This is a genomic window from Aliivibrio fischeri, from assembly GCF_009727955.1.
Classification (GTDB): domain Bacteria; phylum Pseudomonadota; class Gammaproteobacteria; order Enterobacterales; family Vibrionaceae; genus Aliivibrio; species Aliivibrio fischeri_A.
Genome location: NZ_WOBR01000002.1, coordinates 173,014 through 230,684, shown reverse-complemented (window position 1 = coordinate 230,684; position 57,671 = coordinate 173,014). Strand labels below are relative to the sequence as shown.

At 39.6% G+C, this 57,671-nt stretch carries 54 protein-coding genes and 3 tRNA genes (2 of these 57 only partly in view); 37 read left to right on the top strand and 20 right to left on the bottom strand.

The features are described 5' to 3' along the window. Positions 1–341: the final stretch of a DeoR/GlpR family DNA-binding transcription regulator gene (locus tag GNP81_RS01570; RefSeq protein WP_012533066.1), read on the top strand. The gene continues 421 nt to the left of window position 1, outside the view; the window shows 341 of its 762 coding nt (coding positions 422–762); its start codon lies off the left edge, out of view; it ends in the stop codon at positions 339–341. A 92-nt stretch (positions 342–433) separates the two neighbouring features. Further along, positions 434–2,266 carry a glutamine--fructose-6-phosphate transaminase (isomerizing) gene (gene glmS, locus GNP81_RS01565; RefSeq protein ID WP_155674233.1) on the top strand — a complete coding sequence of 611 codons (1,833 nt, stop codon included), beginning with the start codon at positions 434–436 and terminating at the stop codon, positions 2,264–2,266. A gap of 86 nt (positions 2,267–2,352) precedes the next feature. Here glmS and GNP81_RS01560 read toward each other — a convergent pair whose 3' ends face one another. Next, positions 2,353–3,579 (bottom strand): NAD(P)/FAD-dependent oxidoreductase, encoded by a 1,227-nt coding sequence (locus tag GNP81_RS01560; protein ID WP_155674234.1) that lies wholly within the window; start codon positions 3,577–3,579, stop codon positions 2,353–2,355. A 398-nt stretch (positions 3,580–3,977) separates the two neighbouring features. Between GNP81_RS01560 and GNP81_RS01555 the strand changes: the two genes are divergently transcribed. Beyond that, positions 3,978–5,165: a BamA/TamA family outer membrane protein gene (locus GNP81_RS01555; RefSeq protein ID WP_155674235.1), complete on the top strand. Its 1,188-nt coding sequence runs from the start codon at positions 3,978–3,980 to the stop codon at positions 5,163–5,165. A gap of 116 nt (positions 5,166–5,281) precedes the next feature. Then, positions 5,282–6,799 (top strand): DUF1254 domain-containing protein, encoded by a 1,518-nt coding sequence (locus tag GNP81_RS01550; protein WP_155674236.1) that lies wholly within the window; start codon positions 5,282–5,284, stop codon positions 6,797–6,799. A 66-nt stretch (positions 6,800–6,865) separates the two neighbouring features. On the opposite strand, the gene GNP81_RS01545 is transcribed toward GNP81_RS01550, so the two are convergent. Continuing rightward, on the bottom strand, positions 6,866–7,771 hold the full coding sequence (locus tag GNP81_RS01545) for a LysR family transcriptional regulator (RefSeq protein WP_155674237.1): 906 nt from the start codon (positions 7,769–7,771) through the stop codon (positions 6,866–6,868). Between the two features lie 131 nt (positions 7,772–7,902). Between GNP81_RS01545 and GNP81_RS01540 the strand changes: the two genes are divergently transcribed. From GNP81_RS01540 to arsJ, 4 genes are all read left to right on the top strand, one after another. After that, entirely contained in the window at positions 7,903–8,232 is a 330-nt protein-coding gene (locus GNP81_RS01540; RefSeq protein ID WP_005421229.1) for a metalloregulator ArsR/SmtB family transcription factor, read from the top strand. Between the two features lie 12 nt (positions 8,233–8,244). Further along, positions 8,245–9,246 (top strand): ArsJ-associated glyceraldehyde-3-phosphate dehydrogenase, encoded by a 1,002-nt coding sequence (locus GNP81_RS01535; RefSeq protein ID WP_155674238.1) that lies wholly within the window; start codon positions 8,245–8,247, stop codon positions 9,244–9,246. 30 nt (positions 9,247–9,276) lie between these two features. Next, entirely contained in the window at positions 9,277–9,774 is a 498-nt protein-coding gene (locus GNP81_RS01530) for a phosphatase domain-containing putative toxin (protein WP_155674239.1), read from the top strand. A gap of 67 nt (positions 9,775–9,841) precedes the next feature. Next, on the top strand, positions 9,842–11,047 hold the full coding sequence (arsJ, locus tag GNP81_RS01525) for an organoarsenical effux MFS transporter ArsJ (RefSeq protein ID WP_155674240.1): 1,206 nt from the start codon (positions 9,842–9,844) through the stop codon (positions 11,045–11,047). 110 nt (positions 11,048–11,157) lie between these two features. Here arsJ and nagB read toward each other — a convergent pair whose 3' ends face one another. Next, positions 11,158–11,958 (bottom strand): glucosamine-6-phosphate deaminase, encoded by an 801-nt coding sequence (nagB, locus tag GNP81_RS01520; protein ID WP_011262751.1) that lies wholly within the window; start codon positions 11,956–11,958, stop codon positions 11,158–11,160. Positions 11,959–12,066: 108 nt separating this feature from the next. Next, on the bottom strand, positions 12,067–13,914 hold the full coding sequence (locus GNP81_RS01515) for a protein-disulfide reductase DsbD (protein WP_155674241.1): 1,848 nt from the start codon (positions 13,912–13,914) through the stop codon (positions 12,067–12,069). Between the two features lie 214 nt (positions 13,915–14,128). Here GNP81_RS01515 and GNP81_RS01510 point away from each other — a divergent pair, with 214 nt between their 5' ends. Further along, positions 14,129–14,554: a universal stress protein gene (locus GNP81_RS01510; protein ID WP_155670925.1), complete on the top strand. Its 426-nt coding sequence runs from the start codon at positions 14,129–14,131 to the stop codon at positions 14,552–14,554. A 55-nt stretch (positions 14,555–14,609) separates the two neighbouring features. Here the strand turns inward: GNP81_RS01510 and GNP81_RS01505 are convergent, their stop codons facing one another. Both GNP81_RS01505 and aspA read right to left on the bottom strand, forming a co-directional pair. After that, positions 14,610–15,911 carry an anaerobic C4-dicarboxylate transporter gene (locus GNP81_RS01505; protein WP_005421215.1) on the bottom strand — a complete coding sequence of 434 codons (1,302 nt, stop codon included), beginning with the start codon at positions 15,909–15,911 and terminating at the stop codon, positions 14,610–14,612. A gap of 165 nt (positions 15,912–16,076) precedes the next feature. Further along, a complete protein-coding gene (gene aspA, locus GNP81_RS01500; RefSeq protein ID WP_155670927.1) occupies positions 16,077–17,528 on the bottom strand; it encodes an aspartate ammonia-lyase in 1,452 nt (483 codons plus the stop codon). Between the two features lie 432 nt (positions 17,529–17,960). Here aspA and GNP81_RS01495 point away from each other — a divergent pair, with 432 nt between their 5' ends. Continuing rightward, positions 17,961–18,494, top strand: coding sequence for an FxsA family protein (locus GNP81_RS01495; RefSeq protein ID WP_336495399.1), 534 nt, complete (start codon positions 17,961–17,963; stop codon positions 18,492–18,494). A gap of 75 nt (positions 18,495–18,569) precedes the next feature. Here GNP81_RS01495 and GNP81_RS01490 read toward each other — a convergent pair whose 3' ends face one another. Further along, positions 18,570–19,715, bottom strand: a complete 1,146-nt coding sequence (locus GNP81_RS01490) for a murein hydrolase activator EnvC family protein (RefSeq protein ID WP_155670929.1) — start codon at positions 19,713–19,715, stop codon at positions 18,570–18,572. Positions 19,716–19,937: 222 nt separating this feature from the next. Here GNP81_RS01490 and GNP81_RS01485 point away from each other — a divergent pair, with 222 nt between their 5' ends. The 4 genes from GNP81_RS01485 (at position 19,938) to cysE (ending at position 22,997) form a co-directional block, all read left to right on the top strand. After that, the gene (locus GNP81_RS01485; protein WP_026029413.1) at positions 19,938–20,375 is read left to right on the top strand and encodes a rhodanese-like domain-containing protein; all 438 of its coding nucleotides are present in this window, start codon (positions 19,938–19,940) and stop codon (positions 20,373–20,375) included. Between the two features lie 129 nt (positions 20,376–20,504). Beyond that, complete coding sequence (secB, locus tag GNP81_RS01480; RefSeq protein WP_005421204.1) at positions 20,505–20,975, top strand: protein-export chaperone SecB; 471 nt, start codon at positions 20,505–20,507, stop codon at positions 20,973–20,975. 150 nt (positions 20,976–21,125) lie between these two features. Beyond that, on the top strand, positions 21,126–22,157 hold the full coding sequence (gene gpsA, locus GNP81_RS01475) for an NAD(P)H-dependent glycerol-3-phosphate dehydrogenase (RefSeq protein WP_080952025.1): 1,032 nt from the start codon (positions 21,126–21,128) through the stop codon (positions 22,155–22,157). Positions 22,158–22,175: 18 nt separating this feature from the next. Then, a complete protein-coding gene (cysE, locus tag GNP81_RS01470) occupies positions 22,176–22,997 on the top strand; it encodes a serine O-acetyltransferase (RefSeq protein WP_005421201.1) in 822 nt (273 codons plus the stop codon). A gap of 78 nt (positions 22,998–23,075) precedes the next feature. Here cysE and GNP81_RS01465 read toward each other — a convergent pair whose 3' ends face one another. The 3 genes from GNP81_RS01465 to GNP81_RS01455 all read right to left on the bottom strand — a co-directional run bounded on the left by GNP81_RS01465 (position 23,076) and on the right by GNP81_RS01455 (position 25,764). Beyond that, positions 23,076–23,555 (bottom strand): tRNA (cytidine(34)-2'-O)-methyltransferase, encoded by a 480-nt coding sequence (locus tag GNP81_RS01465; protein WP_012533190.1) that lies wholly within the window; start codon positions 23,553–23,555, stop codon positions 23,076–23,078. A gap of 133 nt (positions 23,556–23,688) precedes the next feature. Further along, entirely contained in the window at positions 23,689–25,077 is a 1,389-nt protein-coding gene (gene cpxA / locus GNP81_RS01460; protein ID WP_336495400.1) for an envelope stress sensor histidine kinase CpxA, read from the bottom strand. A gap of 3 nt (positions 25,078–25,080) precedes the next feature. Further along, positions 25,081–25,764 (bottom strand): response regulator, encoded by a 684-nt coding sequence (locus tag GNP81_RS01455; RefSeq protein WP_155670933.1) that lies wholly within the window; start codon positions 25,762–25,764, stop codon positions 25,081–25,083. Positions 25,765–25,969: 205 nt separating this feature from the next. On the opposite strand from GNP81_RS01455, the gene GNP81_RS01450 reads away from it, so the two are divergent. The 3 genes from GNP81_RS01450 (at position 25,970) to pfkA (ending at position 28,707) form a co-directional block, all read left to right on the top strand. Beyond that, complete coding sequence (locus tag GNP81_RS01450) at positions 25,970–26,461, top strand: CpxP family protein (RefSeq protein WP_155670935.1); 492 nt, start codon at positions 25,970–25,972, stop codon at positions 26,459–26,461. Between the two features lie 158 nt (positions 26,462–26,619). Then, positions 26,620–27,525: a CDF family cation-efflux transporter FieF gene (gene fieF / locus GNP81_RS01445; protein WP_155670937.1), complete on the top strand. Its 906-nt coding sequence runs from the start codon at positions 26,620–26,622 to the stop codon at positions 27,523–27,525. A 219-nt stretch (positions 27,526–27,744) separates the two neighbouring features. Beyond that, entirely contained in the window at positions 27,745–28,707 is a 963-nt protein-coding gene (pfkA, locus tag GNP81_RS01440) for a 6-phosphofructokinase (protein ID WP_005421189.1), read from the top strand. Between the two features lie 63 nt (positions 28,708–28,770). On the opposite strand, the gene epmB is transcribed toward pfkA, so the two are convergent. Further along, positions 28,771–29,793: an EF-P beta-lysylation protein EpmB gene (gene epmB / locus GNP81_RS01435; RefSeq protein WP_155674242.1), complete on the bottom strand. Its 1,023-nt coding sequence runs from the start codon at positions 29,791–29,793 to the stop codon at positions 28,771–28,773. A gap of 32 nt (positions 29,794–29,825) precedes the next feature. Here epmB and efp point away from each other — a divergent pair, with 32 nt between their 5' ends. Continuing rightward, positions 29,826–30,392, top strand: a complete 567-nt coding sequence (gene efp, locus GNP81_RS01430; protein WP_005421186.1) for an elongation factor P — start codon at positions 29,826–29,828, stop codon at positions 30,390–30,392. 295 nt (positions 30,393–30,687) lie between these two features. Here efp and frdD read toward each other — a convergent pair whose 3' ends face one another. Genes frdD through frdA form a run of 4 tightly spaced genes read right to left on the bottom strand, consistent with a single transcriptional unit; the run spans position 30,688 to position 33,996 of the window. Continuing rightward, positions 30,688–31,050, bottom strand: coding sequence for a fumarate reductase subunit FrdD (gene frdD, locus GNP81_RS01425; RefSeq protein ID WP_005421184.1), 363 nt, complete (start codon positions 31,048–31,050; stop codon positions 30,688–30,690). Between the two features lie 11 nt (positions 31,051–31,061). Further along, positions 31,062–31,445, bottom strand: coding sequence for a fumarate reductase subunit FrdC (gene frdC / locus GNP81_RS01420; RefSeq protein WP_005421183.1), 384 nt, complete (start codon positions 31,443–31,445; stop codon positions 31,062–31,064). A 2-nt stretch (positions 31,446–31,447) separates the two neighbouring features. After that, on the bottom strand, positions 31,448–32,191 hold the full coding sequence (locus tag GNP81_RS01415) for a succinate dehydrogenase/fumarate reductase iron-sulfur subunit (RefSeq protein WP_005421182.1): 744 nt from the start codon (positions 32,189–32,191) through the stop codon (positions 31,448–31,450). Further along, positions 32,191–33,996: a fumarate reductase (quinol) flavoprotein subunit gene (frdA, locus tag GNP81_RS01410; protein WP_005421181.1), complete on the bottom strand. Its 1,806-nt coding sequence runs from the start codon at positions 33,994–33,996 to the stop codon at positions 32,191–32,193. The genes GNP81_RS01415 and frdA overlap by 1 nt, the downstream gene beginning before the upstream one ends. A 407-nt stretch (positions 33,997–34,403) precedes the next feature. Between frdA and epmA the strand changes: the two genes are divergently transcribed. Then, a complete protein-coding gene (epmA, locus tag GNP81_RS01405) occupies positions 34,404–35,378 on the top strand; it encodes an elongation factor P--(R)-beta-lysine ligase (protein WP_196587399.1) in 975 nt (324 codons plus the stop codon). Positions 35,379–35,414: 36 nt separating this feature from the next. Here the strand turns inward: epmA and GNP81_RS01400 are convergent, their stop codons facing one another. From GNP81_RS01400 to rsgA, 3 genes are all read right to left on the bottom strand, one after another. Then, positions 35,415–36,302 (bottom strand): DMT family transporter, encoded by an 888-nt coding sequence (locus tag GNP81_RS01400; protein WP_196587400.1) that lies wholly within the window; start codon positions 36,300–36,302, stop codon positions 35,415–35,417. A 95-nt stretch (positions 36,303–36,397) separates the two neighbouring features. Next, positions 36,398–37,261: an archaetidylserine decarboxylase gene (gene asd / locus GNP81_RS01395; protein ID WP_336495401.1), complete on the bottom strand. Its 864-nt coding sequence runs from the start codon at positions 37,259–37,261 to the stop codon at positions 36,398–36,400. A gap of 79 nt (positions 37,262–37,340) precedes the next feature. After that, on the bottom strand, positions 37,341–38,405 hold the full coding sequence (gene rsgA, locus GNP81_RS01390; RefSeq protein WP_336495402.1) for a small ribosomal subunit biogenesis GTPase RsgA: 1,065 nt from the start codon (positions 38,403–38,405) through the stop codon (positions 37,341–37,343). Positions 38,406–38,503: 98 nt separating this feature from the next. On the opposite strand from rsgA, the gene orn reads away from it, so the two are divergent. The 4 genes from orn to GNP81_RS01370 all read left to right on the top strand — a co-directional run bounded on the left by orn (position 38,504) and on the right by GNP81_RS01370 (position 39,519). Continuing rightward, positions 38,504–39,049, top strand: coding sequence for an oligoribonuclease (gene orn, locus GNP81_RS01385; RefSeq protein ID WP_063653253.1), 546 nt, complete (start codon positions 38,504–38,506; stop codon positions 39,047–39,049). A 137-nt stretch (positions 39,050–39,186) separates the two neighbouring features. Next, positions 39,187–39,262, top strand: a tRNA-Gly gene (locus GNP81_RS01380). Positions 39,263–39,334: 72 nt separating this feature from the next. Beyond that, positions 39,335–39,411, top strand: a tRNA-Met gene (locus tag GNP81_RS01375). 32 nt (positions 39,412–39,443) lie between these two features. Next, positions 39,444–39,519, top strand: a tRNA-Gly gene (locus tag GNP81_RS01370). A 558-nt stretch (positions 39,520–40,077) separates the two neighbouring features. Here GNP81_RS01370 and queG read toward each other — a convergent pair. Next, on the bottom strand, positions 40,078–41,187 hold the full coding sequence (queG, locus tag GNP81_RS01365) for a tRNA epoxyqueuosine(34) reductase QueG (RefSeq protein WP_336495406.1): 1,110 nt from the start codon (positions 41,185–41,187) through the stop codon (positions 40,078–40,080). A gap of 218 nt (positions 41,188–41,405) precedes the next feature. Between queG and tsaE the strand changes: the two genes are divergently transcribed. The 11 genes from tsaE to motX all read left to right on the top strand — a co-directional run bounded on the left by tsaE (position 41,406) and on the right by motX (position 53,027). After that, on the top strand, positions 41,406–41,870 hold the full coding sequence (tsaE, locus tag GNP81_RS01360; RefSeq protein WP_005421169.1) for a tRNA (adenosine(37)-N6)-threonylcarbamoyltransferase complex ATPase subunit type 1 TsaE: 465 nt from the start codon (positions 41,406–41,408) through the stop codon (positions 41,868–41,870). Beyond that, on the top strand, positions 41,864–43,603 hold the full coding sequence (locus tag GNP81_RS01355) for a LysM peptidoglycan-binding domain-containing protein (RefSeq protein WP_336495403.1): 1,740 nt from the start codon (positions 41,864–41,866) through the stop codon (positions 43,601–43,603). Before tsaE ends, GNP81_RS01355 begins: the two co-directional genes overlap by 7 nt. An 11-nt stretch (positions 43,604–43,614) precedes the next feature. Further along, the gene (gene mutL, locus GNP81_RS01350; RefSeq protein WP_155674244.1) at positions 43,615–45,597 is read left to right on the top strand and encodes a DNA mismatch repair endonuclease MutL; all 1,983 of its coding nucleotides are present in this window, start codon (positions 43,615–43,617) and stop codon (positions 45,595–45,597) included. Further along, entirely contained in the window at positions 45,590–46,522 is a 933-nt protein-coding gene (gene miaA, locus GNP81_RS01345; protein ID WP_155674245.1) for a tRNA (adenosine(37)-N6)-dimethylallyltransferase MiaA, read from the top strand. Before mutL ends, miaA begins: the two co-directional genes overlap by 8 nt. A 104-nt stretch (positions 46,523–46,626) precedes the next feature. Then, positions 46,627–46,893: an RNA chaperone Hfq gene (gene hfq, locus GNP81_RS01340; RefSeq protein WP_011262725.1), complete on the top strand. Its 267-nt coding sequence runs from the start codon at positions 46,627–46,629 to the stop codon at positions 46,891–46,893. Positions 46,894–46,933: 40 nt separating this feature from the next. Continuing rightward, positions 46,934–48,235 (top strand): ribosome rescue GTPase HflX, encoded by a 1,302-nt coding sequence (gene hflX / locus GNP81_RS01335; protein WP_011262724.1) that lies wholly within the window; start codon positions 46,934–46,936, stop codon positions 48,233–48,235. Between the two features lie 36 nt (positions 48,236–48,271). After that, the gene (gene hflK, locus GNP81_RS01330; RefSeq protein WP_155674246.1) at positions 48,272–49,480 is read left to right on the top strand and encodes an FtsH protease activity modulator HflK; all 1,209 of its coding nucleotides are present in this window, start codon (positions 48,272–48,274) and stop codon (positions 49,478–49,480) included. A gap of 2 nt (positions 49,481–49,482) precedes the next feature. Further along, positions 49,483–50,367 carry a protease modulator HflC gene (gene hflC, locus GNP81_RS01325; RefSeq protein WP_005421154.1) on the top strand — a complete coding sequence of 295 codons (885 nt, stop codon included), beginning with the start codon at positions 49,483–49,485 and terminating at the stop codon, positions 50,365–50,367. 97 nt (positions 50,368–50,464) lie between these two features. Then, positions 50,465–50,650, top strand: a complete 186-nt coding sequence (locus GNP81_RS01320) for a DUF2065 domain-containing protein (protein ID WP_155674247.1) — start codon at positions 50,465–50,467, stop codon at positions 50,648–50,650. Positions 50,651–50,827: 177 nt separating this feature from the next. Then, positions 50,828–52,144: an adenylosuccinate synthase gene (locus tag GNP81_RS01315; RefSeq protein WP_005421150.1), complete on the top strand. Its 1,317-nt coding sequence runs from the start codon at positions 50,828–50,830 to the stop codon at positions 52,142–52,144. Between the two features lie 250 nt (positions 52,145–52,394). Continuing rightward, positions 52,395–53,027: a flagellar protein MotX gene (gene motX / locus GNP81_RS01310; protein ID WP_005421148.1), complete on the top strand. Its 633-nt coding sequence runs from the start codon at positions 52,395–52,397 to the stop codon at positions 53,025–53,027. Between the two features lie 97 nt (positions 53,028–53,124). Here the strand turns inward: motX and hmpA are convergent, their stop codons facing one another. Next, entirely contained in the window at positions 53,125–54,309 is a 1,185-nt protein-coding gene (gene hmpA / locus GNP81_RS01305; RefSeq protein ID WP_155674248.1) for an NO-inducible flavohemoprotein, read from the bottom strand. A 106-nt stretch (positions 54,310–54,415) separates the two neighbouring features. Here hmpA and nsrR point away from each other — a divergent pair, with 106 nt between their 5' ends. From nsrR to rlmB, 3 genes are all read left to right on the top strand, one after another. Continuing rightward, positions 54,416–54,841: a nitric oxide-sensing transcriptional repressor NsrR gene (gene nsrR, locus GNP81_RS01300; RefSeq protein ID WP_017019986.1), complete on the top strand. Its 426-nt coding sequence runs from the start codon at positions 54,416–54,418 to the stop codon at positions 54,839–54,841. A 93-nt stretch (positions 54,842–54,934) separates the two neighbouring features. After that, complete coding sequence (rnr, locus tag GNP81_RS01295) at positions 54,935–57,442, top strand: ribonuclease R (RefSeq protein ID WP_155670969.1); 2,508 nt, start codon at positions 54,935–54,937, stop codon at positions 57,440–57,442. Between the two features lie 66 nt (positions 57,443–57,508). After that, positions 57,509–57,671, top strand: partial view of a 23S rRNA (guanosine(2251)-2'-O)-methyltransferase RlmB gene (gene rlmB / locus GNP81_RS01290; RefSeq protein ID WP_005421141.1) — the 5' portion only. 581 nt of this gene lie beyond the right edge of the window; 163 of the gene's 744 nt are visible here — the first part of the coding sequence; it begins with the start codon at positions 57,509–57,511; its stop codon lies off the right edge, out of view.

The window sequence follows — 57,671 nt, the reverse complement described above, 5'->3', positions numbered from 1 at the left end:
TGACTGGGGGAACATGGGATAGTCACTCTGATTCGTTTCAGGGAAAAGTGGCTGAATCGGTATTACGATCCTATGATTTTGATCAGTTGTTTATTGGTGCGGATGGAATCGATTTAGAGCGAGGAACCACAACGTTCAATGAGCTTGTTGGTTTAAGCCGAGTGATGTCAGAAGTCGCTCGTGAGGTCATTTTGATGGTCGAATCAGAAAAAATTGGTCGAAAAATCCCAAATGTAGAGTTGCCATGGGAAAGCATTGATGTGCTGATCACCAATAATGATTTAAGCCCAGAGCAGCAACAAAAAATTGAGTCACACAACGTAAAAGTGATTAGAGCTTAATTATTACGTTTCGTTTTAACCGTTGTTTTTATTGCTGTCGAGTTACGGTTAAAAAGTAAAAAATTTATATATTAGAATAATGGAGTGTCGCCATGTGTGGGATTGTTGGTGCTGTAGCACAAAGAGATGTTGCTGAGATCTTAGTTGAAGGCTTACGTCGTTTAGAGTATCGCGGTTATGACTCTGCTGGAGTTGCCGTTGTTGATGCTGAGCATAATTACACGCGTATTCGTCGTTTAGGTAAGGTAAAAGAGCTTGCTGATGCGGTTGAGGAAGCGCATGTAGTTGGTGGTACAGGTATCGCTCATACACGTTGGGCTACACATGGTGAACCATCAGAAGTGAATGCACACCCACACGTATCAGGAGACATTACTCTGGTTCACAACGGTATTATTGAGAATCACGAGTCATTGCGTGCTTTACTACAAGAGCGCGGCTATATTTTTGAATCTCAAACCGATACCGAAGTGATTGCTCATTTGGTTGAATGGGAGTTGCGTTCGTCTGGTTCATTGCTTGAAGCGGTTCAGAAAACAGCAACTCAGCTAGAAGGTGCTTATGGCACAGTGGTCATGGATCGACGTGATCCAGAACGCTTAGTTGTTGCTCGTTCTGGTAGTCCAATCGTCATTGGTTGTGGTGTTGGTGAAAACTTTCTAGCTTCAGATCAACTGGCATTATTGAATGTAACTCGTCGCTTTATGTATCTTGAAGAAGGGGATGTTGCAGAGATTACTCGTCGTGAAATCCGTGTATTTGACGCTCGTGGTGAGCAGGTTGAACGTGCTATTACGGAATCAAATGCAGAGCATGATGCGGGTGATAAGGGTCAATATCGTCATTTCATGCAAAAAGAAGTGTTTGAGCAGCCAAAAGCGTTAATTAATACTATGGAAGGGCGCATCACTAATGATTCTGTTGTAACAGAAAGTATTGGTGTGAATGCGGTTGAGATTTTAAATAAAGTTGAACATGTACAAATCATTGCTTGTGGTACCTCTTACAATGCAGGGATGACAGCACGCTATTGGTTTGAGTCATTAGCAGGGGTGAGTTGCGATGTGGAAATTGCTTCTGAGTTCCGTTACCGCAAGTTTGTAACTCGTCCAAATAGTTTATTAATTACTTTATCTCAATCAGGTGAAACGGCTGATACGTTAGCAGCTCTTCGCTTAGCTAAAGAACGTGGCTACATGGGCGCAATGACGGTATGTAACGTAGCGGGTTCTTCATTGGTTCGTGAATCTGATTTTGCTTTCATGACACGTGCGGGAACTGAAATTGGTGTCGCGTCAACCAAAGCATTTACTACTCAGCTGGCTGCATTACTTATGCTAGTAACAGCGCTTGGTAAACAACAAAACCGTATCTCAAAAGAGAAAGAAAAAGAGATTGTTGAAGCGCTGCATGCGTTACCTGCTCAAATTGAACAAGCATTATCATTTGATAAAGAGATTGAAGCGTTAGCCCCTGATTTTGCAGATAAACATCACACATTATTTTTAGGTCGTGGGGAGTTTTATCCAATTGCTGTTGAAGCGTCTTTGAAGTTGAAAGAAATTTCTTATATTCATGCTGAAGCATATGCAGCAGGTGAGTTAAAGCATGGTCCATTAGCGCTTATTGATGCAGAGATGCCAGTTGTGGTGGTTGCACCGACTAATGATTTACTAGAGAAGCTAAAATCAAACGTAGAGGAAGTGCGTGCTCGTGGTGGCTTATTGTATGTATTTGCTGATGAGCAAGCAGGCTTTGAAGCGGATGAAAGCATGAAGATCATTACCATGCCTCATGTGAGTGATATTACTGCGCCAATTTACTACACCATTCCGATGCAGTTACTTTCGTACCATGTTGCCTTAATTAAAGGGACGGATGTCGATCAGCCTCGTAACTTAGCGAAAGCGGTAACGGTGGAGTAAGTTTTAGTTGTTCTATAGTGGAACAAAAACGGCAGTCTCGAATAGGCTGCCGTTTTTATTTATCTCTTTAAAACCATGACATTAAATTAAATTCCTGCTGGTTTAAAGAAGGCTTTTAAGCGCTTAGTGATCATTAAGCGAGAGACAGTAAACATTCCTGTCACTGTGCGTTGGTGTAGGCGGAAAATCGTGTCGTATAAACGGCGAATTAATCGACCTTGTAACACTAATTTTCCTTCTAAGCGAGTTCCCGGAGCAAAAGTGCCAACGGCAAAGTGATGACCAACAGCAACCACCATTCCACTGTCTTGGAAGATAAAATCTGTTAGCTCTTTTCCACGTAAATAACGACCTAAACTCTTAGCTAAGTGAACTGCTGCACGGTTAGCGGCTTGAGCTTTTGGTGGAACAAAAGAACCATCAGGTTGTGGAATTGCAGCGCAATCACCAATAGCAAAGATACGAGGATCTTCGGTTGAGCTCAGATTTTGGTTCACGTTAATTTGGTTCATACGGTTGTAGCTTAAGTTCCCAATACCATTTAACCAATCCGGTGCTTTTACACCCGCAGCCCAAAATTGGATATCAGCACCAAGAAATTTATCAACATCCGTTCGCATGCCATTTGCTGTTACTTCGCTAATGCGAGTTTCTAGTAATACACTTACACCACTTTTTTCTAGCTCTTTTAATACCTTATCAGACATTTTTTGTGGGCTATTAGGTAATACACGATGTGCCGCTTCAATTAAATTAATACTTAAAGATGATGCGTTATAGCGTTTTAATTTTTTACTTACTCGAGCTAATTCGGCCGCTAACTCAACACCAGTAGCACCAGCTCCTACAATGTTTATTGTGCTGCTTTTTCCTTCGCGTAAGATTTGACTAATTTGATTCCACGCTTGGCGTGCTTGACCTGCTGAATCTAAAAATAGGCAGTGGTCTTGAGCGCCTAGAGTATTAAAGTCATTACTGATTGCGCCAATGGCAACTACAAGGTAATCATAACTTAAGCCTGATTCTGTGCCATCTGGACGACGAACTAATAAGGTTTGGTTTTCACGATCGATTCCCGTCATCGCACCTTGATAATGTTGGTAACCGTGATGAGCCCCGTGAGTGAAATAACAAACCGAATCTAAATCACTATCAAATGTGCCAGCTGCGATTTCGTGCAAACGAGGTTTCCAATAATGATGTGTTTCAGGTTCAACCAGAATGATTTCATCTTCTTTACGGGTTGATTTGGTTAATAAGGTCGATAGCTCTAGACCAGCAGCGCCACCGCCTACAACAATGATTCGGGACATAGCATTTTCTCATAGTATTTTGGCTTAGAGAGGAGTTAAATCACTCGAGAATAAACCAAAGAATAATCTTCATTACAGAGCGCAACAGTGTGTGCTGAGTTTCAATGCGGCTATTATATTTATTTCTTAATTCGTGATAATAGTCAATAAATGAAAGTCACTTTTACATATGGGTAATAAATGTATGTTGGTTCATTATCCGTTTTGTTGGGAAGAGGAATAAATTAGATCCAGATTATAGTTCTGAATGATATCGGTCGTATCTGGTTTGTAGGTTTGTTTTTATTATATTTATTGCCATACTTTATTCAGTTGGTTTATCACAATCATTAAGGTGAGTAGACGATAAACTATCGATTTTAAGTAATATATTTGCTTCTTAAATATGGATGTTTTAGATGTCACTTTATACCTCTCGGTTATTAGTATTAATGAGCTTAAGTGTTTCTTTTGCTTCTTCAGCAGTTGATTTTTATGACCCTATCGACGGAAAGCTCGATATGGGAGAGTACCTTGCAGAAAACGCTTATGGTTTTTTACCAGTACCAATTTTAATAACCGAACCTGCTTTAGGTTATGGTTTCGGCTTTGCTGGTGTGTTTTTGCATGAATCTGATCAGCAGAGAGAAAAGCGTAAACAATTGGCGGCAACCTCTTTGGATGGAGGTGCTCAGCTATTAACTCCTGCAATAACTGTGGCTGGTGGTTTAGCAACAGAAAATGGCACATGGATGGGTTTCATTGGGCATAGAAGAACTTGGAATAAAGACACCATCCGTTACATGGGAGGTTTGGCTTATGGTGATATGAATATGATCTTTTATCGCCAAAAGAATAATGCCGGAGCGCTAGAACCCATTGTTGGAAATAGCGGGGTGGAGTTTGGTATGCGTGGTGGTGGTGGTATGCAGCAGCTTCAGTTTCGTGTCGATGATACGCCGTTGTTTTTTGGAGTCGTGCAAAAGTATTTTCAACCTGAATTGAGCATTAATAGTCACCCTAAGGCTGATGAAATTTTAAATCGGTTGGGGAACACGACACCAACAGCGTCAGGTCTTGGTCTTTTAATGGAATACGACACAAAAAATAACTTCTTAAATCCAACCGAAGGGATGAATTATACCGTTGAATATCTTTGGTTTAGAGATGATATTGGAAGTGATTATGATTTTGATACGTTAAATATTAAAGGCCGTCATTATTGGACACTGACACCTGAGTGGTCTGTTGCGGCGAGGGGGTATTATAAATCACTCTATACTGACGAAAACTTTCTTCCCCCTCCAGCTTACCCTGATATTGAGCTACGTGGTATAGCAAGAAACCGATATCAAGGAGAGCAAACCTTATCACTTGAAGGGCAAGTTAACTACCAATGGAACATTCGTTGGTCGAGCAATGTTTTTGCCGGTTTAGGCTATGCATCATCACAACATCAGTCATTATTCAAAGGTGATGAACAATATGCTTATGGTGTGGGTTTTCGTTACTTAATTGCTCGTCGCTATGGTATGAAAACAGGGATCGATTTAGCGTTTAGTGAAGAAGATACAGCTCTTTATTTCCAAGTGGGTATGGGAATATAAAAGAGATAAAAAAACAAGTAAATAACAAAGCTTAAATTTGAGCTTAGTGAATATCAGAAATAAATAATGGATAGACCTATAGTTAAACCATCAAAACTAACCATGAAGGTGAAAAGATGATCAAATCAAAATTGAAAACATTGGTAGCACTAACTGCATTGGCTTTTACGGCACAAGTGTTTGCGACTGATAAGTACAATACAGATATACCAACAAACATTATGACTCCGGATGCCGTAAGTACGAGTATTGGAGAGCTGAATTTTACTGATGGTGCACCAACAATAGAAACCACCCAAAAGCTGTACGATAATTTAGACACTATTCGATCAACTGAAGTCTTTTTAAATGCAATCCCAATGGCATCATTAGAAGCATTAAGAATGGGGCATGAAAGTATTGGAGTGAGTAAATCAAACCAAGTGGTGGTGTTTGATAAATTAATGGATTCGAATCCGCTGTTTTTAACCGGGAATACCGACACCGTTTATGCTTCTGCATTTTTAGATCTTGAACGTGATGGTCCTACTGTTATTGAAGTGCCGGCAGGTATGGGGCCAACAACGGTCAATGACGCTTTTTTCAGGTTTGTTACTGACTTAGGTATTGTTGGGCCTGATAAAGGTAAAGGTGGAAAATATTTAATTCTTCCACCAGGTTATGAAGGGGAAGTTCCTGAAGGGTACTTTGTTTCTCAATCAACAAGTTATGTTAACTGGTTTATTGCTCGTGGGTTTTTAAAAGACGGTAAAACAGATGCGGCAGTAAATGCGTATAAAAGTGAGTTAAAAATTTATCCATTAGCGAAGAAGAATCAGCCTCCTAAAATGGAATTTATCTCAGGAAGTGAAAAAGAATTTAATACCATCCATGCAAATAATGAACATTATTTTGATGAGTTAAAAGTTGTTTTAGATAAAGAGCCTATTTCATTTATTGACCCTGAAATGCGCGGTTTAATGTCGAGTATTGGTCTGCAAAAAGGAAAGCTCTTTGCTCCTGATGCTCGTATGCAAAAGATCTTAAAAGATGGTGTAGCGATTGGTAATGCAACGGCAAGAGCTTTGATATTCCAACCTCGAGATAAAGGCGCTTATATTTACTCGGATCGTTTATGGAAAACGGCATTTATTGGGAAAGATTATCAGTGGTTAGTAGATAAAGGGGAAGGAGGGCGTAATCTGGATGCCCGTACCTATTTCTTTTATATGGCGACAGTAAATACACCAGCGATGGCTCTGAAGCTCATAGATAAAGGTTCCCAATATGCCATTGTAGATAAATCGAAAGGGGGGGATTATCTTGATGGTGGTAAAAATTATAAGTTGAATATTCCTGCGAATGTACCGGCAAAAAACTTCTGGTCAGTGGTGGCATATGATCCGCAAACACGCTCTGAACTACAAACAGGCCAAGCGCTACCAAGTAAGAATAATCAACGTGATAAGTTAATTGAAAATAAAGATGGCTCTGTTGATATTTATTTCGGACCTAAAGCACCAAAAGGCAAAGAAGCAAACTGGGTCGAAACCGTTCCGGGTAAAGGGTGGTTTACTATTTTACGTTTATACGGACCGCAAGAGGCTTGGTATGATCACTCTTGGAAACCGGGTGATATTGAACTAGTTAAATAAGAGATTGTTGCAATTTAACCATAGCCTCTGCTTGTTATTACTAATGGGCAGAGGCTTTTTTATGTCTTATTGCTTTAATATCTGAGTCAGCAGTTTTTCAATGTGTTTAATAATGGGGTGTTGGTAGTAAGCACGATGATATTGAAGGCCTACCTCAAATGTCATTGCTTTCTCGTTGAGAGTTAAAGGTAGTTTAGATACATTGATGGGTAATTTTTGTGTTGGAATATCAAAACAAACAAAAATATATTGGCTTATCTCAACACATTCAATGGCTGAAGAAACGGAAGCAACGGTTAGTTTCTGTGTTAAATTAACGCCTGTTTGTTTTCGTAGACGTTCATAGTATGTACTGTCATCGAGATCCCCCATTGAGACTCTTACGGTATCAAATCTTTCTAAGTCAGCAAGACTAGCTTTGGATGAATTAGCTAAAGGGTGCTGTTGAGATACATACACAAACAATGCTAATTCACCGAGTTTTCGTTCAATGATACGTTCATTTATTTGGTTCGGATAACCTGAGATCCCGATAGATAGTGCGCCTGATTTAGGAAACTCTATTCCCTCTAAAGACCAGTCCACAATGGATATTTTAGGATGCCAATCATCTCGGGTTAATCCTTGTAAAAGTGGAACGGTTAGCAAGTTGCTTAGTGGATTTGCTAAATGAAAGATATATTCGATATTGGCATCTTTATTATTAAACGATTTAGCAGTTTGTTGTACTTGTTCAAGCTGTTCTAAAGGGGTTTTGATAATATTGTTCAACTGAATAGTAAAGAGTGTTGGTGCATAAAGCCCTTTATCAGCAATGAATAATTCATTATTAAAGCGTTCACGACACTCAGATAAATAACGATTAAAGGTTGCTCTACTGATGTCTAATGTATGACAAACTTTAGTTAACGATTTTTGTTCATAAAGTGAATCAATAAAACGATATAAATTTAAGTCTATGCTGTTTTTCATGTGATAGCTTTCCTTGCCAATACTTTTTTCTAGTATGAATCTTTTATGACAGTTTGTCTTTTAGTCTTGATCTTTGCGTCTCTCTATTTAATATATATGGAAATGCATATATCCATATTTAAGGGCTAAGTATGTTACCTCATCAATTTTTTAAAATGTTGTCAGATGAAACGCGAATGCGTTGTTTATTGCTTATTGCCCGTGAAGGTCGTTTGTGTGTAAACCAATTAACGGAAGCGCTAGATGAAAGTCAGCCTAAGATTTCACGTCATTTAGCTCAGTTGCGCCAATCTGGTGTGTTGGTTGATACCCGTGAAGGTCAGTGGGTGTATTACCAAGTTAGTTCAAATTTACCGGGCTGGCTAAATAAAATTATAGAGGGTTTGAAGCAATCAAATTGCTTACAAGCGCAATATCAAAAAGATACGGATAAATTAAACGCGATGAAAGCGTGTTGTTAAAGGATAATTAAGATGAAAATTAAAGTAGGTATTAACGGATTTGGTCGTATTGGACGCTTGGCGTTAAGAGCCGCATTTGATTGGCCTGAACTTGAATTTGTACAAATTAATGATGCTGCGGGTGATACGCATACGTTAGCGCACTTATTGGAGTTTGATTCTGTTCAGGGTCGTTGGCACCATGAAGTGACAAGCAATGGAAGCAACATGCTCATTAATGGTCAAATCCTTAAAACCACACAAGAAAAAGAGATCGATGCGGTTGATTGGTCTGGCTGTGATGTGGTGATTGAGGCAACTGGCGTGCATCGTGCGCGTTCATTCTTAGATAAATATTTATCTCAAGGTGTTAAGCGTGTGGTTGTTTCTGCTCCAGTAAAAGAAGAAGGAGTCGCAAACATTGTTGTCGGTGTGAATGATGACATTTTTGATCCTGCTGTTCACCAAATCGTCACTGCGGCATCTTGCACAACAAACTGCCTCGCTCCAATTGTTAAAGTTATCAATAAGGAGTTTGGGATTGAAAATGGGGCATTTACGACAATTCATGATTTGACCAATACGCAAACCATTCTTGATGCTCCTCATAAAGATCTTCGCCGTGCACGTGCGTGTGGCATGAGCTTGATCCCAACCACTACGGGTTCAGCTAAAGCGATTGTAGAAATTTTTCCTGAGTTAAAAGATAAAATCGACGGCCATGCGGTACGAGTTCCTTTAGCGAATGCATCATTAACCGACATTATCTTTGAAGTAAAAAGAGATACGACAGTTGAAGAAGTCAATCAGTTATTAAAGGATGCGGCACAGGGTGAACTAAAAGGTATTTTAGGATACGAAGAGCGCCCATTAGTATCGATTGATTACAAAGGCGACCAACGCTCAACGATAGTCGATGCACCATCTACTATGCTTGTTGGTAAGCGTATGGTGAAGATTTACGCTTGGTATGATAACGAAATGGGTTATGCAACTCGTACCGCTGAGTTAGTTCGTAACGTTGGCTTAGCTTAATAGTAATGACATGAATTTAAGGAATGTTAAATGACACATCCTACTTGGGAATTACCGGTTACAGGTACTAATGGCACATTAATTTTGACTCCGTGTCCGGGTACAAAAGGGGTTGATTTAATCGCCTCATTAGAGCAATTGAAAGCACAAGGTGTTGAAGCGGTAGCAACAGCATTAAGTCTGGATGAACTAACAGAAAAAGGCGTAGGTGCTCTTGGTGAAGAAGTACAACGTCTAGGTATGAAATGGTTTTATTTACCAATTGAAGATGATTGCGCACCTGGTGATGAGTTTGCTGAACAATGGGCAACAGCAACGTCAGAACTTCAACAAGTATTGGAAAATAATGACAAGGTAGCAATGCATTGCATGGGAGGCTCTGGTCGAACTGGTTTGCTTGCTGCGCATTTATTATTGGACTTAGGCTGGGATCTCGATGTGATTAAACAGCAAGTTCAAGCACTACGCCCAGGCGCTTTTACTAAGCGAGTACAAATTGAATACATTGATGCTGTTGCTGGTAAATAATGTGTTTTAGATAAGGTCTCAGAGAGCGATTGTTTTCTGAGGCTTTTTTATTTGAACGGATGATTTTATGTTTTCTCAATTAAGCCACAGTGTACGTCAATATATGCTTGTGACGTTTAATTATTGGAATTTCACCATTACTGACGGCGCATTACGTATGTTGGTGGTGCTTTATTTTCATGATCTGGGTTACACCACATTAGCTATTGCTTCGCTCTTTTTGTTTTATGAATTTTTTGGTGTGGTGACGAACTTAATTGGTGGTTGGCTTGGTGCAAGGCTTGGATTAAATAAAACCATGAACATTGGTTTATTGATGCAGGTTGGGGCGTTATTGATGCTTGCTTTACCAAGTAGTTGGCTCACAATCCCATGGGTAATGGCGGCTCAAGCATTCTCTGGTATAGCTAAAGATCTCAATAAGATGAGTGCCAAAAGTGCGATAAAAACCCTTGTTCCAAGTGATCAAGAAGGGGCACTGTATAAGTGGGTTGCTATACTCACTGGGTCAAAAAATGCATTGAAAGGTGCGGGCTTCTTCCTTGGTGGACTACTGCTAACGACGATTGGTTTTCAATTTGCGGTTATCGCAATGGCGAGTGTTCTGTTTGTGGTATTTGTTGGTAGTGTGCTTTTGCTTGATGGTGATATGGGAAAAGCAAAATCAAAGCCTAAATTTACTCAATTGTTTTCAAAATCAGAACAAATTAATACGCTCTCGGCTGCTCGCCTATTTTTGTTTGGTGCACGAGATGTGTGGTTTGTTGTCGCTTTACCCATTTACCTTGGTAGTGTGTTTAACTGGGATCATTCATTGGTTGGTGGCTTTTTAGCACTATGGGTGATTGCGTATGGTTTTGTACAAGGCTTTGCTCCTAAAATCACAGGTAAAGCGGAAGGAAAAGTACCTGATGGCCGAGCGGCAATGTGGTGGGTGAGTTTATTAGCTTTTGTGACAGGAATTATTGCTTATAGTGTTCAAATAGAGTGGCAACCTGAATATGTTATCGTCATTGGTTTGTTGATTTTCGGTGGTATTTTCGCTGTTAACTCTTCACTTCATTCTTATCTGATTGTGAGTTATGCCAAAGGTGATGGTGTATCTATGGATGTAGGTTTCTATTATATGGCTAATGCGATGGGACGTTTAGTGGGAACTATTCTATCTGGTTGGGTATTTCAAATGGCAGGTTTTGCTGCGTGTTTATGGGTGTCGTTTGGATTTTTATTACTCGCTGCATTGATATCCATTAAGTTGCCAAAATCAAATTAATATGAATAGAACGCAGATAGCTGTGTATATTTAGCTTTTTTTTATTACAAAAAAAACCACCGATAAACGGTGGTTTTTTGTTTAATTTATTGCGAAATTAACGCAGTAAATTAAAAACCTTCCATGTTTTTAGCTTCAAGCTGTTGGAAGTATTTCACTGTTTTCACTTTCAGTTCTTGTGTTGATGGCTCATCACACACGATTACTGATTTAGGGTGAAGTTGAAGTGCAGATACAGTCCATAAGTGGTTTACAGAACCTTCAACAGCTGCTTGCAGAGCAAGACCTTTGTTGTGACCTGTAATTAGGATCATGATCTCTTCTGAATCAAGTAGAGTACCAACACCGATTGTTAGTGAGTACTCAGGAACAAGGTTCATGTCGCCACCGAAGAAGCGAGAGTTAGCAATACGAGTATCTTCAGTTAACGTTTTAATACGTGTACGAGAAGATAGAGATGATGCTGGCTCATTGAAAGCGATGTGACCGTCGTTACCAACACCACCCATGAATAGGTTAATGCGGCCGTAAGACTTGATTTTGTCTTCGTAACGTTGACATTCTGCTTCGTGATCTTCTGCATTACCATTTAATAGGTTGATATTTTCAGGTTGAATATCAATGTGGTTGAAGAAGTTTTCATGCATGAATGTACGGTAAGATTCAGGGTGATCCGCAGGAAGACCAACGTACTCATCCATGTTGAACGTTACTACGTTCTTGAAGCTTACTTCGCCTGCTTTATGCAGTTCGATTAGCTTTTTGTAAGTATTAAGAGGTGTACCACCAGTAGGTAGACCTAGAACAAATGGACGATCAGCGGTTGGATTGAATGCATTGATACGGTTAACAATGTGTTGTGCAGACCATGCACCAACTTGTTCAGCGCGATTTAGCGGGATTAATCTCATTTGTATACCTCAAAAAAAACGTAAGTCGTAGAATCAAAAATCATTAATTCGCATTATAAAATAAGTTGTCACGTATCACCAATGATTTTGCTCAATAAAGAAACATTATTATTTAACATTGATCACGTTTGTACTTAAATGATCCATAAATGGATCGGCTTTCATAAAACCAGTTAAACGAGAATCAGATAAATATTCTCCGTTTGCATTCCAAAAATCGATGGTTGGTAGCCCAAGAACTTTAAGCTGCTGTAATAGCTCAATATCTGCTGGACTATTCTTTGTTACGTCTGCTTGTAATAAAACAAATTCAGATAATACGGGTTCAACTTTCTCATTATGGAAGGTGTATTTTTCAAATTCTTTACAAGCCACACACCAGTCAGCATAAAAGTCGAGCATAACTGGTTTTCCTTGTGCTTTGGCTATCTCTAGCTCTTGGTTTAACTCATTAATATTAGTGATTTTTTTAAAGGTCACGGTTTGAGTGTTTGTTGTTATCTCTGTATGACTTTTTCCTGAAATAGCATCAATTACAGGAATAGCTGAACCAACAATACCTAAAATGGCCACAATACCAACAATACTGGTTTTCCATGATTGAGGCATGGTTGCTTTAACATGATATAGCCAACCAAATGCAGCAATACCTAATGCAGACCAAATAAATGGAGTCACGTCATGTGGAAGAATTCGCTCTAATAAGAACACTGGAACGGCAAGTAAAATAAAACCAAATAGGGTTTTTACATGCGTCATCCAAACGCCGGCTTTTGGTAGCAATTTATTGCCAAATACCGCTGCTAAGATCAGTGGAATACCCATACCAATAGCCAGCGCATAAAGAGCAATTGCCCCAGTGAGTAAGTCTCCACTTTTTGCGACATAAAGTAGTGCGCCAGAAAGTGGGGCTGTAGTACATGGCGAACAAACTAAACCAGAGATAGCACCCATGGCAAATACGCCACCTAAGTTACCACCTTGCTGCTGATTACTGATGTCATTTAATTTAGTTTGTATGCTACTTGGCAGTTGAATGGTGTAAGCACCAAACATAGAAAGCGCAAGCAGTACAAATAGGATGCTTAATCCAATAAGTACGTAAGGATGTTGTAATGCAGCTTGGAATTGAAGACCTGCTGAAGCAACTACTAATCCAAGTAAGGTATAAGTTAATGCCATACCTTGGACATAAACAAAAGAGAGTTTAAAAGCTTTACCATGAGATAGCTTACCGCCACCCAAAACAATGCCCGTTAAGATAGGGTACATAGGCAATACGCAAGGCGTAAACGCAAGGCCAATGCCTAATGCCAAAAATAGGAAAGGCGTCCACCAAGCATCACCTAAGTTGGTCGCTAACTCTTGTTGTTGAGTCTGAGTCTTTGATGTTTCAAGAGGCGCAGGAATCTGCTTTTCTATACCAACGGGCGCATTTTCACTTTTTGCTACAACGTTTGTTTTAGCAACTTCATCTTGATAGCTACTTGGTGCTGTCAGTGCAGATAGTGGAATTTTACGAATTTCAGGTGGATAGCAGAACCCTGCTTTTGCACAACCTTGGTATCGAACGATTAATTCTGCGTTATCACCGACAGAAACTAGTGGAACAGTAATGGTTAATGGCTCGGTGTAAATATTTACGTGACCAAAAAATTCATCATTATGAGGGGTTCCATCTTCCATGACGAGATCAGCAATTTCAGCACCATTGGCTTTTACAGAGATGCGTTGTTGGTATAGGTAATAGTCGGGTTTTACTTGCCAATCTAAATAAACACGATCGCCTTGTTGCATGAAATTAAAGGGAAAAGCCTCATTCACAGTTACAAAAGACGAATCTTGGTTTCCTTGAAGTTTGGTTAAATCAAACGCGGCATTGGCACTAGGAGCCAAGATCGTGAACAAAAGAAAGAGGGATAAAAGGGCTGTTCGAAAGCGATATAAATGCGTCATGTGAAAATCTTTATAAAAATAGGTACGGATATGACTATAGAAACGGTCAAGAGTTCGACAAGTATAGTATCAATTAGGATGATTTTATATCTATCTCTTCTTGCTTATTATGAGAATAAATTGTCATTTGTTACGGTTTCGGGATCTCTGCGACACTATTTTTTCCGGACTAAAACTATGCTTATTTGGACGACAATTCAAAGAGGGCGTGGTGATGAAATACAAACATATCCTTGTTGCTCTGGATCTTTCAAAAGAAAGCCATTTATTGATTGATAGAGCAACATCATTAGCAGAGCTTGTGGGGGCAAAAGTATCGTTTATTCATATTGATGGGACTCATGGAGAAATTTATCCAGAGTTAATTGATATTCAGGCTGAGCCTGAACTGAAACCATTAAATGAACCTTCAAATAAATGGCTTACTGAATTCCAGAAATATACGACATTTCCAATTGAGCATTTCTGGGTGGGTACTGGCGATTTGAGTAATAAGGTGAGTCTTGCTGTTACAGATACCGAAGTTGATCTTATTATTTGTGGTCATCACCATGATTTTCTGAGTAAGATTATTTCTTATTCTCGACCATTAATAAATCATTCACCTGTCGATATTTTAGTGGTTCCGATCTCTTCATAAAAAAAATGGCAGCTTATTCAGCTGCCATTTGAGGGATATTATTGCAATTCACCTATTAAAGAATAATACCACCGAATGCAAAACCTAGAGCAACAGACGTTGCGATAGTTGCCACACCAGGGATAAAGAATGGGTGGTTAAATACTAGGTTACCGATACGTGTTGAACCCGTATCATCCATCTCAACCGCTGCAAGCAGTGTAGGGTAAGTTGGAAGAACGAACAGTGCACTTACTGCAGCAAAAGAAGCAACTGCTGTGATTGGTGCAACACCGATAGCAAGAGCAGCAGGCATTAGAGCTGTTGTTGTTGCGCCTTGAGAGTAAAGAAGCATTGAAGCAAAGAATAAAACAACGGCTAGCATCCAAGGGTATTGTTCAAGGATATGAGCAGAGAACTCTTTGATTTCGCCAATGTGAGAAGATACAAATGTATCACCTAACCAAGCAACACCAAGCACACATACACAAGCACTCATACCTGATTTAAACGTCGCTGCGTTAGCAATTTTAGACGCATCAATTTTAGTGAAAGTAACAATTGCCGCAGCTGCTGTTAGCATTAGAGCCATGATAGCTTCGTTACGACCAATGGTTGGGTGTTCAATTAGACCAACACTACCACTGATCATTGTTGCATAAGCCACAACAGCAATGATTGCCGCACAGAAGATGTAAACAGATGCTTTTGCAGTTGGTAAGATTTCACGCTTACCTGTGCCATTCATCTTAATTAGGCCTTTTTGAAGGCGATCTTGATAAACAACATCATCTTTTAGTTCACAACCTAGGAAGTTAGCAACAAAAGCACCAACCATACATGCAAGGAATGTTGAAGGAATACATACTGCTAATAGCGTTAAGTAATCCACACCTAGAGGTTCAAGAATACCAGAGAAGAAAACAACCGCCGCTGAAATAGGAGACGCTGTGATTGCAATTTGAGATGCAACAACGGCGATAGAAAGTGGGCGAGATGGACGAACACCTTGTTCTTTCGCTACTTCAGCAATAACTGGAAGTGTAGAGAAAGCCGTGTGGCCTGTACCTGCTAGCATCGTCATGAAATAAGTCACGATAGGTGCGTAGAAAGTAATGCGTTTTGGATTCTTACGTAAGAATTTTTCTGCTAGATCAACCAACCAGTCCATACCACCAGCAACTTGCATTGCAGCGATAGCAGTAATAACAGACATGATAATTAGGATAACATCAATAGGAATAGAACCTGCGTCCAGACCTAAAATCATGGTCAGAACTAGCACACCGGCACCACCCGCAAAACCAATACCAATACCACCGATGCGCGCACCTAAATAGATGAACAGCAGTACTACAAAAAGTTGTACAGCAATCATATGAAACTCCACTTTTTAATATTTAAATAATTATTCCTATTTGAACTAGGTAGCTATATATAGCAATTAGGAAAAAATATGAATAATTACTTTGAGTATTTTATAAATAAGAAATTACAAATAAAAAAAGCGAGCCCCTGAGAGCTCGCTATTTACTGTTAAGAATTAATCGTAACGTTTTGCTTTGTATTCTGGGTGCATAAGGTTCTCAACAGAGAAGATGTCATCTAGTTGCTCTTCAGTCAGTAGACCGCGCTCTAGAACTACTTCACGAACACTCTTACCTGTTTCAGCACAGATTTTACCAACAATGTCACCTTCGTGGTGGCCAATGAATGGGTTTAGGTAAGTTACGATACCGATAGAGTTAAATACGTGAGCTTCACATACTTCTTTGTTTACAGTGATGCCATCAATACACTTATCACGTAGGTTCACACATGCATTACGTAGGATATCGATTGATTCAAACAGAGCTTGACCAATAACAGGTTCCATTACGTTTAGTTGTAATTGACCCGCTTCAGCAGCGAAAGTCACTGTTGTATCGTTACCAATTACTTTGAAACATACTTGGTTAACAACTTCTGGGATTACTGGGTTAACTTTAGCAGGCATGATTGAAGAACCAGCTTGAAGCTCTGGAAGGTTCAATTCATTTAGACCAGCACGAGGACCAGAAGAAAGAAGACGTAAATCATTACAGATCTTAGACATCTTAACCGCAGTACGTTTTAGCGCACCGTGGATCATTACGTAAGCACCACAGTCAGATGTTGCTTCGATTAAGTCTTCAGCAGCAACACATGGTAGACCTGTTACTTCAGATAGGTGTTTAACTGCTGCTTCTTGGTAACCAGTTGCTGCGTTTAAGCCAGTACCGATTGCTGTTGCACCAATGTTCACTTCTAAAAGAAGTTGTGCTGTGTAGTTAAGGTTTTTCACTTCTTCTTGAAGTAGAACACCCCAAGCGTGGAACTCTTGACCAACAGTCATTGGAACTGCATCTTGAAGTTGAGTACGACCCATTTTCAGGATGTTACGGAATTCTTGATCTTTAAGATCGAATGCGCCTTTTAGGTATTCAATCGCTTCGATCAGTTTCATCATGCTGTTGTATACCGCAATACGGAAACCTGTAGGGTATGCACAGTTAGTTGATTGAGATTTGTTTACATGATCGTTAGGGTTAACGATGTCGTATTCGCCTTTTTGTTTGCCCATTAATTCAAGAGCAACGTTAGCGATAACTTCGTTAGCGTTCATGTTAACAGAAGTACCAGCACCACCTTGGAAAACGTCAGATGGGAATTGATCCATACACTTACCTGTTTCAAGGATAAGGTCACATGCTTTAATGATGTATTCACCAACTTGTGAAGGAATAGCGCCCAATTCTTTGTTCGCTAGTGCCGCCGCTTTTTTAGTGTAGATCATGCCGCGTACAAATTCTGGAACATCAGAAATTGTTACATTAGAGATATTGAAGTTTTCGATAGCACGAAGAGTGTGAATACCGTAGTAAGCTTCAGCAGGAACGTGACGTTCACCTAGTAAATCTTCTTCAATACGAGTTGCCGCAGTATTATTTTTATCTAAATCAAGCATCTGAGTCATAGTAAGCCTTTAAGGTTCTATATTTTAATAATTGGATTCTTTCCAAGTGACCATATCTGCGAGTAGAGTCCGTTCGTCAGAGTTGATCAATATCGTACCTGATGCCTTGTTTTAATGTCATCATACACCTCTTTAGTGGTAAAAGTGTTAACTTGATCACTTTTTAAGTCTAGTTTTTGCAAAATATTTCAAATTGCGATAATGCTCTCACTAGTTGTTAATATATTTACTTTATAGGTTATATAACTGCTACTCGAGTTAACGACTTTGATGTCTGTTTACACTCTTTTACAGTCTTTTTTGTTGAAAAAGTGGTCGGTGTGCCTCATTTAACAAATTAGAGAGAGAAAAAAACGTTTGAAGTATTTGCCTGCTACACTAAGTAGATTAAATAAAGTGTTCAAATAGTCTTAAATCCGTTAGAGGTGAACCGTGTTTCCTATTTTATTAGTGATGTTTATATTTGTGCCTATCATTGAAATTGCGCTGTTTGTGCAAGTCGGAGGAATGTTAGGAATGTGGCCAACTATCGCATTAGTTCTTATTACTGCTTTTGTTGGAGCATCATTAGTGCGTAGTCAAGGGATTCAAACCCTAATGTCTGTGCAATCAAAATTGCAGCAGGGTGAATTACCTGCACAGCAAATTGTTGAAGGGGTTATGTTAGCGGTTGCAGGTGTATTACTGCTTACTCCTGGTTTTATGACAGATACGTTAGGTATGTTGGTACTATTACCAGCTCCAAGAGCTTATTTAGCTAAACAACTAATGAGTCGAGTTAAAGTGAATAATATGGGCGCGTCTCAAGGAGGCTTTCATGCAGGATTTGGCGGTGGCTTTGATCAAAATGGTCCGTTTAATCAAGGTAGCCCATTTGATCACTCACGTCAGGATGAGCAACAAGGGGATGTCTTTGAGGGGGAGTTCCAGCGTAAAGAAGACGATCCGAATAAAACCCTAAAATAGTTATCTTAATTTATCGAATTAAATAAAAAAGCCGCATTATGAATGAACATAATGCGGCTTTTTAGTATTTCATAATTAGCGTCTTAGCCAAGAGCGTGGGTTTTGTGCTTTACTGTTACGACGGATCTCAAAGTAAAGCGAAGGTCTGTCTTGACCGCCACTGTCACCAACAACCGCAATGGTTTCTCCCGCTCGTACTTTATCGCCTTCTTTTTTCATTAGGCTTTGGTTGTAGCCATAAAGCGTCATATCGCCTTTACCGTGATCGATTAATACCATTAAGCCATAGCCACGTAGCCAATCAGCAAAAACAACTTTACCAGAATAGACTGCTTTTACAGGCGTTCCGTAATCACCAGCGAGCACCATACCTTTCCAAGTTAATTGGCCTGTTTGTTTCGTGCCAAAACTGTGTAATGTTTTTGGATTACTTATTGGCCAAGGTAGACGACCTTTTTGTCGGCCAATGCCATCCATTGGTACATTATTCTTCGCTTTTGCTTTAGCTATCGCTGTTTTTAAACGTTTTTCATTTTGCTGCAGTTCATTTAAATAACTGCTTTCGTTTGTAATGCGCTTTCTGATACTTGAAACGGTATTTTTACGTTTATTCTGCGATGTTTGAAGTGTCACTTTCTCTTTTTTGTATTGAGCAAGAAGTTCACTTTGACGTTGTTGTTTTTTAAGTAAATCAGCTTCTTTTTCTTCAAGCTGCATATTGGTGAACTCTAATTGAGAGATAGCACCAACACGAGCTTCTGATATGCGTTGGGCGTATTGAGTCATGCGATCCATTTTGGTCACATCATCACCGCTAAGCACATTTGATAACTGGTTATTTCGACTGGTTAAGTAATAGTTTACTAACAGATCTTTTAATATTTCAGTCTGTCCAATCTGTTGTTGTGTCAATTCAGATTGCTGTTGCTTAAGGTTACTAATAGAGCTTTTTAATGTCGTTAACTCTTGTTCGGCATTACGTATTTTTTTCGATGCGTTTGCTATCGATACTTCATGCTTTTTAAGACTGTTTTGAAGGCTAGAGAGTTCTTTTTTCTGCTTGCTTAGTACAGAGCTCTGGCGGGATATTTCTTGTTTCATTCCTTTTAATTCGGCATCACTTGCGTGAACCAAGATTGGAGAAGAAAATGCCAGGCACACTAACGCTGTCGTAGCCAATCGACGACAAGAGAAAGAATTATTTAAAAGGGATATGTTCATCGCTGCATTATTTCAGATCGAGTGAGTTCTGACTAGACAGAGTTTAACTTTGGTCTCAATTGTAAAACCAATATCACAGCATTTTCTTTGTATTTACGAGTTTTTTTATCCTTGCTAGTTTCAGAACAAACCCTAGGGTATACTTTCGCTTCAAATTTAGAGCCTATGGTAACCGAGCCTATTTGTGGTATTGAGTTATCTAAAACATCAGAGATAAAGAATATGGAAACCTCGATCATTGATTTTGTAAGCAACAACATGATTTTAGCTGTTGTGTGGATTGGTATTGTTGTCGCGTTAATTCAAAACGTAGTAAAACAAAAAACAGCAGGTTACCAAGAAGTTGACCCTGCACAAGCAACAACACTAATGAACCGTGAAGATGCGATTGTTTTAGATATTCGCTCTAAAGATGAGTTTAAATCTGGTCATATTACGGATGCACGTCACATTTTACCAAGTGACATTAAAGCAGGTAACTTGTCTGGTCTTGAAAACTCAAAAACAACCCCAATTATTGTTGTATGTAAAACAGGTCAGACGGCTCAAGCAGCGGCAAATGATTTGCACAAAGCTGGTTTTGAGCAAGTTAAATTACTTAAGAATGGCCTAATCTCTTGGAATGAAGCTAACTTACCGTTAGTTAAAGGCAAAAAATAATTGCCGCTTTCCTAAGCAATTGATTCATTTTGATGTGATATCTGGCTCATTTTTTAGATATCACGAATGCAGAGTAAGGTGACATCGTTATTCTGCATTCATATACATATTACATAAAGGACTTTTCCCATGGCTGAAGCAGCACAAGCGCAACAACAAAACTTCGCAATTCAACGTATTTTCCTAAAAGACGTATCTTTTGAAGCGCCAAATTCACCAACAATGTTCCAAAAAGAGTGGAATCCAGATGTTAAACTGGATCTTGATACTCAAAGCCGTGAACTAGGTGAAGGTGTTTATGAAGTAGTTCTACGTCTGACTGTTACAGTTAAGAACGAAGAAGAGACAGCATTCCTTTGTGAAGTTCAACAAGGTGGTATCTTTACTGCTGGTCAAATGGAAGAAGCTCAACTAGCTCATTGCCTAGGTGCATTCTGTCCGAACATTCTGTTCCCATACGCTCGTGAAACTATCTCTAGCCTAGTAGTTAAAGGTACTTTCCCACAACTAAACCTTGCACCAGTTAACTTTGACGCATTGTTTATGAACTACCTACAAAGCCAAGCTCAAGAAAACGCAGCTGCGCCTTCTGAAGCATAATAATGAATAGCCTTGCGCTATTGATTAATTTGTAGAGAATAAATGCACTTTTTTATCTAATATGGTTTCTATACGCTTTATAGTTTCTGTATTTTGGTAGAAAGTGCATTTTGCTTTTAATATAACTGTATCTCTTGATACTTGTTTTGGATGGTCACAATGACAACACAAACTGATTACTCTGATATTTCAATGACCGTACTTGGTGCTGGTTCATACGGAACGTCTCTGGCTATTTCTCTTGCTCGCAATGGTGCAAAAGTGATTTTATGGGGCCACGAAGAAGCGCATATGAATCGTCTTGAAGCCGATCGTGCAAATGAAGAGTTTTTACCTGGTGTTGCTTTTCCACCATCATTAATCATGTCGACTGATCTTGAAAAATCAGTTCAAGCAAGTCGTGATTTACTTGTTGTGGTTCCGAGTCATGTGTTTGGTTTGGTTCTTGGTAATGTAAAACCATTTTTACGTGACGATTCACGTATCTGCTGGGCGACAAAAGGGCTTGAGCCTGAAACAGGTCGTTTATTAAAAGAAGTGGCAGTTGAGGCATTAGGTGAATCGCATTCACTGGCTGTGCTTTCTGGACCTACTTTTGCTAAAGAACTTGCTTCTGGTATGCCAACGGCGATCGCTGTTGCGTCTCCTGATCAAGAGTTTGTTAAAGACCTACAAGAAAAAATCCACTGCTCTAAAACATTCCGTGTTTATGCAAATAATGACTTTACGGGAATGCAATTAGGTGGAGCGGTGAAAAACGTAATCGCTATTGGTGCGGGTATGTCTGATGGTATTGGTTTTGGTGCTAATGCTCGTACAGCCTTAATCACTCGTGGTTTAGCTGAAATGACTCGATTAGGCGTGGCTTTAGGTGCTGAAGCTGAAACTTTTATGGGTATGGCAGGTTTAGGTGACTTAGTATTAACTTGTACTGATAACCAGTCTCGTAACCGTCGTTTTGGTTTGGCTCTAGGTCAAGGTGGCGATGTAGATAGCGCTCAAGAAGAAATTGGCCAAGTGGTTGAGGGTTATCGCAATACCAAAGAAGTATGGTTGTTGGCGAACCGTATGGGTGTTGAAATGCCTATAGTTGAGCAAATTTATCAAGTATTGTATCAAGGAAAAGATGCAAGAGTTGCAGCGCAGGACTTATTAGCGCGAGATAAAAAATCAGAATCGTAATTCAAGGATGGTATTAAGATGAATGAATGTAAGAAACACAAAGTATGGGAATGTATTGTTCGAGAAGCTCGTGAGCAATCAGAACAAGAACCCATGCTTGCAAGCTTTTATCATGCAACCATCATTAAACATGAAAATTTAGCTGCAGCATTGAGTTATATTTTAGCGAATAAATTGGCGACAGCTTCAATGCCAGCTATGGCCGTTCGCGAAGTAGTTGAAGAGGCGTTTGCTTCAGATCCAACGATTACTGATGCTGCTGCATGCGATATTTGTGCAACGGTAACTCGAGACCCTGCGGTTTCTATGTACTCAATGCCTTTATTGTATTTAAAAGGTTATCACGCACTGCAAGGCTATCGTGTATCAAACTGGCTATGGAAACAAGGTCGTGTTGCATTAGCAACGTACCTACAAAATGAAATCTCGGTTGCTTGTCAGGTGGATGTTCATCCTGCAGCTACAATCGGTAAAGGGATCATGTTTGACCATGCTACAGGTATCGTTATTGGTGAAACTGCAGTGGTTGAAAATGATGTTTCTATCCTGCAAGACGTGACACTCGGTGGTACAGGTAAAGAGTGTGGCGATCGTCACCCTAAGATCCGTGAAGGGGTTATGATTGGTGCTGGTGCGAAGATTTTAGGTAACATTGAAGTTGGAGTTGGCGCTAAAATTGGTTCGTGCTCTGTGGTACTACAGGCTGTCCCTCCTCATACGACGGTTGCGGGTGTTCCTGCAAAAATCGTTGGGCGCCCTAGTTCTGAAATGCCATCTCTTGATATGGACCAACAGTTTAACGGTAAGTCTCAAACCTTTGTTGCAGGGGACGGGATTTAATAAAACCTCATTATGTATACAAAAATAGCCACTCTCTAGTGGCTATTTTTGTATCTAGGGTTTCATATTGATTGGGGATTATAATCCGCCTTCAAATCCCATTTGACGCCATGCTTCGAATACAATGATTGCAACAGAGTTAGATAAGTTTAAGCTGCGACTATCTGGCATCATTGGAATGCGAACTCGTTGTTCCATTGGTAAGCCATCAATTAAATCAGCTGGTAATCCACGAGTCTCAGGACCAAATAACAGCACATCACCTTTTTGGTAGCTTGGTGTTGTGTGGTGACCAGTCGTTTTCGTTGTACAAGCAAAAATACGGTGTTCTACATCACTGTCATTGGCTAAATATTCAAGAAACGCGGCGTAGTTTTTGTGGCGTTTTACGTGCGCTAAATCATGGTAGTCTAAACCTGCGCGACGGAGTTTTTTCTCTTCTAAATCGAATCCTAATGGTTCAATCAAATGTAGGTTTGCACCACAGTTAGCAGATAATCGGATAATGTTGCCCGTATTTGGGGCAATTTCAGGTTCGTACAGCGCAATATCAAACATAATGAACTCTTGAATAAACGGAAATTAAAAGCAGTATATCTAAACTCACCCAAATAACACATGACTTATATCGAGATTAATTCTGTTTGATATAGGCCATGTGTGATGGTTATTCTTGGGAGCTAGGAAGAACTTATTCTATTGGTAGCGTTATTGTCATTCGTAATCCACCTAGTGGACTCCGACTCGCAATAATTGTTCCATTGTGTTGATAAATGGCACTCTCAGTAATCGCTAAACCAAGACCAGTTCCGCCACTGCTTCGATCGCGAGCGGTAGATACTCGATAGAAAGGCTTAAAGATATCTTGTAGTTCATCTTCTGGCACGCCTTCTCCATTATCATCAACAATGATGGTGAGAATTTTACCCGTGTCATTAATGTTCACTGTGACAACATCGTTACCGTATTTAATGGCATTACGTATTACGTTCTCTACGGCGCTCATTAATAAATTAGGGTTACCAAAGATTGGAGTTTCTTTTAAATTAGAGTACGTTAGTACTTTATTTGAATTTTCTGCTTCAAATTTGGCGTCTTCTAAAATATCAAACCATAATGAGTAGGCATCGGTTTTTTCTCGCTCTTGATGACTATTAACTTGAATACGAGAAAGCTCCAATAGCTCAGATATCATTTGTTCTAAACGATCCGCTTCCATATCTATTCGGGATAGTTCTGCACTTTCCCCTTGTTTACGAGTGGCAAGGGCGGTCGCCATTCTTAAACGGGTTAGCGGGGAGCGTAATTCGTGTGAAATATCTGAAAGTAAACGTTGTTGACCCGAAATCATGGTATTTAATGAGCCAACCATCTGATTAAAGCTTTGTCCGGTTTTTCTAAACTCTCTTGGACCTTTTTCAAGATCTTTATCTTTTTCAAATTGCCCTTTAGCAACTCGCTCTGCTGCTTTTTGTAAACGCCTTGCTGGTTGACTTAATGCCCAAGCGAGCCAAAGCAAAAATGGGGTACTTACAAGCATGGTCACTAAGAGTAATTGCCCTGGTTTATCTAATATTCTAAGAATAAATGGTGGTGGCTTTTTCCAATATCGTCCCACATACATATAAACGGTTTCATGGGCAATCACGATATCAAAAGGACCAGCCATCATGGTTCTTCCATAAAGTTTTTGTTGAGGTAATTCGGGATTATCAGACAGCGTTAAAAAGTTAAGTAAGGCTTTTTTTCTTCCTCGAAGTTCTTTTGGTTTATCTAAAATTTCACCCGTTGGGGTGGTGAAAAATAGGTCAAGATTTTCGTCGTGTCGATGCGCTCGGTGACTGATCTCTTTCAACGTTTTTTTCAAATTGTCACGCTCAGAGTACTTTCCTGTAATGTAAGCGGCAATTTGAGTCATTTTAGTTAGATGCTCAGCTGCAATATTGTGACGAGAACGAGGGTCAAAGTTGGGGCCAATAACAACCCCAATAAGAACCAATAATAAGGTTAGCCAAAAAATGGCAAAGATTCGGCCATATAAGCTGGATAAAAGGGGGAAGCGAGTATTTACCTTAAACACCGATTACTCCTCTACAAATAAATAGCCGCGGCCTCGTAATGTTTTAATTCGAGGTTTTCCTTCTGATAATGGCGGTAATTTTTTGCGTAAATTAGACACGTGCATATCAATAGCACGATCAAATGGCGCAAGGCGTTTGCCTAGCACTTCTAAGCTGAGATCTTCTTTAGATATGATTTCACCTGGCTTCTGAATGAATTGGGATAATAGACCGAATTCTGTTCCTGTTAGCTCCATTAGTTCACCATTGCGATAGGCTTCTTGTTTACCAACAAAGAGCTCAATATCTTGGTATTTGATACTACTGCTATTATTTTCTTTGGTTTTGCCTTGAGTGCGTCGTAGGATTGCACGAATTCGAGCAAGTAATTCTCTGTCGCTAAATGGTTTTGGTAAGTAATCATCTGCACCAAGCTCAAGACCAATCACACGATCAATCTCTTCACCTTTGGCTGTGAGCATAAGAACAGGCGTTTCATTTGTCTCTCGTAATTTACGGAGCATATCCATACCATTCATTTTAGGCATCATGATATCAAGCAAAATAAGGTCAAGATCATCGGTTATTGCAGCTAAACCCTCAATGCCATTATTAGCTTCTATTACGTTATAGCCTTCTAAACTTAAGATATCTTTTAACAGAGCTGTCAGTTCAATATCATCATCAACTAATAAAATCTTTGCCATTCTTATCTACTCACTTTCTTACCAACCATTTGGTAATGATAGTATCGCCAAATAAACGAAGGAATACCAACCTTCAAAATAACCTTTACGTTGCTTTACGCTCAAAATACACTCATTTACGTTGACTGAGCTATTCTTACCTCATACCAAACAACGCAGAGTTGTTGTACCCATACAATAAGATTTCTTCAACGGAGATAATACAATGAATATGATGAAAAAAATGGTTTTAGGCGCAGTCGTTCTTCCTCTTTCTTTAGCGTCAACATCGGCATTTGCTTTTGGTGGCGGTCATCATGATGGTGGAATGAAAGGTGAAGGAATGCACGGTGGTAAGTGCATGATGAAAGCCAATAAAAAAGCATTTAAAGATCTTGATCTAACCGATGAGCAGAAAGCAAAATTTGAGAAAATGCGTGATGAGCGTAAAGCTGAACATAAAGCGAAAAGAGGCGAGCACCGCCAACCAACTGCTGAAATGAAAGCCGATCACCAAGCTATGCAGGACTTAATCCTAGCGGATAACTTTGATGAGCAAGCAGTACGTGATTTAGCTGAAAAAATGTCACAACGCCAGATTGACCGTCGTGTTGAAATGATGAAAAAACGTCACGAAATGATGAACATTTTAACGCCTGAGCAAAAAGTAGAATTTAAAGCAAATCAAGACAAATATATTGCTGATTGCGCACATTAATTCGCTTTAGTCGAATAAAAATAAAACGAGTCCTTATGAAAGTAAGGGCTCGTTTTTTTGTTTATGCCAATATTGTTGTAAATATATTAAAAAATGGAATTACGATTTTGAGATTAAATCTTTATACTAGGGATTGATTTTTAAGCAATGGAAAAAACATGACTCAGAAATACGCCTCTTTAGTAACGATGGCTGCATGGCTTGCAACCATAGTGGCAACGGTTTTAATGTTATTTAAATTAGGAACTTGGTGGGTAACGGGCTCAGTGAGCTTACTGGCTTCCCTCGTTGATTCATTGCTTGATATGGGCGCATCTATTACGAATTTATTGGTTGTGCGCTATGCACTTCAGCCACCAGATGAAGAGCATCGATTTGGACATGGTAAGGCCGAATCTCTTGCTGCATTGGCTCAAGCTATGTTTATTTCTGGCTCTGCTTGTTTCTTATTATTGAATGGTGTTGAGCGTTTTTTCCGTCCTCAAGATGTGATTGCACCTGAATTAGGTGTTTACGTTAGTGGTTTTGCTATCGTTTTAACTTTTGGACTTGTGTTGGTTCAACAGTGGGTCGTGAAGCAAACGGGAAGCCAAGCGATTGCCGCGGACTCTCTGCATTATAAAACCGATTTATTTATGAATGCGGCTATTATGTTGGCGCTGGCGTTGAGTTGGTACGGTTGGCATCAAGCCGATGCTATTTTTGCCTTGGTAATTGGTGCGTATATATTAGTAAGTGCGTTTAAAATGGCTTATGAAGCGATTCAATTGTTGCTTGATAGACAATTACCAGAAGAAGAGTTAGAACAAATAAGGGAAGCGTGTTGTCGAGTTGAAGGAGTGAAGGGGATTCATGATTTACGTACTCGCTTAGCTGGCCCTACTCGATTTATTCAACTACATTTAGAGCTGCCAGATCAAATGCCTTTAGTTCAAGCGCATAAGATTGCAGATGCGGTGGAAGATGAGCTTTTATCTGTGTTCCCGCATTCTGATATCATAATTCATCAAGACCCATTATCAGTTGTGCTAGACTCAGACAGAGAACAACAACAGTTTAGTTAAGTGTTTGGTAGTATTATTAGCGTTTTTTGTTTTTTGGTAACAGAAAAATAAAATTGTCATGATTGATTCTGATGTGAATCAACGAACTTTTTCAGTAAACTGGTAATACTCTTACATAAGAAAAAAAATTACAGATTATTAATGGTGAGCAGATTAGGGAGTTTGCTTGCTGTGTTCAAAATTGAAATTGAAATTCCCAACCATATTTAGAGGGTAACCATGGTCAAGAAGATTGGTGTTTTAACAAGTGGTGGCGATGCGCCGGGTATGAATGCGGCAGTTCGTGGTGTTGTTCGTACAGCATTGACGGAAGGCCTAGAAGTATTTGGTATTCATGATGGCTACTTAGGTCTTGTTGAAGATCGTATCGAAAAATTAGAGCGTCACAGCGTATCTGATATGATCAACCGCGGCGGTACATTCTTAGGTTCAGCACGTTTTCCTGAGTTTAAAGAAGTAGCTGTTCGTGAAAAAGCGATCGAAAACCTTAAGAAACACGACATTGATGCGCTAATCGTTATCGGTGGTGACGGTTCTTACATGGGTGCGAAGAAATTAACTGAAATGGGTTACCCATGTATCGGTCTTCCTGGCACAATCGATAATGATATCGCGGGTACTGACTACACAATTGGTTACTTAACAGCATTAAACACTGTTATTGATGCCATTGACCGTCTACGTGATACGTCTTCTTCTCACCAACGTATTTCTATTGTAGAAGTTATGGGGCGTCACTGTGGTGACTTAACTCTTATGTCTGCAATTGCTGGTGGTTGTGAGTATGTTATTACTCCTGAAACAGGTTTAAACAAAGAAGCGCTAATTCAAAATATCCAAGATGGTATTGCGAAAGGTAAAAAGCACGCAATCATCGCGATTACTGAACTGATGACTGATGTTAACCAACTTGCAAAAGAAATCGAAGCTGAAACAGGTCGTGAAACTCGTGCAACGGTTCTTGGTCACATTCAACGTGGTGGGCAACCGGGTGCATTCGACCGTATCCTAGCTTCTCGCATGGGTAACTACGGTGTTAAATTGTTAATCGATGGTCACGGTGGCCGTTGTGTTGGTATTCAAAATGAACAACTTGTTCACCACGATATCATTGATGCAATTGAAAACATGCGTCGTCCAGAAAAACTTGAGCTATACAAAGTAGCTGAAGAGTTATTCTAATTTAGAATTGAATTCTAGATACAAAAAACCGAAGCGAGTGCTTCGGTTTTTTTATGCTTGTAATTATTCCAAATATAAGTCGAGAGGTGTTTTGCTTTTTCTACCACCAATCTCTCTAGCTAATGTAGGTACAAGGTAACCAGAAACATTTTCTATCAGTTCACTCATTAACTGTTTAGCTCTCTCATCTGAAATAAAGAAATGAGCAGCCCCTTGGACTTTATCTAATACATGAAGGTAATAAGGCAAAATACCTGCATCAAATAATGCTTCACTTAATTGAGTTAATGTATCTGCATTATCATTAACGCCTTTTAATAACACGCTTTGGTTTAATAGAGTGACATGAGCAAGTTTCAGTTTTTGCATACTGCTGATGAGATCTTGATTAATTTCATTAGCATGGTTGATATGAGTTACTAGAATGATTTGTAAGCGTGTTTTTTTAAATAGCTGACAAAGTGTATCAGTAATACGGTTTGGTATTACTACTGGTAAACGAGAGTGGATACGGAGGCGCTTGATGTGTGGAATCGCTTCAATATGCTCAATTAACCATTGAAGCTCATGATCTTTTGCCATTAAAGGATCACCTCCAGAGAAAATAACTTCATTTATTTCTGGATGGTCGGCTATATAATCAATGGATTCTTGCCAAACGGTTTTGCTGCCTTTGTTGTCTTGATATGGAAAGTGACGACGGAAGCAATAACGACAATTAACGGCACAACCTCCTTTCACAATCAGTAGAACTCGGTTTTTGTATTTATGCAATAATCCCGGTTGCTCGTTGTCTTGTTCTTCTAAAGGGTCGTTCGAATATCCCTCATGTACCTCGAATTCTTGATCTAAAGGCAATACTTGGCGTAATAAAGGATCAAAAGGGTTGCCAAATTCCATTCTATCGACAAAACTTGTCGGCACACGTAACGCAAATAACTTTTTCGCTTCCAATCCTTTTTCCCACGGAGTGCTATCAATACCTAGTGTTGAAAGTAGTTGATGAGGGTTAGAGATCGCATTCGCTAGTTCTTTGAGCCAGTTTTGCTCAACAGGAGCGTCATTTCGGGTTATTATGTGTGACATTATTTATAACTCAACGATGTTAAGAGGAAATCATGGCGTCAGTAAGTACCAATGAATTCAAAGGCGGTTTGAAATTTATGTTAGATAATGAGCCATGCTCAATTATCGAAAACGAATATGTTAAGCCAGGTAAAGGTCAAGCATTCAACCGTGTAAAACTTCGTCGATTGCTTTCTGGTAAAACACTAGAAAAAACATTTAAATCAGGTGAAAGTTTTGAACTAGCTGATGTAGTAGATGTTGATCTTGACTACCTATACAGCGATGGTGAATTCTATCACTTCATGAATAGCGTAAGCTTTGAGCAAATCGCAGCTGATGTTAAAGCAGTTGGTGATGCTGCTAAATGGCTAGTAGAAAACGATACTTGTACACTGACTCTTTGGAATGATAATCCAATTACAGTGACACCACCAAATTTTGTTGAACTTGAAGTAACTGAAACAGACCCTGGTCTAAAAGGTGATACTCAAGGTACTGGTGGTAAACCAGCAACATTATCTACTGGTGCAGTAGTTCGTGTTCCACTATTCATCGCTATTGGTGAAGTAGTTAAAGTTGATACACGTACTGGCGAATACGTTGGTCGTGTGAAGTAATTCGATCTAGATTAGATTGAGCTGCAATTAATGATAAAGGTCACTTCGGTGGCCTTTTTTTATTATACCAATCTACATAAGTATTTGATCATTCTTGCTTGTTAAAATCGATTATATCAGCGTTATAAATTTTGTAATTAGATTAACCAGTTACTGTAATTTATGCCTTGCTGTAATCTATTCTCCCTACGCAATTATCTGAACAACTACTTATCCAGAATGGTATTATTTATTACATAGCAGATACAAAAAAGGTTGGCATAAAGCCAACCTTTTTTCAGTATCTAGATGATGATTAGATCATGAAGATAAACACAACAGATAATACAGTTGCTAGTGCAGCAGCTGCGTAACATGCGATTTTACCCGCAGTACCTGTGTGGAATTTTAGGTCATGCATACCGTGGTGCAGACGGTGCATCGCATGCCACATTGGCATAGAGATAGAACCGATAACAAATAATGCACCAATGATGCTAGTAACAAAACCAGCAACACGTAGGTAGTTCATTGACTCAGGACCGATCACACCAAGTGGAACTAAGATACCAAGAACTAAGATAGTTACTGGTGTTAGCATTGCAAACCAAGTGCCGCCAGCACCAAATAAGCCCCACCATACTGGTTCGTCAGAACGCTTTGGATTACGATTTACCACAATAATTCTCCTTAAACGATAACCAGTACAAGTAATGTGATTGCAGCAACCGCTGCCCATTGTGCAAGAACAACCACTTTTTTATCCAGTGTTTTACCACCAAGACGAATTGGCATTACTTGCGGCATCATGCTAAAGAATGTTTGAGCATGGAATAAGCTACCAGCTAAAGCAACAATGTTCAGAGCAACCACGATAGGGTTTGCCATGAAATCTAACCAAGAAGCCCAAGCAAGTGGACCTTTAACTAAGCTACCTAGACCAACAAGCAGACAGATAGTAAAGAAAATTAGTGGTAGAACCGTTGCTTCACGAACCATGTAGAAGCGGTAGAAAGGGTGATCTTTCCACCAAGTACGTGTCATTTCGCGAACGTAAGGTTTACGATTGCTCATCCTTATGCCTCCTGAGGTTTAAGCATTGCGATAACAAAGTCTTGAGACGATGCGATCTTACCTTGGTTTACAGCTGCTGCTGGGTCAACGTGTTTTGGACACACTTCAGAACAGTAACCAACAAATGTACAGCCCCATGCGCCGTTGTCACCATTGATTAGCTTCATACGTTCAGCTGAACCGTTATCACGGCTATCAAGGTTATAACGGTGTGCAAGAGTCAGCGCTGCAGGACCAATGAACTCAGGGTTTAGACCAAATTGAGGACATGCTGCATAACATAGGCCACAGTTGATACAACCAGCGAATTGTTTGTATTTCGCCATTTGCTCAGGAGTCTGAGTGTTTGGACCTTGTTCAGGTGTACGATCATTTCCTAGAATATAAGGTTTGATTGCTTCTAAACGCTCAATGAATGGCGTCATATCAACAATTAAATCTTTTTCAATTGGGAAGTTAGCTAATGGTTCTAATGTTAAACCATCTGGGTAATCACGTAAGAACGCTTTACAAGCCAGTTTTGGTACATTGTTTACCATCATGCCACAAGAACCACAGATCGCCATACGACAAGACCAACGGTAAGATAGGTCTTTGTCTAGGTTATCTTTGATGTAACCAATAGCGTCTAATACAGACGTTGTTTCATCACAAGGAACATCAAACGTTTGAAGATAAGGCTTCTCATCTTTCATTGGGTCGTAACGCAGGATGCTTACTTTTTGGATTCGATTGCCACCCGTCATTATGCGTGCTCCTCTGCGTTCTTCGCCGCTTCTTCTGCTGCTGCTTTTTCAGCTGCTTCACCATATAGGCGAGCTTTTGGTTGTGATTTAGTGATCGTTACATCGCTGTACTTGATAGTAGGCGCTGCATCTTTGTTGTAGAACGCTAATGAGTGTTTTAGGAAGTTCTCATCATCACGCTCTGTACAACCTTCATCTAGACGTTGGTGTGCACCACGAGACTCTTTACGTAGAATCGCTGAGTGAGCCATTGCTTCTGCAACTTCAAGACCGTAACCAACTTCGATAGCGTATAGAAGGTCAGTGTTGAACACTTTACCTTTATCTTTGATGCTGATTTTCTTGTAACGCTCTTTTAGTTCAGCCAGCTTATCAATCGTATCTTGCATTTCATGCTCTTTACGATAGATACCACAACCCGCTTCCATAGAGTGACCCATTTCAGTACGGATAGTTGCCCAGTTTTCGTCACCTTCTTGCGCCATTAGCGCATCAATGCGAGCTTGAACTTCAGTAATTTGTTTCTGGATTGATTCGTCATTCCAAGAAGTGAATTCAGCTGCACGTTCAGCGGCTTTTTCACCAGCAAGGCGACCAAATACAACTAGCTCAGCTAGAGAGTTTGAACCTAGACGGTTTGCACCGTGAAGACCAACAGAAGAACATTCACCAACAGCAAATAGACCTTTGATGCTTGTTTCATTGTTCTTATCCGTTTCGATACCACCCATAGTGTAGTGAACCGTTGGACGGATTGGGATTGGCTCTTTAGCTGGATCAACGTTTACGTATGCTTTTGCTAATTCACAGATAAATGGTAGACGCTCATGTAGATATTCTTCACCAAGGTGACGAAGATCTAGATGCACAACATCACCTAGAGGGTGTTTAATTGTGTTGCCTTTTTGCTGCTCATGCCAGAACGCTTGAGATACTTTGTCACGAGGACCCAGTTCCATATATTTGTTCTTTGGCTCGCCAACAGGAGTCTCAGGACCCATGCCGTAATCTTGTAGGTAACGGTAACCATTTTTGTTTACGATGATACCGCCTTCACCACGACAACCTTCAGTCATCAGGATACCAGTACCAGGTAAGCCTGTTGGGTGGTATTGTACGAATTCCATATCACGTAGTGGAACACCGTGACGGAATGCCATAGCCATACCATCACCAGTAACGATACCGCCATTGGTATTACAGTGGTAAACACGACCTGCGCCACCCGTTGCAAGAACAACAGATTTTGCTTTAATACAAATAAGTTCGCCTTCTGCCATATGAATAGCAATTAGACCTTGAACTTGGCCTTCTTCCACAAGAAGGTCAACAACGAAGTACTCATCAAAACGGTTGATTTGAGGGTATTTCATTGATGTTTGGAATAGAGTGTGAAGCATGTGGAAGCCGGTCTTATCCGCAGCAAACCATGTACGTTCAACTTTCATACCACCAAAACGGCGAACGTTAACTTCACCATTTTCTTTACGGCTCCATGGACAACCCCATTGTTCTAATTGGGTCATTTCACGGTATGCATTTTCTACAAAGTACTCAACAACATCCTGTTCACACAGCCAATCACCACCGCCAACAGTATCGTTGAAGTGATTGTCTAGTGTATCTTCTTCCTTGGTCACGGCAGCGGAACCACCTTCTGCAGCCACTGTATGTGAACGCATTGGGTATACTTTTGAAATCAGAGCAATCTCCAGCTCTGGGTTAGCTTCTGCAGCTGCAATGGCAGTACGTAAACCTGCACCGCCCGCGCCGATTACTGCGATATCTGTGGTTATAGTCTTCACAGTTATCCTCCGGGATAAAAGATAAAAAATTAAACTAATCACGTAATTGTGACTAATTATGAGAATCTAACCTGCTCATATGACAAAAAAGAGCAAATAATAACTTAAAAATTCTGTTCTCTATTCTATGTGAGCTTTTGTAATAAAAATTGATATGGATAAAGTTTTGTAGAGCAAGTACCACTAATGGGGCAGTTTGTTGCTTATAGTGTGATCTCCGTCAACTAGTTAAAGCTGTTAATTTTGGCGGCAAATTGTAGTTAAGTTGTTGCTTTATAAGTGATAATGATTCTTATTGGTTCGGTATCCCCTTGATGCTTAAGGGTATTTATAAAGTTAAAAAATAGGTAACGTAAAATTGTGAGATAAGGTATTATTTCGGATAAGTTTTTCTAATGTGTAAGATTATGACTAGTCAAAACTGGATGCCTAGTGCATCAATTGAGCAATTACAGCAACGAGCTGATATTTTAGCTGCAATCCGTTCGTTCTTTTCTGAGCGAAAAGTGATGGAGGTGGATACGCCTGCAATGAGTCATGCGACGGTAACGGATGTGCATTTACATACTTTCCAAACCGACTTTATTGGACCAGGATATGCAGATGGTACTCATCTTTATTTCATGACTAGTCCTGAGTTTCATATGAAGCGCTTATTAGCCGCTGGAAGTGGGTGTATTTACCAAATAAATAAAGCGTTTCGAAACGAAGAAGCAGGACGTTACCATAACCCTGAATTCACTATGCTAGAGTGGTATCGTTTAGGTTTTGATCATCATAACCTAATGGATGAAATGAATGAGTTATTAACGTTAGTGTTGAAATGTGACAATGCTGAACGTATGACTTATCAAGAAGCTTTTATTCAAGTACTTGGTGTTTGTCCTTTAGAAGCGAATATGGATGAATTAAGAGCGGTTGCTGCGCCATTAGGTTTATCTGATATTGCAGATATTGAAGAAGATCGTGACACTTTATTGCAGCTTTTATTTAGTATGGGAGTTGAAGTAAAAATTGGGCAAGATGTACCTGCTTTTGTTTATGATTTTCCTGCTTCTCAAGCGGCGTTAGCTAAAATTAATCCAAGCGATCCAAGAGTTGCTGAACGATTTGAGGTGTACTTTAAGGGAATTGAGTTAGCGAATGGCTTTCATGAGTTGGATAATGCAAAAGAGCAGCTCATGCGTTTTGAAGAAGATAATGCAAAACGTAAATCAATGGGGCTAATTGAACAACCCATTGATTATCATTTGATCGCTGCGCTAGAAGCGGGTTTACCTAATTGTTCTGGTGTTGCTTTAGGTATTGATCGTTTAATTATGCTTGCGATGGGTGAGAAGCACATCGATCAAGTTACAGCATTTCCTTTTGATAGGGCATAACTTCCCAGATTAAAGGTTATGAATCTAATGGTAAGATTAACTGACGATTAATCCCGTACCCATAACAGCTAAAAAAGCACCAAGCCACGCAAAGCGGTTCGGTGCTTTTTTTGTATATAACCATAATAAAGGCAAAATCATAATAGGGGTTGTCGAAGATAGCAGAGCAACCATCCCCACATTTCCTTTTTGCAATGCATATAAAATGAGTGTCATACCAACAGTCATTGCGAGAAAACCATTTAAAGCCACAATTCCAAGAATACGAAAGTTAATTGGTGTAATAGGGCGAGATATTGGAACATTCATTAATCTTAATAAGCTGTGAGCTGCAAAAGCTGAAGCCATTCGTATTGCTGAGGCCGCAATAGGGTCTGCATTAGTAAGCATTACTGGTTTTGCTATAACACCACCAAGAGCTTGGCAAAAAGCCGCAAGTAACCCTAAGAAGATTGCTATCCAGATATTGCCTCTTACTTCATCCCATGTTCCTTGATTATCTGTTTTTTTACCAAAGAAAATAGCAATCGAAACACCAGAAAAAACAGAGACGGCACCGACAAGCTCCCAACCTTGTAGTGTTTCGTTAAATAACCAGTAACCAAGAATGGCAGAAAATAGAGCATGGCAAGAAAAGAGCAGACCGGCTTGGCGTGGTCCCATGCGATTAAAGCATGCAAATAGAGCTGTATCGCCAATAAAAATACCAATGAGTCCAGATAACATCATTGGATATAAGTGAGAAGATTCAATAGAGAGCCAACCGCCAGTAAACCAAGCAAGACTAGAGAGCATGATGGTGACGCAACCCATACGCCAACGACTATAAGCGAATGCACCAAGATGCCTTGCAGGGGTTACAGAAATCATACTTGATAGTGCCCATAAACAAGCAGCAGCTAACGCTAACCATTCATATCCCATCATTCATTCCATTGAGTTAATTGATTCTGATTATCTAAAGATAAAAAAATAGCGAACATATTGTTCGCTATTTATTATTTCTTAATAAAATTTGATTATTTTACGATATGAGCAAATGGTGTACCCATACGAGTAGGTGTACCATTTTCCATTGAGTCATCAAATTTAATTGAGTTAGGTGCAAACAAGTTAATTACAGTAGAGCCTAATTTAAAGCGACCCATTTCTTCACCTTTCTTAAAGCAAATCATGTCGTCACCAGAAAGAGGGTAGTGCCATGTTTTAACCGCAGGACCTGTTGGTGGTGTTACGGTTTCTGCCCATGTAGTTTCAATACTACCAACGATCGTTGCACCAACCAGAATTTGAGCCATAGGACCAAACTCGGTATCAAAAATACAAACAACACGTTCATTACGTGCAAATAAGTTCGGTACGTTTTCAGCCGTTAATGGGTTAACTGAAAATAAGTCACCAGGAACATAAATCATTTTACGTAGCGTAGCATCACAAGGCATATGAACACGGTGATAATCACTTGGTGATAAATACAGTGTTGCAAACTCACCACCCATAAATTCAGCAGCAAGTGCTTCATCACCACCTAGTAATTCTTGTGCAGAATACACGTGGCCTTTTGCTTGTACTAATTTACCGTCCATAATTGGACCAAATTGGCTAACACAAGCATCAGCAGGGTGAGAAATAACAGAATCCTCTTCATTAATAGGACGAGCACCATCCTCTAATTCACGAACGAAGAAGTTATTAAATGTTGAATACGCTTCAGGATCTGGGTTTTTAGCCTCATCCATATTTACGTTGTATTGTTTGATAAACCACTTAATAACAGCAGTTGTTAACCATCCCATTTTTGCTGATGCTAATTTGCCAGCCAAACGAGTAAGTGCATGTTTTGGAGTTAGATATTGTAACCCAATCTTTAAATTATCTGACACGTTGTTTGCCTAATAGTTATCATTTGCTGTGGATATTACCACATATTTACATTGTCGCTAAACCCAAGGTTTATTGTGATTATAAATCTGCTTTTTTATTTCGAGAGAATTGTCGATTTGCTTTATTCTCTGACATGCTTTCAATAATACGATGGTAGCTTTCAAAGCGTTGTTTATTAATTTTTCCTTCTGCAACCGCTTCTTGCAGTAAACAACCTGGGTCATCTTTGTGTTTACAGTCTCTAAACTTGCAGCCACCTAAAAAGTCTTTAAATTCGATAAATGATTCAGTTACTTGTTCAGCTTCTAAATGCCATAAACCAAATTCACGAACTCCAGGAGAGTCAATTAAATCACCACCGTGTGGGAAGTGATACAGACGTGCTGCAGTGGTGGTGTGCTGACCAAGGCCTGAGTTTTCAGATACCGCACCTTCTTCTACTTCCACTTCAAGCTCAGGCATGAGTGCATTTACAAGGCTCGATTTACCTACGCCAGATTGACCAACGAAGATATTAATATGATCTCGCAATTCAGTTTCAAGCTCTTCTACACCATATCCAGATTCTTTACTTACATATCGTACTTTGTAACCAATATCTTCATATAAGCTCAGCAGTTGTTGTACCTTGGTGAACTCTTCTTTAGATAATAAATCCACTTTGTTTAATACAATTAATGGTTTGATATTCAGAGTTTCTGAAGCGATAAGGTATCGATCGATAATGTTAAGCGACAATTCAGGAAGAATTGAAGAAACGATAACCATTTGATCAACGTTAGCTGCAACTGGTTTTATACCGTCATAGTAATCAGGTCGGGTTAACATTGATGTTCTTGGCTTCACGGCTTCAACGACACCAGAAATACCAGCAAGAACCTCAGTTCCTGGACGCCAAATAACACGGTCACCAGAAACTAAACTTTCAATACCTCGACGTAAATTACAACGATGGATTTCTTTAGTATCAGGATCTTCAATATCAGCATGTTGACCAAAGCGTGTAATGACTAGACCTTCTTTAGCTGCTTCTAGTAGGGTTTCATCCCATTGCACACTGTCTTCAATTTTTTCAATACGCTTTTTTTGATTTGAGCGTACTCGGCGAACTTGGCCTTTGGTTAGCTTTTTCTTCTTTGCCACGAAATTAATTCACTTGTTGGTTGGCTTTCAGTTTTATGTTGAAAGATAAATCGGCCCGAGTATCATACCCTTTTTAGTTACAAAATAGGCAACTCTCTATGGCAATTAATGATCAAAACCTGATTTGGGTGGATTTAGAGATGACAGGATTGGATCCTGAAACTCATAAAATCATCGAAATTGCATCTATTGTGACAGATGCACAACTGAATATTTTAGCAGAAGGTCCAGTAATTGCGATCCATCAGCCAGAAGAAGAGTTGGCTAAAATGGACGATTGGTGTACCAATACTCATACAAATAGCGGATTAGTCGCTCGAGTACAAGAAAGTAAATACGATGAAGAAGCTGCAATTGCAGAAACTATTGCTTTTCTTGAGCAATGGGTTCCAAAAGGCGTATCACCAATTTGTGGCAATAGTATTGGACAAGATCGTCGTTTCTTATATAAGCATATGCCAACATTAGAAGAGTATTTTCATTACCGCTATGTTGATGTAAGTACAATTAAAGAGCTAGCACGTCGATGGAAACCTGAAGTTTTAGATGGTTTTACCAAAGCAGGTACGCATTTAGCATTAGATGATATTCGCGAATCTATTGCAGAATTGAAGTATTATCGCCAACATATTTTCACAATTTAATTTCATTTGATGATTTGTTGAGCGGAAAAACGCGATTTTGAAAAAAAATCGCATTTTTTTTCAAAATACGCTTGCATCATCACAGTTTACTCGTATAATTCGCAGCCTCTGAACGAGGAGCTACTCCTTATCAGAATGCGACACTAGCTCAGCTGGTAGAGCGCAACCTTGCCAAGGTTGAGGTCACGAGTTCGAACCTCGTGTGTCGCTCCAAATTTAAAGCTTCTTGTTCAAGTAATTGAATGATAAGATAATAGTCTCATTGTCTTAAACAATGCATCCGGACGCGGGATGGAGCAGCTTGGTAGCTCGTCGGGCTCATAACCCGAAGGTCGTAGGTTCAAATCCTGCTCCCGCAACCACATTTAGATTGAACGCATTAGCGGTTAATCATGCGACACTAGCTCAGCTGGTAGAGCGCAACCTTGCCAAGGTTGAGGTCACGAGTTCGAACCTCGTGTGTCGCTCCAAACAAAATAAAAGCGCTGAATCATATTCAGCGCTTTTATTTTCTTTAAAATTAATGCTGTGAAGCATTAACCCCACTACAAATCCTGCTCTTTAGAATACTCAGATTCATAACCAATGAAAGAATCGAATAATCTATCTGCATCTGGTCTCTTTTCCATATAAAGAGTAAGCGCAGAGGGTTAGTTATGTTTGTTAACTACCATATAATCAACAAACTTATCCACATATCACTTTCTGTGGATAACTCTGTTAGTTGTTTATGAAAAAACTGAAAGAAATGAGTTTTATCAAGGATCTTGCTTTTATTTTTTGATCGTTAAATTTACTTGTATTTTTTATCTATTTGAAAAATAAGGCTTTTTGTTTTTTCATGCATTATTTGAAAGGTTTTTAAAGATCTTTTTGCTTGACTTCCTTGATCCTAATCATATTCCTGTCTTGTGTTTAACTTTTTTAATATTCCCGTTGTTTGCTAAAGATAGAAATCTTTTCCACATACGCTATATGTAACCTTAAATGGTTATCAACAGAGAATGACTTTATTGGGATAATACTAGTTAGGCATCTCTTGGAAGCCCTTTTTCAATGATACGGATTAAGCGTTGTTCTTTTCTATTTGACGTGATAGCAAGAGATTGTTGCTTTATCGCCCATTGAATATGGATATCTAGATTCTCATCTAAGCCTAATTGCTCTTGTAGTGCTGATAGTATTGCTTCTGAATGAGGAGCATTTCCCATTGCGATAGAAAGATTACGTAGCCATTGGGTATGTCCTATACGGCGAATCGCAGAGCCTTCCATATTTTTTAAGAAGGTGCTTTCATCCCAAGAGAAAAGTGAAATAAGATCAGAGTCGCCTAATGAGCTTCTACGATGAAAATCAGCTTGTTGAGTAATTTCAGCTTCTCGGTTCCAAGGGCAAACCAGTTGGCAGTCATCGCAACCGTAAATACGATTTCCCATTAATGAACGAAACTCTTCAGGAATGACACCACTGTTTTCTATGGTTAAGTAAGAAATACAGCGGCGAGCATCAATTACACCGTTTTCAAGAATAGCATTGGTAGGGCAAGAAGAAACACAGGCGGTGCACTTACCACATTGATTATCTACAGGTGTATCAACTGGTAATGGTATATCAACTAATAGTTCGCCAAGAAAGAACCAAGAGCCGGCATGTTTATCAAGAAGAAGTGAGTGCTTTCCTGTCCAGCCTAATCCCGCTTTTTCTGCTAATGGGCGTTCTAAAATTGGAGCAGAGTCCACAAACGGTCGATAACCTAATTGTTCGACTTCTTTTTCAATTTTTTGTCCTAGCTTCTTTAATTGATTGCGGATCAGTTTATGGTAATCGCGTCCGAGAGCGTAACGACTAATATAAGCTTGGTTTGGATCTTTTAAGTTACTGGCAAAATTGGCTTCAGGAGGAAGGTAATCCATTCGAGCGCTGATGACTCGAATTGTCCCAGGATGAAGCTCATCGGGTCTTGCTCGCATGGTGCCATGACGTGCCATCCAATCCATTGAACCGTGATAACCCGCATCTAACCATTGCTCTAATGCTGCTTCATGATGAGATAAATCGACATCACAGATCCCGACTTTTTGAAAGCCAAGCTCTTTTGCCCAAAGTTTGATGTTATTTGCGAGTTCTTGATAGTTAATTTTCACAGGGAGATTACATTTTTTTATTACAGTATAATGAGTAAAAGTTTATCATATAGACAAGATAACTCGTAATTAGATACTGATTATAAAAGTTCTACTCAATGAGATTAACAAACCGATAAGATAACTTGTGTATAAACATTCATCACATTAAATTGTGAATTTGATACCAAGTCCATCAATTTAGACAATTAAAATAGTGAAATTAGTGAATAATGGAACGCTTTGAATTTAATTTAGCTACTGAAGACGATACGGTTGAATTCGGTAGACAGCTTTCTCAAGCTTGCACTCAACAAACAACAATTTTCCTACATGGTGATCTTGGCGCAGGTAAAACTACGTTTAGCCGCGGATTCATTCGTTCATTAGGTCATACTGGTAATGTAAAAAGTCCAACTTATACATTGGTTGAACCATATGAACTTGATAAGTGGCAGGTATATCATTTTGATCTATATCGTCTAGCTGATCCTGAAGAACTTGAGTTTATGGGGATCCGTGATTATTTTACTGATGATGCAATTTGTTTAGTTGAATGGCCTGAGAAAGGGGAAGGGTTATTACCAGCACCAGATCTTGATATTGATATTCGCTACGATGGTGAAGCTCGTCATGTTGTGATCACAGGTAATAATGAGTATGGATGTAGTTTAGTACAGCGGTTGGATTTGTGTTAATCGGTAAATATTTTCGAATTATTTGGTATACGCTATTTGTTGTTCTTTCAACAAGTAGCTTTTTTGTATCTGCAAACACGTTAGAGGGAATACGAGTTTGGCCTTCGCCTGATGAAACTCGTATTGTTATTGACTTAAATTCAGAAGCAAATTACAGCTACTTTACATTAAGTAGTCCATATCGTTTGGTTGTTGATCTTAAGAATACGAATGTAAAAGCTAAGTTGCCTTTAAATGTTAAAGACAGCAAGGTACTAACTAAGATAAGAAAGAGTTCGCCACCATCAAAAAACACTACGCGTTTGGTTTTTGAATTAAAGCATTCTGTTACAGCAGAAGTGTTTAAATTGGCTCCAACGCCAGGTGGACAATATGGTCACCGTTTGGTGATGGACTTACCTCATTCAGGAACAACGAATTCAACGCCAACACCGAGTAAACCAAGTACACCCTCTAAACCCGTAATTAACTCAAATAACAGTCATATTATTGGTAATGGTGAAATTGTTGTTGCTATTGATGCTGGCCATGGTGGTGAAGACCCTGGTTCTATTGGTCCAACACGAAAGTACGAAAAGCATGCGACATTAGCGATTTCGAAAAAAGTAGTTGCTCAAATTAATGCTCAACCAGGCATGCGAGCGGTAATGACTCGTAGTGGCGATTATTTTGTAAATTTGAATAAACGTACAGAGATAGCTCGAAAAAATAAATCGCATTTATTAGTTTCTATTCACGCCGATAGCTTCCGCTCACCGCAGCCAAGAGGTGGCTCTGTGTTTGTATTGAATACACGTAGAGCGAATACTGAAATTGGTCGTTGGGTCGAAAAACACGAGAAACAGTCAGAGTTATTGGGTGGTGCTGGAGATGTACTAGCGAAAAACAGTAACGATAGAAACGTAAGCCAAACGCTATTGGATCTGCAATTTAGTCATTCTCAAAAGGAAGGATATAAATTAGCAAAGAATGTGTTATCTGAAATGGGAAAAGTGATTAGACTGCATAAAAAAGAGCCTGTGAATGCGAGCTTAGCAGTATTAAAGTCACCAGATATCCCATCTATTTTGATTGAAACTGGGTTTATTTCGAACCCAACGGAAGAAAAGCAATTATTCCAACGCTCTCATCAAGATAAAATTGCACGCTCTATTTCAAAAGCAATCATTCGTTATCTTCACGATAACCCGCCGCAAGGTACACTACTTGCTGCACAAGGTGGTCAAACAAAACATAAGGTACGTTCTGGTGAGTCCTTATCTTTAATTGCAAAGAAATACGGAACGTCAATGGCGAAAATTAAAAGTGAAAATAATCTTAAAAGCACGAGCTTAAAGATTGGACAAGTTTTAGTTATCCCAAGTAATAAACCTGTGTATGTTGCACCGAAGAAGACAACATCTTCATCAAGTACATCATCAAGTCAAGCTCGTACTATTATTACTCATAAAGTACGTTCTGGTGAGTATTTAGGAAAGATTGCATCTAAATATAAAGTAACAACCAGCAGTATCCGTTCATTAAATAAATTGAAGTCAGATACTTTGTTTGTTGGACAAAAATTGAAAGTGAGTATTGTTGCTCCAGTTAAGAAACACACGGTGAAACGTGGTGAATTCTTAGGTAAAATTGCAAGTAAATATGGCGTATCTGTTTCCAGCTTAAGAAAAGCAAACAAGTTACGTTCAGATGAGCTTGCTATAGGGCAGGTGCTCATTATTCCAACCAGTTAAGGAACAAGGTCATGCCAATTCAAATCTTACCAGCACGATTAGCCAACCAAATTGCGGCGGGTGAGGTTGTGGAGCGTCCGGCTTCTGTTGTTAAAGAATTGGTAGAAAACAGTATCGATGCGGGAGCAACTCGCATCGATATTGATATCGAAAAAGGTGGCAGTAAGTTAATCCGAATCCGCGATAATGGATCGGGGATCCCAAAAGATGAACTCACCTTAGCCTTAAGCCGCCATGCCACATCAAAAATCACTTCATTAGACGATCTTGAAGCCATTGTTAGTTTGGGCTTTCGAGGCGAAGCGCTTGCTTCTATCAGTTCAGTTTCACGTTTAACACTAACCTCTCGTACTGTTGCCCAAGAAGAGGCATGGTCTGCTTATGCTGAAGGTCGAGAAATGAATGTGAAATTAAAGCCAGCAGCTCATCCAATTGGAACCACTATTGATGTGGTGGATCTGTTTTTTAATACCCCTGCACGACGTAAGTTCCTGCGAGCAGATAAAACAGAATTTACTCATATTGATGAATTATTGAAGCGTATAGCATTAAGCCGATTGGATGTGACGATTAATTTACGTCATAACGGTAAGATGGTTCGTCAATATCGAGCTGCACAAACTAAACCTCAAATAGAAAAACGTTTAGCGGCCGTATGTGGTGCTAATTTCTTGCAGCATGCATTAGAAGTTGAGTTAGAGCATGGGGAATTAAAGTTTCACGGTTGGATATCGTCTCCCGAAGGAGCAAGAGCACAGGGTGATATTCAATACTGTTATGTGAACGGACGTATGATGAAAGATAAGCTAATCAATCATGCTATCCGCCAAGGTTATGAATCATCTTTACCTGCAAACCAATATGCAGCGTATATTTTATTTATTGAGATTAATCCACATGATGTTGATGTTAACGTGCACCCAGCAAAGCATGAGGTGCGTTTTCATCAAGCACGATTAGTTCATGACTTTATTTACCAAGCTATTTTTGGCGCGTTACAGCAAGGTGCTTCATTATCAAAAGTAGCATGTAATGATCAACCACTAGTGGAAGAACAAAAAGTTGAGAATAAAGAATCGTATTTTCCACCAATGAAGGAGTACGTTCGACAGCCTCAACAATCGCATTACCCTAAATCTGAGCAACTAAGAGCAGCAGTAGAATCTACGCCAAATTATCCAAATAAGGCTCCCTTAGATTCATGGATCCCGAAAACCACTGCTGGAAACTCATCTTCGAAGCCTAGCGCACAATCTCGTTCGTTTCATAATGATAAACCAGCGGAAAAAGCACTTTCTAATTATAATGAGTTGCTTACCACCCAAAGTAGAGATCAGAGAGAAAGTTTCTCTCAGGTTAATGAGCAATCACATACATTCAAACCTACTCAACAAATTGAGCGAGTTGCACCTCAAGTTACTCATGTATCTAAAAGTGACATCACATTAGGCAAAGTATTAAGTGTTGTTGAATCGTCTTTTGCATTGCTGCAACAAGGAAAGCAACTTCAGTTATTGAACTTACGCTATGCTGAGTTTGTCAAAATCTACGGTCAGTTAAGTTCGGTTAATGTTGAGCCGTTAAAACCTCAACCTTTATTGATACCGCTTTCTGTTGGTATTGATGAGTCAATTTGTAACAATTTATCTAATTACGCCTCTTTGTTGAAATCTTTAGGTATTGATCTTAAAGTTAAAAATAGAACAAATATTATCGTAATGGCTGTTTGTCAACCAATCAGACAGCAGAACTTACAACAATTGATCCCGAATCTGTTAAGGTATCTAGAACAAATTAATCCATCGTTAGAGCAAGTAATAAAATGGCTTTCTCATCAAATTCAACACGATGAAGTAAGTTATACTACAGCTCAGGCAATTCAATTAGTGATGGAATTAGAGCAATTATGGGGAGATAAATTGAATGATTTCTACCCTAAATTGTTAAAAGACATCGATATTACACAAGTGATACAAGCATTTAGTCATGAATAAAGCATTACCAAAAGCCATCTTTTTGATGGGACCGACGGCATCAGGGAAAACAAACTTAGCGATTGAATTGCGAAAACGTTTTCCTGTGGAGTTGATTAGCGTAGACTCCGCCCTTATCTATAAGGGTATGGATATTGGTACGGCAAAACCAAATGCAGAGGAACTTTTACAGGCTCCTCATCGTCTTATTGATATTCTTGATCCAACAGAGAGTTATTCGGCAGCGGATTTTCGTCGTGATGCTCTTAAAGAGATGGATGATATCGTTGCTCAAGGAAAGATCCCATTGTTAGTGGGTGGTACTATGTTGTACTACAAAGCACTTCTTGAAGGTCTTTCGCCATTACCAGCAGCGGATGCTGATATTAGAGCTCAAATTGAGCAAGAAGCGGAACAATTTGGATGGGAAGCCATGCATGATCAATTAAAATTGATTGATCCTGTCTCAGCTGAAAGAATTCATCCAAATGATCCACAACGACTTTCCCGAGCGTTGGAAGTATTTCGAATTTCGGGTAAAACATTAACAGAATTAACCCAGATTAAAGGTGATGCTTTGCCTTATGAGGTGCATCAATTTGCGATTGCACCAAAAGAGAGAGCAGAAATTCATCGTCGTATTGAACTTCGCTTTGCGAATATGATGGAAGAAGGGTTTGAAGCTGAAGCACGAGCATTATATGAACGTGATGATCTTCATGCTGATTTACCATCAATTCGATGTGTTGGTTATCGACAAATGTGGGACTATTTTGACGGGGAGGGGACATTGGATGAGGCGGTTTTCCGTGGTATCTGTGCTACTCGTCAATTAGCCAAGCGACAAATTACCTGGCTACGTAGCTGGAAAGAGTTAACTTGGCTTGATAGTGATGACATTGACGGCGCTTTAGAGTTGATTTCGACTCAATTAGAGAAAAAATAAGCACAAAAATGCTTCAATGTTGTTTAACTTAAGTGCGTTTAGTCATAAGCTAAAGGCTCATAGCTAAATAAAATTACAATTACAAACCAAAAAGGAAAATAAAAATGGCTAAAGGGCAATCTTTGCAAGACCCATTTTTGAATGCGCTGCGTCGTGAAAGGATTCCAGTATCTATCTATTTAGTTAACGGGATCAAACTACAGGGACAAATCGAGTCATTTGACCAATTTGTTATCCTACTTAAGAACACAGTAAACCAAATGGTATACAAGCATGCGATTTCTACTGTTGTTCCGGCTCGTGCTGTAAGCCATCACTCAGCGAGTGATCGCCCACAAGGCGAGCGTCCACAAGAAAAAACTGAAGAGTAATACTATTCTAGAGATAGTTAATCAGTTAAGGAGTTAACGCTTGTTTGACCGTTATGAATCCGGTGAACAGGCTATTCTTGTGCACATTGACTTTACCTATCAAGGGGAGATTGAAGATCTTAACGAATGTAAAATGTTAATTTCTTCTGCGGGGGTAAACACAGTAGGTGTTGTGACGGGAACCCGTCAATCTCCACTCCCTAAATATTATGTTGGTGAAGGCAAAGCACAAGAAATTGCCGATGCTGTTCGAGCTAATAACGCAGATATTGTGATTTTTAATCACGCATTATCTCCAGCTCAAGAACGAAATTTAGAACAATTATGTCAGTGTCGAGTAATAGATCGTACGGGTCTAATACTGGATATATTTGCTCAACGTGCACGAACTTACGAAGGTAAGTTGCAAGTTGAGTTAGCACAATTACGTCATATCTCTACGCGATTAATCCGTGGTTGGACTCACCTTGAACGTCAAAAAGGCGGTATAGGTTTACGTGGTCCAGGTGAGACTCAGTTAGAGACAGATAGACGATTGTTGCGTGAACGTATTAAAGCGATTCTTCGTAGGTTAGGCAAAGTAGCCAAACAACGTGAGCAAGGGCGTCGAGCTAGACACCGTGCAGAAATTCCAACCATTTCTTTAGTCGGCTACACCAACGCAGGTAAATCTACGTTGTTTAACCGGATTACAGAGGCTGGGGTTTATGCCGCTGACCAATTGTTTGCGACTTTGGACCCAACATTACGGAAAATAGAAGTTGCCGATGTAGGAACCTCAATTCTTGCTGATACGGTAGGTTTTATTCGTCATTTACCACATGATTTGGTTGCCGCTTTTAAAGCGACATTACAAGAAACACAAGAAGCTAATATCTTGTTACATGTTGTAGATGCGAGTGATGAACGTTTTCGTGAGAATATTGAAGCAGTAGATATTGTTCTTGAAGAGATAGATGCCAATGAGGTACCGACTCTTCTTGTAATGAATAAGATTGATAACTTAGAAGATCAACAGCCACGAATTGAGCGTGATGAGGAAGGTATACCTCGATGTGTTTGGGTTTCCGCGATGGAAGGCAAAGGCATAGAGTTATTATTCCAAGCATTAACAGAGCGCTTATCTGGACAGATGGTTGAGCATTCTTTGCTTTTACCACCTGATTGGGTTGGACGTCTTCGAAGTAAATTCTTTCAAATGCAATGTATTCTTAACGAAGAATATCAAGATGATGGCAGTTTGCTGGTTGATGTACGTATGCAGCAAGTTGATTGGTCTAAGTTGGAAAAACGTGAAGATGCTCCCTTGAGTGATTTTATTATCACTAAAGAGAGTGCATAGAATTCTTTATCTTCATAATTATCATGGAGTTTTCTAATGGCGTGGAATGAGCCTGGAAATAACAACAACAATAACGGCGGCGATAAAGACCCTTGGGGTAATAAAAATCGCGGTGGCCGTGATCAAGGTCCACCAGATCTTGATGAGGTGTTTAACAAGTTAAGCCAGAAGCTAAGCGGTAAGTTTGGTGGTGGTAATAACGGTGGAAGCAATAAAGGTGGCAGTGGTTTACCTTCATTTGGTAATGGTGGTGCAGTTGGTTTAGGACTGATTGCAGTTGTCGCTATTGCGATTTGGGTATTCTCTGGTTTCTATACTATTGGTGAAAGTGACCGAGGCGTTGTATTACGTTTTGGCCAATACGATCGTATGGTTGATCCAGGTCTAAACTGGAAACCAACCTTCATTGATCAAGTAACACCAGTAAACATTCAGTCTATTCGTTCTTTAAACTCAAAAGGTTTAATGCTAACAAAAGATGAAAACGTAGTTACTGTTGAAATGGGTGTTCAATACCGTGTTGCTGATGCTCATAAATACCTTTATACCGTAACGAATGCTGATGACAGCTTACGTCAAGCGACAGATTCTGCATTACGTGCTGTTATTGGTGATGCAAAAATGGATGACATCTTGACCAGTGGTCGTCAAGAGATCCGTCAACGTACTCAAGAAACACTTAATCGTATTATTGATAAATACGATATGGGTTTAATTGTCGTTGATGTGAACTTCCAATCAGCTCGTCCACCAGAGCAAGTAAAAGCGTCATTTGATGATGCAATTGCAGCTCGAGAAGATGAAGAGCGTTTCATTCGTGAAGCTGAAGCGTACAGTAATGACATTCTTCCAAAAGCGACAGGTCGTGCTGAGCGTTTGAAGAAAGAAGCTCAAGGTTATACTGAACGTAAAGTTAACGAAGCAATTGGTCAAATTGCACAGTTTGAAAAACTATTGCCTGAATACAATAAAGCTCCAGAAGTAACTCGTACTCGTTTGTATCTTGATACAATGGAACGTGTATACAGCAATACAAGCAAGGTTTTGATCGATTCAGAATCAAATGGAAATCTTTTATATCTTCCATTAGATAAAATTACGGGTAATCAACAGGGAGCGACAAACGCATCTCCTAAGACATCAACATCGTCTTCAAAAGATTACACGATTGAATTAGAGAAAAAGAACCAACCAACTACTACGAACTCTACTGGCCGTAACTCAACACGTGAAGGGAGATATTAATCATGCGTAAGTTAATGATCCCAACACTTATCGTTGTTGTTGCTATTTTCCTGATGTCACTGTTTGTGATACCAGAAGGTGAGCGCGGTATTGTTACTCGTTTTGGTCGTTTGATTAAAGAAGATAACAACATTACACGTATCTACGAACCTGGCCTTCACTTTAAAATGCCACTGTTCGATCGTGTAAACACGTTAGATGCTCGTATCCAAACAATGGATGACCAATCAGACCGCTTCGTAACGTCAGAGAAAAAAGACGTTATCATCGATTCATATGTTAAGTGGAAGATTAAAGATTTTGGTCAATTCTACCTAGCTACGGGTGGTGGTAATATCTTAACAGCGGAAGCGTTATTACAACGTCGTGTATCTGATGGTCTTCGTGCTGAGATTGGTAGCACGACAGTAAAAGAACTTGTTTCTGAAAAGCGTGAAGAGGTAATGGCAACAGTACTTCTAGATTCGCAAGATGGAACGGGTGATTTAGGGATTGAGGTAATTGATTTACGAATTAAGAAAATCAACTTACCAGAAGAGATCTCTGAATCTATTTACCGTCGTATGCGTGCAGAGCGTGAAGCTGTTGCTCGTAAACTACGTTCTCAAGGTCGTGAGAAAGCCGAAGTTATTCGTGCTCAATCAGAGCTTGAAGTAGCGACAATTATTGCTGAAGCAGATAAAACAGCACGAATTACTCGTGGTAATGCAGATGCAAAAGTTGCTAAATTGTATGCAGATGCATTTAATAAAGAGCCTGAGTTCTTTAGCTTCATTCGTTCATTAAGAGCGTATGAAAAATCATTCAATAGTAAGAGTGATATCTTAGTACTTGATCCTAAGACTGACTTCTTCAAGTACATGAATGATCCAAAAGGCGGAAAGTAAACATTCATTTGTTTAATTAACGCATAAAATAACAAGGTCCTTCGGGGCCTTGTTTTGTATTTAGCGTATAGAAATTTAATCGAATTAAGGATTGATAATGAGTAACGCAATTTGGTTAGCGATTGGTATGGTGTTAATTGTTGAGGGGTTGGGACCATTAGTTGCCCCTAATGGCTGGCGTAATATGGTCGCTCAATTGAGTGAACAGCCGGATAATACGCTACGTCGAATTGGTGGATGTTTAGTGGTCGCAGGGCTTGTTATTTGTAGTGTGATGCTTTGATTTTTTGTTTAAATATAAAATCGCAGACTAATTTCTGATTTTATTAGAAAAAGAAATAATAAATAACGGAATATTAATAGCGCTTTATAGTGAAAGTGAGATTTCGGTTAAAAATAACTGAAAGATTTTTCTATCAATGCTAGAATCCATTTTTAACTAACAAGCAGACTTGGAAAGATGGGAAATAACGTTGTCGTTCTGGGCACCCAATGGGGTGACGAAGGTAAAGGTAAAATCGTAGACCTTTTAACTGAAGATGCAAAGTATGTAGTTCGCTATCAAGGCGGCCACAATGCAGGCCACACTCTAGTTATCGACGGTGAAAAAACCGTTCTACACTTAATTCCATCAGGTATTTTACGTGATAATGTTGAATGCATTATCGGTAATGGCGTAGTGCTTTCACCTGATGCTTTACTAAAAGAAATGGCGCCACTTGAAGCGCGTGGTATTCCAGTTCGTGAACGCCTATTCATTTCTGAAGCTTGTCCTCTAATTCTTCCTTATCACGTTGCGCTAGACCAAGCGCGTGAAATCGCACGTGGTAACAAAGCAATTGGTACAACAGGTCGTGGTATCGGTCCAGCGTACGAAGATAAAGTATCTCGTCGTGGTCTACGTGTTGGCGATCTATTTGATAAAGTTGCTTTCGCAGAAAAACTAAAAGAAGTAATGGAATTCCATAACTTTGCATTAGTTAACTACTACAAAGTTGAACCAGTAAGCTACGAAGAAGTACTTGAGCAAGCGATGAGCTATGCTGATCTACTAACTTCAATGGTTATCGATGTTACTGATACTCTTGATGCAGCACGTAAGCGCGGCGACAAGATCATGTTTGAAGGTGCTCAAGGTACTCTTCTAGATATCGACCACGGTACTTACCCTTATGTAACATCTTCTAATACTACCGCTGGTGGCGTTGCTGCAGGTTCTGGTTTTGGTCCTCGTCACTTAGGTTACATCCTAGGTATTACTAAAGCATACTGTACTCGTGTAGGTTCAGGTCCATTCCCTACTGAGTTATACGATGGTTTAGAGAAGCAAGATCCAATTGGTAAACACCTAGGTACTGTTGGCCACGAGTTTGGCGCAACAACTGGTCGTCTACGTCGTACTGGTTGGTTTGATGCTGTTGCGATGCGTCGTGCAATCCAAATCAACTCACTATCTGGTATGTGTCTAACTAAACTAGACGTATTAGATGGCTTAGAAGAACTAAAAATCTGTACTGGTTACCAGATGAAAGATGGTTCTTTACTAGAAGTTTCTCCAATGGCTGCTGAAGCGTTTGAAGAAGCAACGCCAGTATACGAAACAATGCCAGGTTGGTCTGAAAACACATTTGGTGCGAAAACATTAGAAGAGCTTCCACAAGCTGCTCTAAACTACATCAAGCGTATTGAAGATCTAACAGGCGTGCCAATTGATATTATCTCTACAGGTCCTGACCGTAACGAGACAATCATCAAGGTACACCCATTCCAAGCTTAATTGCTTTGTGAATGAAAAAAACCAGCTCATGTAGCTGGTTTTTTTATGCCTGGTATTCTAGTTTCTAGTTTCTAGTCCCTAGTTTTTAGCCCCTAATTTCTAGCTCCTCTCCCCCTCAAAACCTTTAAATTTCATTGAATCAATAAGTTATAACTAGTGGGCAAAAAATTGCCACTTAGGGCAAATTTTGTCTAAAGATGTTGCCGCCAACGTCGATATAATAAATACAGTTATAAAGAGTTGATGAATTATGAAACTACGACACCTCGTAGCGGCATGTTTGGTGGCATTTGCTCCAACTTATGCAGCTAGCGAAGAGATCGGAGAGCCGATCCCAATTTATACCGAAAACCAATTATTTCGACTGTTTGATACCAATTCACACTTAAATCAGGTGAAGAACGTTGATAATTGTCAGTTAGTTCAAGATATCGTTGCGCGAGCAACTAAAATCGATTCACCTGCTTACGAGTTCCTTTACGGAGATATGCTTGCATGGGGGGTATGTGTTGATCGTGATGTCGAACTTGGCCTGTATTATATGGAAAATGCTGCGAGACAAGGCTTACCAGCTGCGTTAGAGCAAATTGGCCGTTATTATGCCAAAGGCACATTAGTTCAGCAGGATAGAGAGCGAGCAATTCCATATTTGCGCGAAGCTGCAGGCATGGGAAACATTAATGCGCGCATTCATTTAGCTGAGTTGCTACTTAGTGATTATGGTAGTCCATTAGATTACGAAGATGCGTATCGTTGGTTGTATAATTCTGTTACTGCTGATGGACGTAAACATAAGCGAATAGCTAATTTAAGAAATGGATTAGAAATGCGTATGCCAGGTAATGTGATAGCTAGGGCTAAGCGCCGCGACACTTTCTGGTAACCTGAAAGAAGATTCATTTTAGTCGATTGAGTTTCATCAACTCGAAAAACGCCCAATGATATAATCATTGGGCGTTTTGCATTTTTACTTTAAAAAATTAAAGCACTTTATGTGGCCCAAAGCATTCGTAATGAATACGGTCTTCGGAAACACCTAGCTCAACTAGTTGTTTGGCGACGTGTTGCATAAAGCCAACCGGCCCACAGAAATAGTAGTGACCATTGTCTGTAATGATTTCATCTTTAACTTCAGATAAATTCATAAAACCTGAGAAGTTAAAATGCTGAGCTAATTTATCTATTTCTTGTGGTTGGTTATACCAAGTGTAAGTTGAGATATGTGAATGTGTTTCTGCTAACGTATTTACATGCTCTCTAAAGGCATGCTGAGTGCCATTTTCTGTCGCATGTAACCAGTTCACGCTTGCGTTATGTTCTGTTAATGTTTCAAGCATAGAAAGGGTCGGAGTTAACCCTACACCTGCAGAAATAAGTGTGACTGGTGTTGATGCATCAACATCTAAGAAAAAGTCACCAGCAGGGGCTGCAAGATTTACTTTATCACCAATATTCAATTGGTCATGTAAATAGTTTGATGCTTTACCGCCATCTTCTCGTTTTACTGATATACGGTATGTTTTTTCTTGTGGAGCTGAAGATAAACTGTATTGACGAATTTCTTGGTTTTCAAACTCTTCAGGAGTTAAGTAAATTCCTAAGTATTGACCCGGTTTAAAGCGAGAGACAGGTTGATCATCTGTAGGCATAAAGGTAAAGCTTGTGATTAGCTCACTTTCTTTCTCTTTTGCAATAAGCTCAAACTCACGTAGACCACGCCAGCCACCTTCTTGGTTGTTATTCTCTTGATATATTTGTTCTTCACGTTGAATAAATACATTTGCAAGAACGCCATAGGCTTCACCCCAAGCATCTAATACTTCTTGTCCAGGGGAAAACATTTCATCAAGAGTGGCAAGTAAGTGACCACCAACAATATTGTATTGTTCTGCAGTGATCATAAAACTCGTATGCTTATGAGCAATCTTTTCAACCGCTGGTAATAGCACTTCAAGATTTTCAATATTCCCTGCATAGGCGCAAATAGCATTAAATAATGCTTCACGTTGATCGCCATTACGTTGATTACTCATGTTAAAAATATCTTTTAACTCGGGGTTATGTGTAAACATGCGATCGTAAAAATGCGCAGTTAAAGCAGGGCCAGTTTCAGCAAGTAATGGAATTGTTGATTTAACGATATCAATGGTGTTTTTGTTGAGCATATTGTTTACCTTTAAAGGTGTATTTATAATGTATGTTATAAGTTGTATCTAAAATATATCTTTTAGTCAAGAGAAGAATTACAATGAAAAAAGAGAAGGAGAGGATATGCAATTAACAAATTTCACTGATTTTGGCTTGAGAGCCTTGATTTATTTAGCGTCATTACCAGAAGGTGAATTGACCAGCATTACTGTGGTTACTGAAACCTTTGATGTATCGCGTAATCATATGGTGAAAATAATTAACAAGTTGGGCCAAGAAGGGTATGTCAAAACCGTTCGTGGTAAAAATGGTGGGATCTGTTTAGGAAAACCTGCGGATCAAATTATTATTGGTGATGTCATTCGAGCAATTGAACCATTACAAGTGGTTAATTGTGCTCCTGAGTTTTGCCATATTACACCAGCATGTCGTTTAAAAGGTGTATTAGCGAAAGCAAAGCAAGCTTTTTTAGATGAGCTTGATAAACATACGATCCAAGACATGCTTACCGATAACAGTGAATTACTCATTCTTTTGAAGCGAATTTAAGACTTGAATTCCAGATCCTTTCCTATCTGTTATAGGCATACTCAGGTACAATATAACTATATTTCTTGTCTCTCCGACTAAGCAGGTCAGCCTATGTCTAAGATTATTCAAAACGATCCTTTTCAAGATCGAGAAGCTGAAAAATACGAGAATCCAATTCCAAGTCGTGAATTTATTCTGGAATTTTTTGAAAAAGCCGATGCACCGTTAAATCGTAATGACTTATTCGAAGCCCTAGGTTTATCTGGTGAAGATAGCTATGAAGGTTTACGTCGTCGTTTACGCGCAATGGAACGTGATGGTCAGTTAGTATTCACTCGTCGTCAATGTTATGCATTGCCAGAACGCATCGAAATGTTAAAAGGTGTGGTATTAGGGCACCGTGATGGTTTCGGTTGGATCCGTCCAGAAGGTAGCCTAGGTAAAGATAACGATGTACTGCTTCCTTTCCACCAAATGAAGAAAGTGATTCATGGTGATGTGGTATTAGTACAACCAACGGGCACGGATAAACGAGGCCGAAAAGAAGGCCGAGTGGTTCGTGTATTAGAGCCTCGTAACGAGGGCATTGTTGGTCGATTCTTTATTGAAGATGGCATGGGATTCGTTGTTCCTGACGATTCTCGTATTAGCCAAGATATCTTCATTCCTAAAGAGCACAAAATGGGTGCCCGAATGGGTAACGTTGTTGTCATGGATATCACTGATCGTGGTAGCCGTGCTCGAGGTATGACAGGTAAAATTACAGAAGTTCTTGGTGAAAATATGGCGCCAGGAATGGAAATTGATATTGCACTTCGTACTCATAATATTCCACACGTATGGCCAACAGCGGTTGAAAAACAAGTTGAAGGGCTAGGTGAAGAAGTACCAGAAGAAGCAAAAGAAGGCCGTGTTGATTTACGTGAATTACCACTTGTTACGATTGATGGTGAAGATGCACGAGATTTTGATGATGCCGTGTTCTGTCAAGCTAAAGCTTCTGGTGGTTGGCGCTTATGGGTGGCGATTGCTGATGTAAGTTATTATGTTCGTCCTGATAACGCATTAGATAAAGAAGCGATTCAACGTGGTAACTCAGTTTACTTCCCTGCGCAAGTGGTTCCAATGTTGCCAGAGGTTCTCTCTAATGGGCTATGTTCATTGAACCCACAAGTTGATCGTTTATGTATGGTGTGTGAGATGACTATCTCTGCATCAGGTAAGCTTTCTGGTTACAAGCATTATGAAGCGGTGATGAATTCACACGCCCGTCTTACTTACAATAAAGTAAGTGACATTCTTGATGGTGATGAAGAGCTAACACAGCGTTATGAGCCTTTAGTTCCACACTTAAAAGAGCTTCACAACATGTATCAAGTGCTAAAAACAGCACGTGAAGCGCGTGGTGCGATTGAGTTTGAAACCATTGAAACCAAATTTATCTTCAATGCGGATCGTAAAATTGACAGTATTGAGCCAGTGATCCGTAATGATGCACATAAGATCATCGAAGAATGTATGATTCTAGCTAACATTGCATCGGCTACTTTTGTTGAAAAAGCCAAAGAGCCAGCTTTGTATCGTGTGCATGAATCTCCAGGAGAAGAACGCCTTCAAGGGTTCCGAGACTTCTTAGGGGAGCTAGGTTTAAGCCTATCTGGTGGATTAACACCATCACCAACGGATTACGGTCAATTGGTGCATGTGATTGCTGATCGCCCAGACAAAGAATTGATTCAAACTATGCTGCTACGCTCAATGAAGCAGGCGGTATATAACGCAGATAATGCTGGGCACTTTGGTTTGGCATTGAAACGTTACGCACACTTTACGTCACCAATTCGTCGTTACCCAGACTTATTGCTGCACCGTGCAATTAAGTATCTTATTGCAAAAGAAAAAGGTCAGAATAACGATCGTTGGACACCAACAGGTGGTTACCATTATTCATTCGATGATATGGATGTATTTGGTGAACAATGTTCAATGACAGAGCGTCGCGCTGATGATGCAACACGTGATGTATCTGATTGGCTGAAATGTGAATACATGCAAGATCATATCGGTGAAGAGCTTGAAGGTGTGATCGCTAATGTTACAGGCTTTGGTTTCTTTGTACGATTAAATGATTTGCATATTGATGGTTTAGTTCATATCTCGTCATTAGCTAATGATTACTACCAGTTTGACCCTGCTGGTCAGCGTTTAACGGGTGAAAGCTCGGGGCAAATTTTCCGCCTTGGTGATCAAGTTACGGTTAAAGTTGTTGCGGTAAACCTTGATGATCGTAATATCGATTTTGAGTGCACTAGCTCAATGCGTAAAGCTCGTGGTCATGGTAAAACAGCGAAAGATAATGCGAAAAAACGTGGTGCAAAAGAGCCGCGTCGTGATCCTAATTTCAAGCCGAAGAAAAAAGGTGATAAGTCTGAGCCTAAAGGTTTAGGTCAACTTGGCGAGCGAAAATCTAAGGGTAAAAAAGGTAAGGTAAAATCAAAAGCGCAAGCGATGGTTGAACCAACAAAACGCCCTGACAGCTCAACTGAAGGTGTGAAAGCTAAGAAAAAGCCGAAGCATAAGAAAAAAGTTAGAGCAAGAAAGCCAAAAGCAAATAAGTAATTTCGATAATGGGGCAGTTATAGCCCCATTTAGATAAACAAATAAGTAAAGAAAAGAAGCGACAGCATGAGTAATGATTATATTTTTGGTATCCACGCAGCCAAAGCAGTACTAGAGCGTGATCCTGCCCGTTTTATTGAAGTATTTGTATTAAAAGGTCGTCAAGACGATCGCTTATTACCAATCTTGAATGAATTAACGCAGTTGGGTTTTAAGATTCAAGAACTGC

What these genes read in the sequence shown, in the direction of transcription:
- glmS (WP_155674233.1), top strand. Translation starts at nt 434, where the DNA reads ATGTGTGGGATTGTTGGTGCTGTAGCACAAAGAGATGTTGCTGAGATC.
- GNP81_RS01560 (WP_155674234.1), bottom strand. Translation starts at nt 3,579, where the DNA reads ATGTCCCGAATCATTGTTGTAGGCGGTGGCGCTGCTGGTCTAGAGCTA.
- GNP81_RS01555 (WP_155674235.1), top strand. Translation starts at nt 3,978, where the DNA reads ATGTCACTTTATACCTCTCGGTTATTAGTATTAATGAGCTTAAGTGTT.
- GNP81_RS01550 (WP_155674236.1), top strand. Translation starts at nt 5,282, where the DNA reads ATGATCAAATCAAAATTGAAAACATTGGTAGCACTAACTGCATTGGCT.
- GNP81_RS01545 (WP_155674237.1), bottom strand. Translation starts at nt 7,771, where the DNA reads ATGAAAAACAGCATAGACTTAAATTTATATCGTTTTATTGATTCACTT.
- GNP81_RS01540 (WP_005421229.1), top strand. Translation starts at nt 7,903, where the DNA reads ATGTTACCTCATCAATTTTTTAAAATGTTGTCAGATGAAACGCGAATG.
- GNP81_RS01535 (WP_155674238.1), top strand. Translation starts at nt 8,245, where the DNA reads ATGAAAATTAAAGTAGGTATTAACGGATTTGGTCGTATTGGACGCTTG.
- GNP81_RS01530 (WP_155674239.1), top strand. Translation starts at nt 9,277, where the DNA reads ATGACACATCCTACTTGGGAATTACCGGTTACAGGTACTAATGGCACA.
- arsJ (WP_155674240.1), top strand. Translation starts at nt 9,842, where the DNA reads ATGTTTTCTCAATTAAGCCACAGTGTACGTCAATATATGCTTGTGACG.
- nagB (WP_011262751.1), bottom strand. Translation starts at nt 11,958, where the DNA reads ATGAGATTAATCCCGCTAAATCGCGCTGAACAAGTTGGTGCATGGTCT.
- GNP81_RS01515 (WP_155674241.1), bottom strand. Translation starts at nt 13,914, where the DNA reads ATGACGCATTTATATCGCTTTCGAACAGCCCTTTTATCCCTCTTTCTT.
- GNP81_RS01510 (WP_155670925.1), top strand. Translation starts at nt 14,129, where the DNA reads ATGAAATACAAACATATCCTTGTTGCTCTGGATCTTTCAAAAGAAAGC.
- GNP81_RS01505 (WP_005421215.1), bottom strand. Translation starts at nt 15,911, where the DNA reads ATGATTGCTGTACAACTTTTTGTAGTACTGCTGTTCATCTATTTAGGT.
- aspA (WP_155670927.1), bottom strand. Translation starts at nt 17,528, where the DNA reads ATGACTCAGATGCTTGATTTAGATAAAAATAATACTGCGGCAACTCGT.
- GNP81_RS01490 (WP_155670929.1), bottom strand. Translation starts at nt 19,715, where the DNA reads ATGAACATATCCCTTTTAAATAATTCTTTCTCTTGTCGTCGATTGGCT.
- GNP81_RS01485 (WP_026029413.1), top strand. Translation starts at nt 19,938, where the DNA reads ATGGAAACCTCGATCATTGATTTTGTAAGCAACAACATGATTTTAGCT.
- secB (WP_005421204.1), top strand. Translation starts at nt 20,505, where the DNA reads ATGGCTGAAGCAGCACAAGCGCAACAACAAAACTTCGCAATTCAACGT.
- gpsA (WP_080952025.1), top strand. Translation starts at nt 21,126, where the DNA reads ATGGTCACAATGACAACACAAACTGATTACTCTGATATTTCAATGACC.
- cysE (WP_005421201.1), top strand. Translation starts at nt 22,176, where the DNA reads ATGAATGAATGTAAGAAACACAAAGTATGGGAATGTATTGTTCGAGAA.
- GNP81_RS01465 (WP_012533190.1), bottom strand. Translation starts at nt 23,555, where the DNA reads ATGTTTGATATTGCGCTGTACGAACCTGAAATTGCCCCAAATACGGGC.
- GNP81_RS01455 (WP_155670933.1), bottom strand. Translation starts at nt 25,764, where the DNA reads ATGGCAAAGATTTTATTAGTTGATGATGATATTGAACTGACAGCTCTG.
- GNP81_RS01450 (WP_155670935.1), top strand. Translation starts at nt 25,970, where the DNA reads ATGAATATGATGAAAAAAATGGTTTTAGGCGCAGTCGTTCTTCCTCTT.
- fieF (WP_155670937.1), top strand. Translation starts at nt 26,620, where the DNA reads ATGACTCAGAAATACGCCTCTTTAGTAACGATGGCTGCATGGCTTGCA.
- pfkA (WP_005421189.1), top strand. Translation starts at nt 27,745, where the DNA reads ATGGTCAAGAAGATTGGTGTTTTAACAAGTGGTGGCGATGCGCCGGGT.
- epmB (WP_155674242.1), bottom strand. Translation starts at nt 29,793, where the DNA reads ATGTCACACATAATAACCCGAAATGACGCTCCTGTTGAGCAAAACTGG.
- efp (WP_005421186.1), top strand. Translation starts at nt 29,826, where the DNA reads ATGGCGTCAGTAAGTACCAATGAATTCAAAGGCGGTTTGAAATTTATG.
- frdC (WP_005421183.1), bottom strand. Translation starts at nt 31,445, where the DNA reads ATGAGCAATCGTAAACCTTACGTTCGCGAAATGACACGTACTTGGTGG.
- GNP81_RS01415 (WP_005421182.1), bottom strand. Translation starts at nt 32,191, where the DNA reads ATGACGGGTGGCAATCGAATCCAAAAAGTAAGCATCCTGCGTTACGAC.
- epmA (WP_196587399.1), top strand. Translation starts at nt 34,404, where the DNA reads ATGACTAGTCAAAACTGGATGCCTAGTGCATCAATTGAGCAATTACAG.
- GNP81_RS01400 (WP_196587400.1), bottom strand. Translation starts at nt 36,302, where the DNA reads ATGGGATATGAATGGTTAGCGTTAGCTGCTGCTTGTTTATGGGCACTA.
- orn (WP_063653253.1), top strand. Translation starts at nt 38,504, where the DNA reads ATGGCAATTAATGATCAAAACCTGATTTGGGTGGATTTAGAGATGACA.
- tsaE (WP_005421169.1), top strand. Translation starts at nt 41,406, where the DNA reads ATGGAACGCTTTGAATTTAATTTAGCTACTGAAGACGATACGGTTGAA.
- mutL (WP_155674244.1), top strand. Translation starts at nt 43,615, where the DNA reads ATGCCAATTCAAATCTTACCAGCACGATTAGCCAACCAAATTGCGGCG.
- miaA (WP_155674245.1), top strand. Translation starts at nt 45,590, where the DNA reads ATGAATAAAGCATTACCAAAAGCCATCTTTTTGATGGGACCGACGGCA.
- hfq (WP_011262725.1), top strand. Translation starts at nt 46,627, where the DNA reads ATGGCTAAAGGGCAATCTTTGCAAGACCCATTTTTGAATGCGCTGCGT.
- hflK (WP_155674246.1), top strand. Translation starts at nt 48,272, where the DNA reads ATGGCGTGGAATGAGCCTGGAAATAACAACAACAATAACGGCGGCGAT.
- hflC (WP_005421154.1), top strand. Translation starts at nt 49,483, where the DNA reads ATGCGTAAGTTAATGATCCCAACACTTATCGTTGTTGTTGCTATTTTC.
- GNP81_RS01320 (WP_155674247.1), top strand. Translation starts at nt 50,465, where the DNA reads ATGAGTAACGCAATTTGGTTAGCGATTGGTATGGTGTTAATTGTTGAG.
- GNP81_RS01315 (WP_005421150.1), top strand. Translation starts at nt 50,828, where the DNA reads ATGGGAAATAACGTTGTCGTTCTGGGCACCCAATGGGGTGACGAAGGT.
- motX (WP_005421148.1), top strand. Translation starts at nt 52,395, where the DNA reads ATGAAACTACGACACCTCGTAGCGGCATGTTTGGTGGCATTTGCTCCA.
- hmpA (WP_155674248.1), bottom strand. Translation starts at nt 54,309, where the DNA reads ATGCTCAACAAAAACACCATTGATATCGTTAAATCAACAATTCCATTA.
- nsrR (WP_017019986.1), top strand. Translation starts at nt 54,416, where the DNA reads ATGCAATTAACAAATTTCACTGATTTTGGCTTGAGAGCCTTGATTTAT.
- rnr (WP_155670969.1), top strand. Translation starts at nt 54,935, where the DNA reads ATGTCTAAGATTATTCAAAACGATCCTTTTCAAGATCGAGAAGCTGAA.